Here is a 54,435-nt window from a genome sequence, read left to right on the forward strand (position 1 = left end):
GGTGGTGAAACTCGCCAGGGAGGCCGGCGTCTGGCGGGTTTCGACGCAAGGCGGCGCCGAACTGCAGGCCAAGTCGATCGTGCTCGCCACCAACGCCTACACGGACGGGCTGTTGCCTGGTCTCGCCCAGACGATCGTGCCGCTGCATTCCTTCCAGGTTGCCACCGCGCCGCTCCCGGACGAGCTTGCCGCAAGCATCCTGCCGGGCGGACAAGCCGTTTCCGATTCCCGCCGCATCCTCGTCTACTATCGCCGGAGTCCCGATGGCCGAATGGTGTTGGGCGGCCGGGGCCGCATGGCGCTACCTTCGAACGCCGCGGACTGGGCGCATTGCGAACGCGCGCTCATCCGCCTCTATCCGGCGCTCGCGGGCGTCGCCATCGAAAAACGCTGGTTCGGCCGCGTGGCGCTGACACCGGATCATCTGCCGCATTTGCATGAGCCGGAAAAGGGCCTGCTCGCCGTCGTCGGCTGCCAGGGCAGGGGCGTCGGGCTGATGAGCGCGCTGGGCAAGCGCGTGGCGGGCTACCTGGCGAGCGGCGATGCCAGGCAATTGCCGTTCCCGCTCTCGCCGATCAAGCCGATCCCGTTCCACGCTTTCCGCCAGGTCGGCGTCGCCGCGGCGATCGCCTGGTATCGAATGTTGGACGCCTTCGAGCGCTGACGCCGAACGAGTGCGCCGCACAAGCGATTCAGCTTGACAGTTTCAGGAATATGAAAAAACATTAGGTGATTTCAGAATTTCGATGGGCAGTTCGATGTCGTCGACCATCGCCGCAGCGCGGCCATCGCCGGAAACCCGCATCTCGCCGGTCTTCCGCTTCGCCATGCTGCTTCCGGGCGGGCTGGTCACTTTCTTCCTCATCCTGTTCGCGCTTGGCCTGGTGGTCTTCCTCGCCTTCAGGGGAAATGACGGCTCGCTGCTCGGCGTCGGCCTGACGTCGAGGAATTTCGTCACCGTCGCTACCGATCCGCTCTACTGGACGGTGACGCTGCGCTCGCTGGTCATCGCCGGCCTGGTGACGCTCGCCACCGTGGTCACCGCCTATCCGGTTGCCTATTACCTCGCCTTCCATGCCGGGCGCCGGCGCAACCTGCTGCTTTTCCTGGTCACGCTGCCGTTCTGGACCAGCTACCTTTTGCGCGTCTTCGCCTGGAAGATCGTGCTCGCCTATAACGGCGTGCTGAACTCGGCTTTCATCGAGACCGGCCTGTGGTCGGAGCCGACGCTCGCCTTCCTCAACACGCCGGCCGCGGTGGTCGTGACGCTCGCCCACGCCTATGCGCCTTTCGCCATCCTGCCGATCTATGTGGCGCTGGACACCATCCCGAAATCGCTGCTCGAAGCCGCATCCGATCTCGGCGCGCGACCCTTCACCAGCTTTCGCCGCGTCGTGCTGCCCAATTCCATGCCGGGCGTGCTGGCGGCGGCGCTCGTCGTCTTCGTGCCGACGGTCGGCGACTATGTCACGCCCGCCATGGTCGGCGGTCCAGCCAGCACGATGATCGGCACGCTGATCCAGTCGCAGTTCGGCAAGGCCAATGACTGGCCGTTCGGGGCGGCACTCTCGGTCTGCGTCATGCTGGTCATCCTTTGCGTCGTCCTGGTGGCGCGCGGCGCCGACCGCCGGTTTGGCAGCCGCACATGAGCGCCCGGGCCGACACCAACAACGACGGCCGCTGGCTCGGCCTCTATGTGCTTGGCTATCTCGTCTTCCTCTATCTGCCGGTGCTGCTGATCCCGCTGTTTTCCTTCAACAACTCGATCCAGGCGGCGTTTCCGCTGCAGGGCTTCACGCTCGAATGGTACCGCACGCTCTACGGCAGCCCCGCGCTTTCCGGCGCTTTGGCCAACAGCCTGGTCATCGGCGTCATCGCCGCCTCCGGCGCGACGCTCTGCGGCATCACCGTTTCCTATATGGACCTCTATGGCCGCTCGCCGCTCGCCGCCACGATCAGCGCCATCGCCCGGCTGCCGATCCTGATCCCGGGCGTCATCGTTGGCATCTCGCTGTTGATCCTGGTCAACCTCATCGGCCTTGGACCGTCGCGCGTTTCCATCGTGCTCGGCCATATCCTCGTCGCGCTGCCGACCACCGTGGTGGTGATGCGCAGCCGCTTCGCCGCCATCCCGAAGACGATCCGCGAGGCCGCGCTCGATCTCGGCGCGTCCGACTGGACGACGTTCCGGCGCGTCATGCTGCCGCTGAGTGCGCCCGCCGTGCTGTCGGCCTTCATGCTCTCTTTCCTGATTTCCTTCGACGAGTTCATCGTCGTCTTCTTCCTCGCCGGCACCGAGCCGACGCTGCCGCTCTACATCTGGAGCCAGCTGCGCTTCCCGCGCTCGCTGCCGACCGTCATGGCGCTCGGCACAGTGATCCTCGCTGTCTCCTTCATCATCGCGGGCACAGCCGAAGTCCTTCGCCATCGCGGTCTTGGAACTGCGCGCCGCAACCCAGCCTGAACCACAACAAAGAAGAGGAGAACGAAAATGACAATCCACCTGAAATCGATCGCCGGACGCAAAGCCCGGGCCGGCCTTGCCGCGCTGGCCCTCGCGCTGTCGTCGACGGTCGCTCTGGCCGCCGACAAGCTGCAATATTTCACCTGGTCGGGTTACGAATTGCCCGACTTCAACAAGAGCTTCCTTGCCGCGCATCCCGATGGCGTCGAGGCGACGATCTTCGGCGATGACGACGACGCCTTCACCAAGGTCAAGGCCGGCTTCAAGCCCGACATCGCGCATCCCTGCTACGACAAGGTGGCGCGCTGGAACAAGGAAGGCCTGCTGCAGCCGATCGACACCAAGCGCATCAAGAACTGGGATTCGATCTTCCCGGTGTTCAAGAACCTGCCCGACCTGCAGGCCGGCGACGGCAAGGTGTGGATGGTGCCGTGGGACTGGGGCAACACCTCGATCCTCTACCGCACCGATCTGGTGAAGAACCCCGAGGCGAGCTGGAACCTTCTGTGGGACAAGCAATATGCCGGCCGCATGGCGACCATCGACGCCGTCCACGACACGCCGATCGTCGCGGCACTTCTCGCCGGCGTGAACCCCTTCGACATGACGCCGGACCAGATGGACAAGGTGGCCGAAAAGCTGCGCGAGCAGCGGCCGCTGCTGTCGAGCTACACGACCGACATGACCTCGGTCGAGCAGGCGCTGGCGAGCGGCCAGCTGGTCGCCGCCATGACCTGGAACGCGTCGGCCACCTCGCTCAAGAAGCAGGGCGTTCCGGTCGAGTTCATGAAGCCGAAGGAAGGCATGCTGACCTGGGCCTGCGGCTTCGTCATGCTGAAGGACGCCAAGAATGTCGATCTCGCCTATGACTTCATCAACAGCCGGCTCGACGCCGACTCGGGCAAGTTCCTGATCCAGTCTTATGGCTATGGCAGCTCGCTCTCGACCGCCTTCGCCGGCGTGTCGAAGGAGGAGCTCGACAAGCTGCAGCTGCCGGCGGATCCCGACGTGATGCTGAAGTCGACCATCTTCACCGGTCCGATGAAGCAAAATGACGATGTGGCGAAGATGTTTGAAAAGGTGAAGGCGGGGGGGTGAGTGAGCGGCTTCCCCTTCTCCCACAAGGGGAGAAGGGGGAGCCTGGTGGCGCTACGCCGCGCCGGTGGAAAGACAACAAGGACCAACGAATGGACATTCTTGACGAAGCAAAGCCGAAAGACGATGCCGATGTCCGCGTCGGCCGGCGCGTGCGGGCGCTGAGACTCGAGCGCAAGCTGTCTCTGGCCGAGCTTGCGGCCAAGGCAGGCATCTCCATCGGCGCGCTCAGCCAGATCGAGCGCGGCATGTCCTCGCTGCGCGTCAAGGTGATCTGGCCGCTAGCCGCCGCGCTCGACATCGAACCGTCGGCGCTCATCACCGACGGCAACGAGGCGGTGAACGACCTCTATTGCGTGCGGTCGGATAAGCGCCGCTCTATTCCGGTGAAATCCGAAGGCATCGCCAAGGCGCTGCTGTCTCCGCCTGCCGCCACGCTTACCGGCATGCTTGTCACGGTCGAGGCCGGCGGCGGCACGGCGGAAGCTTACGCCCATGCCGGCCATGAATTCGGCTTCGTCATGACGGGCGAGGTCGAGCTGGTGGTGGACGCCACGACCTATGTGCTGAAGGCCGGCGACAGTTTTGCCTTCAAGAGCACGCTGCTGCACGCCTTCCGCAACCCCGGCGCCGAGCGCTGCCAGATCCTGTGGGTCAACACCACCAAGCCGTCCGAGGTGCGCGATGGCGCCTGAACCACTCGTTCGGCTGCAGAAAGTCTCGAAAGTCTTTCCGGGTGGCGTGGTCGGCCTCGATGCCGTCGATCTGGATATCGCCACCGGTGAGTTCCTGACCTTGCTCGGTCCATCCGGCTGCGGCAAGACGACGAGCCTGCGCGTCATCGCCGGCTTCGAAAGCCCGACCAGCGGCAATGTCCTGCTCGATGGCCGCGACATCACGGGGCTGCGGCCCTTCGATCGCCCGGTCAACACCGTCTTCCAGGACTATGCCTTGTTCCCGCATATGGATGTCGCGGCCAATGTCGGCTTCGGCCTGTCGCTGCGCAAACTGTCCGGAGCCGAGCAGGCGAAGCGGGTCCGCGATGCGCTCGACATGGTCGGGCTTGCCGAGAAGCTGCGTGCCCGCGTGTCCGAGCTTTCCGGCGGCCAGCGCCAACGCGTCGCTTTAGCCCGCGCCATCGTCTGCGAGCCGCGCGTGCTTCTTCTCGACGAGCCGCTGTCGGCGCTCGACGCGCATCTGCGCGAGCAGATGCAGGTCGAATTGAAGCGGCTGCAGTCGCGGCTCGGCACCACCTTCGTCATGGTCACGCACGACCAGACCGAGGCGCTGTCGATCTCGGACCGCATCGTCGTCATGAACAAGGGCCGTATCGAGCAGACTGCTGCGCCGGCCACGCTCTACGACCGGCCGGCGACGCGCTTCGTCGCTTCCTTCATCGGCACGATGAACTTGCTGCAGTCACGCTTCCTCGGTCGCGACGGCGAGCGCCTGCGCTTCGCCGCAGGTGAGTTACCGCTGGAGGCTACATCCGACAGCGGCGAGACGCCGGCCGCCGGCGACACGCGCACCATCGGCGTGCGCCCGGAGGATCTTCTGGCTGCCGGTGAAGCCGCCGAGGGAACCGCGCCGGCGCGGGTGAGCGGCGTCGTCTTCCATGGCCGCACGCTGCGCCTGCATGCCGAACTGGGTGAGGGGACCGCGATCGTCATCGATGCCCCGCGCCGTGCCGACGGTTCACAATTCAGCGTCGGCGACGTGGCGCATGTCAGCCTGCGGCGCGGCGCCAACTGTCCCATGCTTTCCAACTGATGCGATAGCGTTGGTTCAAGACGCCTTGGCGAAGAATCCCTGATAATCGGACTTAGCCTGCAGCAGGCGCAGGATGTTCTCGCGCGAGCCGCGCACATGCGCGCGGGCGCGCTCGCCGGCCAGCGTGACATCGCCGGCGCAGATCGCGTCGACGATGCCGGCATGTTCCTCGCGGGTGAGCTTCCATTCGTCCAGCCACAGAAGCTCTGTCCAGACATATTGCTGGCATTTGTCGAGTATGCCGCAAAGCATGCCGTGCAGCATCTCGTTGCCGCTGATCTCCGCGATCACCCGATGCAGGTCGATGCCGACCTGCAGCTCCTCGAATTTCTCCCTGGTGCTGCGATCCGGGATCGCCGCCAGCCGTTCGCATTCGGCCAGCATCTCGCGCAGCTTCGCCTTGTCGGCGGCGGTCGCGTTGGCTGCCGCCAGTTCGGTCGCGCGCCCGTCGAGCAGCTCGCGGATGTCGAAAGCCTCGCGGAACATGGTCAGGTTGAACTCGGCCACCACATAGCCCTGGCGCGGACGCCCGATCACCAGGCCGTCGCGCTCCAGACGGTTGAAGGCCTCGCGCACCGGCGTGCGGCTGACCTTCAGGCGCTCGGCGATCTCATTTTCCGTCACGCGGCCGCCCGGTGGGATCTGGCCGGTGATGATCAACGCCTTCAGCGCCTCGAACACCGAGTCGCGCAGCGTGTTCTTTCTCTCCTTGCTCAAGCGTCCCGCCTCCAACGGTCAGTCATGGAATCGCAGTCTAGTGCCTTTTAGCGCCTGCTTGAAACAGGCCGCTCGACAGGAACGAACGCCCCGATCCAAGTCTCGATGTATCCCCGCCAAAAACCGCACGTCCCGTGTTGACATCGGCTTCCGGAGAATTACACTCAAAATTGTATACAAATTCGCATACCAAATCAACGATAACGGGAACACCGGTTGGAGAAGCGAAAATGACGAAGAGACTTTGTATTCACGGCATGGGCATCCACGGCATGGCCGTCGCCTGCCTGCTCGCCGCGGTCGCCGTTCCGGCGTCGGCCGCCGACACCATCACCGTCGCCTCATGGGGCGGCACCTATCAGGAAGCACAGACCAAGGCCTTCTTCGATCCGACGGCCAAGGAACTCGGCATCACCATCAAGCAGGACACCACCAACGGCCTCGACGACGTGCGCTTGCAGGTCACCGGCAATGCCGTCAAATGGGACATCACCGAGCTTGGCGCCGACGAATGCGCCCGTGGCTCCAAGGAAGGTCTGTTCGAAAAACTCGACTACAACGTCATAGACAAGAGCGGCATCAACCCGAAGCTTGTCCACGACGACTGGGTCGGCATTTCCTACACCTCCGTGGTGCTGATCTATCGCACCGATGTCTTCGGCGACAAAGGCCCGAAGACCTGGGCCGATTTCTGGAACGTCGAAAAATTCCCCGGCCGACGCGCGCTTTCCGGCAGCCAGGCGACGGAGACGCTGAGCGTCGCCGCTCTCGCCAAGGGCATTCCGATCGACAAGGTCTATCCTGTCGACATCGACGGCGCGCTGCAGTCGGTGGACAAGATCCGCGGCCACATCGATGCCTGGTGGACATCCGGCGCGCAGGCCATGCAGCTCGTCAAGGATGGCGAGGTCGACATGGCGAGCATCTGGAACGGCCGCGCCGGCACCTTGAAGAAGGAAGGCGCGCCGGTGAGCTTCTCCTTCGACCAGGGCGTGCTCACCGCTGACTGCATGGTCATCCCGAAGGGCTCGAAGAACAAGGACATCGCCATGAAGGTGCTGGCCAGATTCGTCAGCCCCGATCTCCAGGCCAATCTGCCGCTCTATGTCGACAACGGCCCCGCCAACGAGAAGGCGTTCGAGACCGGCAAAATCCCGCCGGAGCGCATCAAGGACATCAATTCCGCGCCCGAGAACGTCAAGAAGCAGGTACTGCAGGATCCCGAGTTCTGGCGCGACACGCTCGTCGAGGCGACCGAGAAGTTCAACAACCTGATCCAGCAATAGCGATCCTGTTGGAGCGGCGTCCACGAGGCGCCGCTCCGCATCGTTCGCGAAAAATGATCCGGAGTTGAAGGAGATGCTCTTGTCTCTCGCGCAGACCGCGCTTCCCATCGGCATCAGCGGTATCGAGAAGCGCTTCGGCGGCGTGTCCGTGCTGCATGACCTCGGCCTCGATGTCGCGGCGGGCGAATTCCTGACGCTGCTCGGGCCGTCCGGCTCGGGAAAGACGACGCTGCTGATGATCATGGCCGGCTTCGTGCGGGCCAATGCCGGCTCCATCAAGGTCGACGGCGAGGAGATCGTCACCATGCCGCCGCACAAGCGCAACATCGGCATGGTGTTCCAGAACTATGCGCTGTTCCCGCATATGAACGTCTTCCACAACATCGCCTTTCCGCTGAAGCAGCGACGCGTGTCGACGGCCGAAACGGCCGAGCGTGTCGAGAGGGCGCTGGACCTTGTGCAGCTGAAGGGCCTCGGCGAGCGCCGCGTCGACCAGCTCTCCGGTGGCCAGCGGCAACGTGTGGCCTTGGCCCGCGCCATCGTCTTCGAGCCGCGCATCGTGCTGATGGACGAGCCGCTGTCGGCGCTCGACAAGAGCCTGCGCGAGCATATGCAGATCGAGCTGCGCCACCTGCACCGAAGGCTCGGCATGACCACCGTCTACGTCACGCACGACCAGCGCGAGGCGATCACCATGTCGGACCGCATCGCCGTCATGAATGCCGGGCGCATCGAGCAGATCGATCAGCCGGAAGTGCTCTACGCCAAGCCGCAGACGAAGTTCGTCGCCGGCTTCATCGGCGAGTCCAGCTTCGTTCCGGTCGAATGCCGCAATGGCAGCGTCTGGCATGAGGACAGGAAGTTTCGCATGACGGCAGCCGCGCCGTCGAACGGACGGCACCTGATGGTGGTGCGGCCGGAAAAACTGCGCGTGATCGCCGGCGAACCTGCAGGCGACGTCAATGCGCTGCCGGCAATTGTCGGCGATGTCATCTATCAGGGCGACAGCTTCGTCTGCTATGCGACGCTCAAGGATGGTCGCCAGGTGACTTTGCGCGACTATTGCCGTTCCGACGTGCTGGCGAAACTGCCGGCGCCGGGCGAGCCGATAACGCTCGGCATCGACGCGCAGGACGTCGTTCTGGTGGCCGACCAATGAGCCTTGCATCCGCCAGTCTCAGTCATGCCGGCCGGCCCGATGGGGCGCTCAATGCCGATGCCTTGCGCGCCGACGCGCGGCGGGAATCGCGTGGCCTGCTCGCGCTTTTGTCGCCCGGGCTGCTTCTGGTCTTCGCCGTCATCATCGTGCCGATCGGCTGGCTGTTCTGGCTGTCGCTGTTCGACGAGGCCGGCCAGCTCAGCGCCGCCAATTACGCGCGCTTCTTCGAGCAGGCCTCCTATATCAAGACCTTCGTCACCACCTTCAAGGTGGCCTTCGTCGTCACCGGCGCCTGCGTGCTCCTCGGTTATCCGCTGGCCTATATGCTGTCACAACTGCCGCGCCGCGCCGCCGGGGTCTGCCTGATCTTCGTCATCCTGCCGTTCTGGACCTCGGTGCTGGTGCGCACCTACGCCTGGCTGGTCATCCTGCAGCGCAAGGGCCTGGTCAATACGTGGCTGATCGATCTTGGCGTCATCGGCCAGCCGCTGCCGCTCGCCAACAATTTCGCCGGCGTCGTCATCGGCATGACCCACATCATGCTGCCCTTCCTGGTCTTGCCGCTCTATGCCTCGATGAAGAGCATCGACACCGACTGCCTGCGCGCCGGCATGAATCTCGGTGCCAGCCCTGCCGCCACTTTCCGGCAGATTTTCCTGCCGCTGTCGCTGCCAGGTCTCGCCTCGGGCGTGGTCATCGTCTTCGTGCTGTGCCTCGGCTTCTTCGTCACCCCGGCGCTGATGGGCGGCGGCAAGGTGATCATGTGGGCCATGCGCATGGAGCAGACCACCAGCCTCTATTCCAACTGGGGCGCTGGCGCCGCGCTCGGCGTCGTGTTGCTTGGCGTCACGCTGGCGCTGCTCGGCCTCTTCCAGTGGCTGCTCGGTGCCCGCGCCACCGGGGTCTGGAGCCAGCGATGAGCATGGAAAACGCCCTGCCCATCTCGCATCGGCAACGCCTCTGGCTCTACGCGCTCGGCGGCCTCGTCATGCTGTTCCTGATCGCCCCGTCGGTGATCATCGTCATCATGTCCTTCTCGGGTTCGACGCTGCTGCAGTTCCCGCCGCAGGAATGGTCGCTGCGCTGGTATGAAAGCTATTTCGGCTCGGTCGAATGGCGCGACGCCACCATCGTCTCGGTCAAGGTTGCAGTGATGACGGCGATCGTCGCAACCCTGCTCGGCACCGCCGCGGCATACGCCATCAACGCCCGCACGCTGCGGCTGACCGGCGCCATCAACGCGCTGCTCACCGCCTCGCTGATCATCCCGGTCATCCTGATCGGCATCGGCACCTTTTTCCTCTACGCCCGCATCGGCCTCAACAACACGCTGACCGGCCTCGTCATCGCGCACACCGTGCAGGCGCTGCCGCTGGTCGTGTTGACCGTGCTCTCGGGCTTGCGGTCCTATGACATGAACCAGGAGAAGGTGGCGCGCAGCCTCGGCGCCGGCCGCTTCTCCGCCTTCTTCCAGGTGACGATGCCGCAGATACGCTTCTCGATCGTCTCGGGCGCGCTGTTCGCCTTCATCACCTCGTTCGACGAGGTGGTGGTGTCGCTGTTCATCTCCGGCGGCGAGACCACGACGCTGACGCGGCGCATGTTCAATGCGCTGCGCGACCAGATCGATCCGACGATCGCCGCCATTTCGACTTGCCTGATCGTGCTATCGATCGTCTTGTTGTCCGCTGCCCAGCTTTTCGGCCGCGGACGTTGATTTGAGGGATACCCAGAACCGCATGCGTGACTTCCAGTTTCCAGGCCGCTCGCCGGTCCGCGCCACCGAGGCCATGGCCGCGACCTCGCATCCGCTCGCCACGCTTGCGGCAATCGACATGCTGCGCTCCGGCGGCAACGCCATGGACGCCGCGGTCTGCGCGGCCGCGGTGCAGGCCGTGGTCGAGCCGCAGTCGACCGGCATCGGCGGCGACTGCTTTGTCCTCTATTGCCCGAAGGGCGACGGCAATGTGCTGGCCTTCAACGGCTCGGGCCGCGCGCCCGGGGCGGCGACGGTCGACTGGTATCTGGACAAGGGGTTCGACGAGCTGCCGAAACAGGGCCCGCACGCGGTCACCATCCCAGGCGCCGTCGACGCCTGGTGCCGGCTGCTGGAGGATCACGGCCGCAAGGGTTTGGCCGACGCGCTGGCTCCGGCCATTCGTTACGCGGAAGAAGGCTATGTCGTGCACGACCGCGTCGCCTTCGACTGGCAAGATCCCGAGACCGACTTGTCGGCGGACGAGGTGGCGACGCGCATCTTCCTGCCGGGCGGCAAGCCGCCGAAAGCGGGGGACGTCCATCGCCAGCCGGAGCTGGCTGAGACGCTGCGTGTCATCGCCGGGAAAGGCCGCGCCGGTTTCTACGAGGGCGCGGTCGCGGACGATCTGGTCGGGCGGCTTCGCGCGCTCGGCGGCCTGCATACGCTCGACGATTTCGCCGCCACCAAGGGCGATTACCGGACCCCGGTCAGCACCTCCTATCGCGGCTACGACATCCACCAGATGCCGCCCAACAACCAGGGCCTCACCGCGCTTTTGATGCTGAACCTGCTCTCGGGCTTTGAGCTGGGCAAGCTCGATCCGGAAGGTGCTGCGCGCCTGCACCTCGAGATCGAAGCGGGCCGGCTCGCCTATCAGGACCGCGACGCGTTTTTCGCCGATCAGGATCATGTCGACGTGCCGGTCAAGGCGCTGCTTTCCAGCACCTATGCCGATCGCCTGCGCGCCGCGATCGATCCCGAGCGCGCCATGACCGATCTCCCGCGCCTCGATCTGCCGGGCAGCGACACGGTCTATATCAGCGTCGTCGACCGCGACCGCAATGCGGTGAGCTTCATCAACTCGACCTATTATTCCTTCGGCAGCGGCGTCGTCGGCCCGAAGACCGGCGTCGTGCTGCAGAACCGTGGTTCCAGCTTCCGCCTCGATCCGAAGCACCCGAACGCGATCGCGCCGGGCAAGCGGCCGATGCACACGATCATGCCGGGCATGATGACGAGGAACGGCCGCGCCATGATGCCCTTCGGCGTGATGGGCGGCGGCTATCAGCCCTTCGGACATGTGCATCTTTTGACCAACATGATCGACTTCGGCATGGACCCGCAGCAGGCGATCGATGCGGCGCGCGTGTTCTACAACCACGACGTCGTCGAGGCCGAGCGCAGCGTGCATCCCGATGCCGTCGAAGGCCTGCGCCGGCGTGGACATCGTGTGGTGGAGCCCGGTCATCCGCTAGGCGGCGGGCAGGCGGTGCTGATCGATTGGAAAAAGGGCACGCTGACCGGCGCGTCCGATCCGCGCAAGGACGGCCTGGCGCTCGGATATTGAGCGGCGCTGGACATCGGCCGATCCTTCGAAACATAGTCTGGAACCATGACAAACACTGAAGACGCCACCGATCTTGCCCATCGCCTTGCGCCCGGCGCCGACGACGCGCCGGCCATCGCCGCGCCCGAACGGACGGCCCTCTCGCATGGCGGACTGCGCCGCCTGATCGGCGATACCGTGGCGCGGCTCAACACGCTGGGCATCGGCCGCGGCGACCGTGTCGCCATCGTGCTGCCGAACGGCCCGGAAATGGCGACGGCTTTCATCGCCGTTGCCGCCGCCGCCTCCACCGCGCCGCTCAATCCGGCCTACCGGGCCGACGAGCTCGATTTCTATCTGAGCGACATCGGCGTCAAGGCGATCCTCGTCGGCAAGGACGAGCAGAGCCCTTCGGTCGAAGTCGCCGGGCGCCTCGGCATCCCGGTGCTGCGGCTGGCGGTGCCGGAAGGTGCGCCGTCTGGCGTGTTCATGATCGAGGGCGATCCGGTCGGCCCCCCGGTCGCATCCGGCTTGGCTGAGGACAGCGACACCGCGCTCCTTCTGCACACCTCCGGCACCACGTCGCGTCCGAAACTCGTGCCGCTCAGCCACGCCAATCTCGCGGCGTCGGCCGCGCATATCGGCGCGACGCTCGGCCTGACGCCGGCCGACCGCTGCCTCAACATCATGCCGTTGTTCCACATCCATGGCCTGATCGCCGCAGTGCTTTCCTCGCTCGCCGCCGGCAGCAGCGTTTTCTGCACGCCGGGTTTCAACGCGCTGCGTTTCTTCCAGTGGCTCTCCGAAGCCAAGCCCAGCTGGTACACCGCCGTGCCGACCATGCATCAGGCGATCCTGCCGCGCGCCGCGCGCAACCCCGAGCAGCTCGCCGAGGCGAAGCTGCGCTTCATCCGCTCGTCGTCGGCTTCGCTCCCGGCGCAAGTGATGGCCGAGCTGGAATCCACCTTCGGCTGCCCGGTGATCGAATCCTACGGCATGACCGAGGCCGCGCATCAGATGGCGTCCAACCGTTTGCCGCCCGGACTGCGCAAGCCCGGCAGCGTCGGCGCGTCGGCCGGCCCGGAAATTGCCGTCATGGCGCCGGACGGGCGGCTGCTCGAACCCGGCGAGATCGGCGAGATCGTCATTCGCGGCCCCAACGTCACCGCCGGCTATGAGAAGAACCCGGACGCCAATGCCAGCGCCTTCGCTCATGGCTGGTTCCACACCGGCGACCAGGGCGTGCTCGACGAGGACAGCTACCTGCGCGTCACCGGCCGGCTGAAGGAGATCATCAATCGCGGTGGCGAAAAGATCTCGCCGCTCGAGGTCGACGAAGTGCTGATGGACCATCCGGCGGTGGCGCAGGTCGTCACCTTCGCCATGCCGCATGACAAGCTGGGTGAGGAGGTAGCGTCCGCTGTCGTGCTGCGCGAAGGCCAGAGCGCCAGCGAGGCCGATATCCGCGGCTTCGCCGCCACCCGGCTCGCCGATTTCAAGGTGCCGCGCAAGGTGCTGATCCTCGACGAGATACCGAAAGGCGCGACCGGCAAGCTGCAACGCATCGGGCTGGCCGCCAAGCTTGGGCTCGGCTGATGCGCATCACTGTCTTCGGCGCAGGCGCCATCGGCGGCTACCTCGCCGCCAAGCTCGCGATCGCCGGCTCGGTCGATCTGTCGATCGTGGCGCGCGGCGTGCATCTGGAAGCGATCAAGGCCGATGGCCTTCGCCTGATCGAGGACGGCAAGGAAAAGGTGGCGCAGGTCAAGGCTGCCTCTCGCGCGGAAGAACTCGGCGTGCAGGACTATGTCGTGCTGGCGCTGAAGGCGCATTCGCTGGCGCCGGCGCTGGGCGAGATCGCGCCGCTGCTGGGCGAGGGGACAGCCGTCGTCACCATGCAGAACGGCGTGCCCTGGTGGTATTTCCACAGGTCGGGCGGCGCGCTCGAAGGCACGCGGCTCGACGCGGTCGATCCTGGCGGTGCGATCTGGGATCGCATCGGGCCGGAGCGGGTCGTCGGCTCCGTCGTCTATCCCGCCGTCGAGGTCGATGCGCCCGGCCTGATACGCCATGTCGAGGGCACGCGCTTTTCGCTGGGCGAGCCGTCGGGCGAGAAGAGCGAGCGAGCCACCGCGCTTGCCCGCGAAATGGTCAAGGCCGGGCTGCAGGCGCCGGTGCGCGAGGACATACGCTCGGAGATCTGGGTGAAGCTTTGGGGCAATCTCTCCTTCAACCCGATCTCGGCGCTGACTGGCAGCACGCTTGCGGCCATCGTGGCAGACGAGGGGACACGCGCCACGGCGCGCGCCATGATGCTGGAAGCGCAGGCGATCGGCGAGAGCCTCGGCGTGAGGTTCCTCATCCCGGTCGACCGACGCATCAAGGGCGCCGGCGATGTCGGCGAGCACAAGACCTCGATGCTGCAGGACCTCGAACGCGGTCGCCCGATGGAGATCGACGCGCTGGTCACGGCGGTGCAGGAACTCGGGCGCCTCACCGGCCAGCCGACGCCGACCATCGACACCGTGCTGGCGCTGGTGCGCCGACTGGCGATCGAACGTGGATGTTATTGACTTCATAGACGTGAAGATCGTCCGGCCTTGACTCTTGTCGATGTTCCTGTTTTGTTCGGGTTGGAGCTCAACAGGAGCGTTCTCAGCCGAACGAGTACGGATGTCTCGGCAACAAGAGTTTGATTTCGGTATTCCGCTGCCTCCGAAGCAGCCAAAGCGGCCGGATCGGTTGTTCTTCGCCTTACTGCTGGAAGCGAAATACCGATCCGAATTTTGGGCGCTGCAGAGGCGACTCTGCGATATCAACGGGATAACTGGATCGCTGCTGCTGAAAGAGCGGTTTCACGTCAGCCTGCAGCATGTCGGCGACTACAAGCGACTTCGATCGAAAACAGAATTCGCAGCAAAGCGGTCCGGCCGGCTCGTTGAGATGACGGCGTTCGAAGTCGCATTTCATCATGCCGTGAGTTTCCCCGGCCGCCCGGTGGTAAAGGGAAGACCGCCCTCTCGTCCGTTCGTGCTTTTGGCTGACAATGGGCCGGTCTGCGAACTCAGCCGGCGGATTGGCACTGCAATGAAGGCAAACGGCCTCAAGTCGGCGGATTACTTTGTCCCGCATATGACGCTTGCCTATGACGAGAAATTCGTCCCCAGGCAGCCGATCGATCCAATCGGCTTTGTAGCAAGGGAGTTCGTCCTCAGTCACAGCCTGCGCGGCCTGACGATCTACAAGGATCTGAACCGCTGGCCGCTTATGGCCGCGTTATAGTTCCAGGCGCGACGATCCTGACACGATTTGTCACCTGTGGAGCCTGCCGTCGGTGGCAGGCGAACGATCGATACCTACTTGATGTCTTGTCCAAACCGGGAGGAAATCATGACCACTGCCGAAATCGCCAAGGATTTCACCGAACTCCTTAAGCAGGGCGACAGCCATGGCGCTGCCGCGAAATACAATGCCGACGACATCGCCAGCTACGAGGCGATGGAAGGGCCGATGGCCGTTTGCAACGGCAAGGCTGCCGTCAAGGAGAAGGGCGCCTGGTGGGAAGCCAACCATGAGGTTCACGGCGGCTCGATCGACGGCCCCTATGTCAATGGCGACCAGTTCGCCTTGCGCTTCACATTCGACATAACGCCCAAATCTACCGGCGAACGCGTCAAAATGGACGAGGTCGGCCTCTACACGGTCAAGAACGGCAAGATCAGCGAAGAGCGTTTTTACTATTGAGGCCGATCGGCCTGAGGCGTCTCGCTTCTTTCGCTGCGCAAGCTTGAAATCAGGGATGGCGACCGGGCTGATATTCCGGTCGCTATGCCTGTGTCTCAAATCGTCTTCACATACTGAGCCAGCTGGTCGGCCACCGTGCTCCAGCCGTCGAAGAAACCCATCTCCTCGTGGCTGTTGCGCGTCGCCTCGTCGCGGTGGATGACGGTGGCGGTGTAGCGCGTGCCTTTGCATTCAGTAACGGCAAGAGCCAAATCGCATCGGCGCAAAGCGCTGGCAAAGCGGACAGGGCAGGCCTAGGGTTTTGCCGGATTCGCAACCGATCCGCCCGAGGCCCCAATTGACCATCACCATGTATGGCATCACCACTTGCGACACGATCAAGAAGGCGCGCGTCTGGCTGGAGAGCCATGACGTGCCGTATCGTTTTCACGATTACCGGGCCGAAGGGGTCGAGGCGCACAGGCTGGACAGTTGGGTCGGAAAGGTCGGCTGGGAAAAGCTGCTCAACAAGGGCAGCACCACGTTTCGCGAGCTGCCGGAGAAGGACAAGCAAGCGCTCGACGAGAAGAAGGCGAAGAAGCTGATGCTCGCCAGACCGACGATGATCAAGCGGCCGGTGCTGGAGGTGGGCGGTGACGTTATCGTTGGCTTCAAGCCAGAGGTTTACGAGGAGGCGATGAAGTAGGGGCGGGACGCCGAAGCTGCCAATCTCCCCCCTTGCGGGGGAGATGGCCGGCAGGCCAGAGGGGGGTGTGAAGGAACGCGGCGTTGGTAGAACGTGTCCAGCGCGAACCGCCTTTGGTATGCGGTTTGAGTATCGAGGGGCTTGCGGGACAGCACCCCCCTCTGCCCTGCCGGGCATCTCCCCCGCAAGGGGGGAGATCAGATGTCGCCGCCGCTTTCGCCGATCGCCAACGTAGCGGGATACATCACGTCCCTCGCAAATACCTCGCCAGCGCCACCGCATTGTTGTGCGCCTCGTCATGCGCGCCATAGAGCAGCGTCACCTTGCCCCTGCCGAGTAGCGCACGCAGCTGCGCCACCGCCTCGCCATTCCCATCGAGCTCGGCCCGATACCGCTTCTGGAACTCCGGCCAGCGCTCCGGCTCGTGCCCGAACCATTTGCGCAGTTCGTCGCTCGGCGCGATCTCCTTCAGCCATAGCGTCAGTTCGGCGTCCTTCTTGCTCACGCCGCGCGGCCAGAGGCGATCGACCAGCACCCGCTGGCCGTCGGCTTTCGCCGGCGGCTCATAGACGCGCTTCACCGCTATGTCGAAGGCCATCTTATCTCCGTTGGCGGGAGAGCTGTTACGCCCACTCGCCCTTGCGCATCACCGGCACGCGGCCGCCGTCCTTGGCGACGCCGTCGATATCGATCTTGTCCGAGCCGATCATCCAGTCGATGTGGATGAAACTCTTGTTGCCGCCGCGCGCCGCAATCTCCTCCTGGCTGAGCGAAGCGCCCTCGACGAAGCACTTCGAATAGCACTGCCCGAGCGCGATGTGGCAGGCGGCGTTCTCGTCGAACAGCGTGTTGAAGAACAACAGGCCACTCTTCGAGATCGGCGAGGAATGCGGCACCAGCGCCACTTCGCCGAGGCGTCGCGCACCCTCGTCGGTGTCGAGCACCTTCTTCAAGACGTCCTCGCCCTTCGAGGCCTTGGCCTCGACGATCCGGCCGCCTTCGAAGCGCACGGAGATCTCGTCGATCAGCGTGCCCTGGTAGGAGAGCGGCTTGGTCGAGGAGACATGGCCCTCGACGCGCCTTGCATGCGGCGTGGTGAAGACTTCCTCGGTCGGGATGTTCGGGTTGCAGGTGACGCCGTTCTTCGCCGTCGAGGCGCCGCCCATCCATTCATGGCCGTCCGCCAGCCCGACGGTCAGGTCGGTGCCTGGACCGGTGAAATGCAGCGCGTGGAAATTATGCCCGTTCAGCCATTTCGTGCGCTCGGCGAGCGCCGCGTTGTGTGCCTTCCAATTGCCGATCGGGTCCTCGACGTCGACCCGCGAGGCCGAGAAGATCGCGTCGGCAAGCTTCACCACCGAGACGTCGTCCGGCTCGCCCGGAAATACCTGCTTTGCCCAGGCAAGGTCGGGATAGGCGACGATGTTCCAGTTGATGTCGAAGCCGGTGATTTTTTCCAGCGCCGGCTGGTAGGCCATCGAGTTCGCCTTATTGGCGCGCGCCACCTTGGCCGGATCCTGCGACGAGAGCAGCGACGGATCTTCGCCGCGCACGGCGAGCCGCGCCGCATTGTTCGAGAAGGCTTTCGCCATGCCTTCATAGAGCCAGCCGGCGGCGCGGTCGAAGCCGGCGTCGGCGCCGTAGCGGAAACGCGCCAGCGTGATCTCGTCGTCGTTGAAGATCGGCGTCACCAGCCCGGCGCCGGCCTTGTAGGCGTGCTCGACGATGCGGCGCGTCAGCGGCAGCGCCGCGATCGACGAGGTCAGCACCAGATCCTGTCCGGGCTGCAGCTGCAGTCCGACCTTGATGGCGACTTCCGCCAGCCTGTCGAGCTTCACCGGGTCGATGCTTGCCGAAACGCCGCGCGAATGTGTGGTCATGGGTCCTGCCTGCCGTTTGTTGGGGTCCGGTTCTTACATAGACCGGTGGGCCTGGCCTTTCCACCGCGATCGACTGGGCCTGCTCTCAAGCATGACTGATCGCGGTGTCGAAAGTGCGCAGCGGTTATGCGGCGCTGTCCAGCGCCCGGAACTGCGCCATGGTCGCCTCGATCTCCTCGCGGACCCAGGCCTTGAAGTCGCGCACCTTGCGGCTTTCGCTTTTTGTGGCTGAAGTCACCAGCCAGTAGCCGAGCCCGCTTTCGGCTCGCACACCGAAGGGCGCGACCAGCCTCCCGTCGGCCAGCGCGTCGGCGGTGAGCAATTGCCAGGCAAGCATCACGCCGTGGCCGGCGATCGCCGATTCCAGGCACAGCATCGGATCGGTGAAGCGCGCCCCCTTCTGGAAGGTGACCGGCTCGACGCCGGCCGCCTCGAACCAGCCGTCCCAGCTGAACATCGCCCGTTCGTCGGTGATGGCGCAGGTCTGGGCCAGATCGCCGATCGACTTCAGCCTGGCCGCGATCGAGGGCGCGCAGACCGGGAACACTTCCTGGGCAAGCAGAAGCTCGGCGCGGTCGCCCGGCCATTTGCCGTCGCCAAGCCGGATGGCGATATCGATGTCCGAGCGGTCGAGATCGGCGACCCTGGCCGAGGCGTCGATACGCAAAAGCACGTTAGGATGGCGGGCAAAATGCCGCGATAGCCGGGGCAGCAGCCATTTCGAGGCGAAGGCCGGCGCCACCGAGACGACCAGCGTGCATTCGTTGGCCTCGTCGGCCAGCGCCACCGCTTGCGCGAGCTCGCGGAACCCGGCGCTGAGCCGCGCTGTGAAGGCGGCGCCGAATTCCGTCGGCACGAGCCCGCCCGGCGTCCGTTCGAACAGCGCCTGGCCCAGCTGCGTTTCCGTGCGCTTGACCTGCTGGCTGACGGCGCTGACCGAGACATTCAGCTCCGCCGCCGCTCCCGCCAGCGATCCCAGGCGGGCGACGGTTTCCACGGCGCGCAGGCCGTTGAGATGGACGCGGTTCAGCATAGCCATCCAGTTTTTCTAAACTGAATGGACCGAAATCTCAATTGAAACCCGACAGGAAAGGGCGGAATTTAACTGGAACAGCCTTGAACCATGAGGTAGCCCCATGAAGATTTTATCTTTTCTGAAAGGGCTTTCGGGTGTCGAGAGGAGGCCATGCGATGACGGCGAGATCACGCGCTGGATCACCGACCCGCTGTCGCATCCGGTGCTCGACACCATGTCGGAGCGCGAGCTCGGCGATATGCCCTTCCGGCTGACGGCCCGCCGCACCGCATATGAGACCGCGAGTGCGGCTGGCCGGTAGCTATTGGCCTGTTTGGCGGCGCTGGCACCGACAGGCTCCTCTCCCCACCGGGGGTCCGAAGGACGGGCGAGACCCGTGGCTCGCCCCGGAATGGTCGGCCGAGCGAAGCGGAGGCGGGGTGAGGGGACGTCTGCGCTGGCCCAACGCAAGCACATTGTCTCACGGACGCACATTCTTATTGTGCGCCGCCAATGAACGCCTCGACATCTCCGCTCCGCCTTGCGCTCGCCGGCATGGTCGCGCTCGCCGTCGCCATGGGCATCGGCCGCTTCGTCTACACACCGATCCTGCCGGGCATGATGGAGGGACTGCACCTGACGCCGGCCGATGCCGGCTGGATCGCTTCCGCCAATTATGTCGGCTACCTCATCGGCGCGCTTGCTGCGGCCGGCGGCTGGGCGCATGGCCGCGAGCGCATGCTGATGTTCGCCGGCCTCGCCGCCAGCGCCGTGCTCGCGGCCCTCATGGGGCTCAATGAAACCATGGCCGCCTTCCTCGTCATCCGCTTCCTCGCCGGCCTCGCCAGCGCCTTCGTCATGGTGTTCATGGCCTCGATCGTCTTCAGCCATCTGGCTGAGGCCGGCCGCGGCGATTTGCAAGCGCTGCATTTCGGCGGCGTCGGCCTGGGCATTGCCGCGTCCTCGGCGCTGCTGGCGATTCTCGTCTCCGAACATGCGGGCTGGGCCGCCGGCTGGCTCTGGTCCGGAGCGCTTTCGGCGGTCGGCCTGCTCATCGTCATGCTGCTCGCCGGCTCGACCACGCCGGCCAATGCCGCCGACGGGCGCGAGCCGGCGCTGCCGAGGGACGGGCCCCTGGTGAAGATGATCGTCGCCTACGGGCTGTTCGGCTTCGGCTATGTGGTGACGGCCACTTTCCTGGTCGCCATCGTCCGCCAGGGCGGCGGCGGGCGCGTCTTCGAGGCGACTGTCTGGATGGTCGCCGGCTTTGCCGGCTTTCCCTCGACTTGGGCGTGGCAGAAGCTCGCCGGCCGCATCGGGCTCTATGCCGCTTATGCCGCGAGCTCACTGGTCGAGGTGATCGGCGTCACCGCCAGTGTCGTCGTCAATGGCGCCGCCGGACCGTTGATTGCCGGCGTCCTGCTCGGCGGCACCTTCATCGCCCTCACGGCGCTGGGCATACAGATGGGCAGGCAGCTCGCGCCGCGGGCGCCGCGCCGCATCTTCGCGGTGATGACAGCAGCCTTCGGTCTCGGCCAGATCGTCGGCCCGATCGCCGCCGGCCTGCTCGCTCAGGCATCGGGCAACTACGTGCTTGCCTCGATCATGGCGGCGGCGGCGTTGCTCGCCTCCGGCGTCATCGCCTGGTCGGCTGCGCCAAAATCGCCATGATTTGCGGCCTTGTTCGATGCCGGGCATCGGGCACGGGCATTTTCTTTCCCCCTAATGTGTGACTTTATGCCTGCCGAACAGCAATGCCGCTGATTTGCGGTCAGACCGAGGAAACCCGCCACAGTGTTCGTATCCTTCTTCCCGCAGCCGAAGCTTTTCTTCACCTCGGCCGCCGTCTGGAGCCTTGCCGCGATCCTGTTCTGGTTCTTCGGCGGCGAGCAGTTGGGCGCCGTCTTCGGCCTGCCGCCGGTAGCGGCTGGCACGCCGCCTATCATCGGCATCGCGGTGCTGTGGTCGAAGCCGTTCCTGTGGTTCTACATCTACTTCGTGGCCTGCGTGGTGATCTTCTACGCCTTCTGGAGCTGGTACGCCCCGCACCCCTGGCAGAACTGGTCGATCCTGATGACCGCCGTCATCCTGTTCTTCATCTACTTCAACGTTCAGGTCTCGGTTGCGGTCAACAATTGGTATGGTCCTTTCTTCGACTACGTTCAGGGCCTGATGTCGGGAACGACTCCCTCGACCAACACGGAATTCTACAAGGGATTGGCCGATTTCTCCTGGCTGGCGCTGGTCGGCATGAATGTGCAGGTGGTCAATGCCTTCATCGTCAGCCACTGGATCTTCCGCTGGCGCACCGCGATGAACAACTACTTCGTGGCCAACTGGGGCCGGCTGCGCCACATCGAGGGTGCCTCGCAGCGTATCCAGGAAGACACGATGCGTTTCTCGCAGATCATGGAAGATCTCGGCTCGACCTTCGTCCAGTCGATCATGACCCTGATCGCCTTTCTGCCGGTCTTGATTCAGCTGCAGGCTCACATCACCGAATTGCCGATCATCGGCGCGGTCCCGCAACCGCTGGTCGTTGCCGCATTGGGCTGGTGTCTGTTCGGAACGATTTCCGTCATGGTGGCGGGTCTCAAGCTGCCGGGCCTGCAGTTCCGCAACCAGCGTGTCGAGGCAGCCTATCGTAAGGAGCTCGTCTACGGCGAAGATCATGCCGACCGGGCTCAGCCGGCGACGACGACACAATTGTTCACCAATGTCCGCCGCAATTATTTCAAGCTCTATTTCCACTACATCTATTTCAACGTTGTTCGTTACACCTACCTGCAGGCCGACAACATCTTCTCGCTGCTGATCCTCGGGCCTTCGCTGGTCGCGCATAAGATCACGTTCGGCGCGCTGAACCAAATATCGAACGCCTTCGGCAAGGTGACGAATTCGCTGCAGTTCCTGTTGAATTCCTGGTCGACGATTGTCGAACTGCAGTCTGTTCACAAACGTTTGCGTGCCTTCGAGGCGACGCTGCAAGGCGAACAGCTGCCGGTTATTGATCAGCATTATCTGGAACGCGAGCGGGCTGGCATGCGCCCCGAAGATCAGCCGGTAAGCTGAAGCATGTCTCCCGAAAATGGGAACCGGTTTCGCGATAAAGTCATACGAAAAATCAAGAATCTAAACCGCGTGGAGCGAATCTGAAAGATCGCGACGCGCTTAGGGCGCGGCTGCGTCCAGTCAGCCGCCCACAACGGCCCGTGCCTGGCCGGCGCGCTGGCGCGCGACATAGTCGCGGAAACTGATGCACTCGACGTCAGCCTTCGCGCAGACCTCGCCGGCGAAGCGCTCCAGCGTGTTCCAGTAGGCGCCGTCGTTCATCAGCGTGAAGTGGAAGCCGAGCTCCAGCGGCAGGCGCTTGCCGTTGTACTGAGCCTCGAAAGCGGCGTGGAACGCCTGGTAGGCGCGCTCGGCGAATGCGTCCGCCATGGCCGGCTTCTCGGCGCCGTCCGAGTGGCGGACATAGAGATTGTAATCCATGGCGACCACCGGCTTCGCCTTCGGCCCCTCCGGGATAAGCGGCAGGGCAAAACGGGTTGTGCCATTCAGGGTTGGCGGGACGATCGGGCCGTTCGAGACGCCGCTGGCGTCATACTGGAAGCCGGTCTCGGGCAGGGCTTCGTAAAGCGCCTTGCCGGTCGAGAGATAGGGCGCGCGGAACCCGACCAGCGCATGATGCGCGAAATCGTGCCAGTCGGCCGGCTCTTGGATGCCGTTGATCGCATAGGCGTTTTCGAAAATGCGCCGGACGGAGGCGAATTCGGTCAGCCAGTCCGCCTTGCTCCACGCCTTGCCGTCGAAATGGCCGCAGGCATGGCTGCCGATGTCGTGGCCCTCGGCCGCGGCCAGCCGGACCTGCTCCAGCCGGTCGGCCACGTCCTGTTTCGAGGCGCCGAAGCCGACATTGGATTTGCCGGCGGCCTTGCCGGGACCGGCATAGTCCTGCCGCGTCTCCGGCGAGAGCAGGAACACGCAGGACAGGAAATAGGTGAAATGCGCGCCCGTGCGCTTTGCCAGCGCCCGGCTGCGTTGCCACTGCGAGATCTCGCGCGCGGCGTCGAACGAGATCAGCACGACCTGCTTGGCCGGCGAAGCGGCCGGCGATTTCGGTGGATCGGCGAAGGCCGCATTGGCTGAGGCGAGCGAGGCAAGACTGAATGCAAGGACGCGGTACGAACGAAGCATTGGCAACCTTCTGGCGTGAACGTCTCCGGCCGATCGGAAGCCGGCTATCGCGCAAATGTGGCGCGGTTGCGTTCGGGCAGGCCCTGTGGGCACCGGAGGGCTCCGCGCCGATTTTCCGGCCCGCCCTCTTCCATGCCGACGAAATTTCGCTAAAACGCGGGGCTCAAGAAGCGCCTCCTTCCGGGGCAGCAATGGTTTTGATTGATGTCGGACGACAGTTTTATCCGCGAAGTCAACGAAGAGATTCGTCGCGAGCAGGCGCAGAAGCTATGGGACCGTTTTGGCCCGGCCATTCTCGGCATCGCCATCCTGATCGTGCTGGGCACCGCCGCGGTCGTTGGTTACCGTTACTGGGACGAAACCCGCGCCAACCGCTCGGGCGACGCCTTCTCTCAGGCGCTCAAGCTCGCCAATGATGGCAAGAACGACGAGGCGATCGCTGCGCTCGACCAGCTGGAGAAGGACGGCTACGGCGCCTATCCGCTGCTCGCCCGCATGCGTGCCGCGACCGTCAAGGCCGACAAGGGCGACGTCGACGGCGCGGTCAAGGATTTCGACGAGGTCGCCGCCGACAACGCCATTCCCGCCGGCATCCGCGACATCGCGCGGCTGCGGGCGGCGCTGCTGCTCGTCGACCACGGCTCCTACGCCGATGTCTCCAGCCGCATCGAGGCGCTGACCGCCGACACCAATCCGCTGCGCCATTCGGCGCGCGAGGCGCTTGGCCTTGCCGCCTGGAAGGACGGCAAGTCGGCGGACGCGCTCAAACTGTTCGACCAGATCTCTTCGGATGAAGCCGCCCCGCGCAATGTGCGCCAGCGGGCGCAGCTTATGTCCGAGCTGATCCGCGGGTCGGGCAACGCGTCGTGATCCTGGATGGGCTTCAAAGTCGCCATCATCGGCCGGCCTAACGTCGGCAAATCGACTCTTTTCAATCGGCTGGTCGGAAAGAAGCTGGCGCTTGTCGACGACACGCCGGGGGTGACGCGCGACCGCCGCGTCCACGCCGCCAAGCTGTACGACCTTCACTTCGACGTCATCGATACCGCCGGCTTCGAGGACGCGGCGGCTTCGACGCTGCCCGGCCGCATGCGTCAGCAGACCGAAATCGCCATCCGCGAAGCCGACCTCATCTTCTTCACCGTCGATGCCAAGTCCGGCCTGCTGCCCGACGACCGCACCTTCGCCGAAATCGTGCGCAAATCGGGCAAGCCGGTCGTGCTCGTCGCCAACAAGGCCGAGGCGCGCGGCGCTCAAGGGGGCATGCTGGAGGCCTGGGAACTAGGCCTCGGCGAGCCGATCCCGGTTTCGGCCGAGCACGGCCAGGGCATGCCGGACCTGCGCGACGCGGTGATTGAAGCGCTCGGCGAGGAACGCGCTTTCGGCGAGGACGAGGAAGACGGCAGCGACGAGATCGCCGCCAGCGAGGTGCTGATCGGCGAGGACATCGCCGACCCGGACGCCGAACCCGCCTATGACGAAACCAAGCCGCTGCGCATCGCCGTCGTCGGCCGCCCCAATGCCGGCAAGTCGACGCTGATCAATGCGCTGATCGGCGAGGAGCGGCTGCTCACCGGTCCGGAAGCCGGCATCACGCGCGATTCGATCTCGGTCGACTGGGACTGGCGCGGTCGCCGCATAAAGCTGTTCGACACCGCCGGCATGCGCCGCAAGTCCAGAATCCATGAAAAGCTGGAAGTGCTCTCGGTGCAGGACGGCCTGCGCGCCATCCGCTTTGCCGAGATCGTCGTCATCGTGCTCGACGCTACCATTCCCTTCGAGAAGCAGGACCTGCAGATCGCGGACTTGATCATCCGCGAGGGCAGGGCGCCGGTGATCGCCTTCAACAAATGGGACCTGATCGACAACCCGCAGGAATTGCTGGCCGAGCTGCGCGAAAAGACCGAGCGGCTCCTGCCGCAGGCGCGCGGCATCCAGGCGGTGACGGTCTCGGCCGAGACCGGGCGCGGCCTCGACCGGCTGATGGAAAGCGTCATCAAGACGCATAAGGTGTGGAACAACCGCGTCTCGACCGGCAAGCTCAACCGCTGGCTGGAAGGCATCCTCGCGCATCACCCGCCGCCCGCCGTTGCCGGCCGCCGCCTGAAGATCAAATACGTCACCCAGGCCAAGACCCGCCCACCGGGCTTCGTCGTCTCGTGCTCGCGGCCGGACGCGATGCCGCAATCCTACGTCCGCTACCTGACCAACAGCCTGCGCGAGGCCTTCGATATGCCCGGCGTGCCGATCCGCATGGCGCTGCGCACCTCGGACAATCCGTTTGCGGGCAGGGCGAAGAAGCGGTGAGGTCTATTCTCCGCCGCGGGTAAAATCCTCACAATGCTGGCGGGACAGCACCCCCCTCTGCCCTGCCGGGCATCTCCCCGCAAGGGGGGGAGATCAGCAGCTCCGCCGGCGGCGCCTTTCCTGCAACGTTGATGTTTGGCGAAAGCGGTCGCGACATCCAATCTCCCCCCTTGCGGGGGAGATGTCCGGCAGGACAGAGGGGGGTGTGACGGAACGCGACGCTGGATAGGCCGATCCGCCGCTGCCTGTCCGAAAAAGGCTATGCGACCTCTCGCAATCCACCGCGGGTTCGCGCCCCCTCAGGCAACGTCTCCATCGCCGCCTGCAGCAATATCTCGGCCAGCCGCGCCGCCACCGGGTCGAGCTCGGCGTCCTTCTGGTGCAGATGCAGCGCCATCATCGGCAGGGCAGGAAGGCCGAGGACTCCCGGTGCGATCGCCCTGACATTGGCCGGCAGGCCGATTTCGGTGCGGATCGTCAGGCCAAGCCCCGCCGCCACCGCCGCCCAGATGCCGCCGAGGCTGGGGCTCGAGAAGGCCATGCGCCAGGGCATGCCCGCGCGGTCGAGCGTTTCGGTCGCCACGGTTCTGAGCAGGCAGGGCGCCTCGAACACCACCAGCGGCAGCGGCTCGCCATTGCGCGGACCGGCCTCGATCGGCTTTGCCGGACCGATCCAGCGCGCCTGCACGTCGGCGACATGGCGGCTGTAGGGCAGCGTCATGCCGTCATGCCAGGCCAGCGCGATGTCGAGATTGCCTGACAGGACGCGCTCGGCCAGGTCGTGGCTGCGTCCGATCCGCGCTTCGATGCGGACCTTGGGATGGGCGCGGGCGAAGCGGCCGAGCACGTCCGGCAGCACGGCCTCGCCGAAATCCTCCTGCAGGCCGAGCCGCACCCAGCCTTCCAGTTCGATGTCGCGGATGGCGGAGGCCGCCTCGTCGTTGAGCTCGATCAGCCGCCGCGCATAGCCGAGCATCGTCTCGCCGGCTTCGGTCAGCGCCAGGCCGCGCCCCGCCTTGCGGAAAACCGGCGTGTCCGCCTGCTCTTCCAGCTTCTTCAATTGCGCGCTGACCGCGGAGGTCGAGCGTCCCAGCCGTTCGGCCGCCTTGGCGAAGCTGCCGAGCTCCATGCCGGTGACGAAGGTCCTGAGGACATCGAGATCGAAAGTGACGCGGCGCATGAGATTGTCCTGATTTTCAGGATTGTTGATCAAAAACTTCCTGATTTTATGGATGAAGCTATGGCGCTACATCCTGTCCGTCAAGCCGTCAGCCGGCCGTCACGGGAATGGAACCATGTCTGCCATCGTCACACGAAACGACTGCCAGCCGCCCGCGGGAGAAAGCGCCAGCAACCCTGCTGGCCGCGCCTTCGGTCCCAATCATCGCTGGAAGGTGCTGGGCATCGGCGTCGCCGCCAATGCCGGCTTCTCCGCCACCTTCTCCGGCATCCCGGCGACCGCGGTGGCGATGCGCCAGGGCTATCACCTCGACAATGCCGCGCTGGGTTTGGCGCTCGGGCTGCTCGGCCTCGGCGTGGCGCTCAGCGAGTTGCCCTGGGGCGTGCTCACCGATCGCTGGGGCGACCGCCGCGTGCTCCTGACCGGACTTGGCGCGACCGCCGCGTGGCTTCTCATCATGGCCATGCTCGTCGTGCCGACGAAAACAGCCATTCCCGGCGTCGCGCTGCTGTCGGCAAGCCTGCTCGTCGCCGGCCTGCTCGGCGGCAGCGTCAACGGCTCCAGCGGCCGCGCCATCATGGGCTGGTTCGGCGAGGGCGAGCGCGGCTTCGCCATGAGCATCCGGCAGACGGCGGTGCCGCTCGGCGGTGGGCTGGGCGCGCTCGTCCTGCCGTCCCTGGCGCTGGCCTTGGGCTTCACCGCGGTCTTCGGCCTGCTTGCGGCCGTCTCCGCTCTGTCCGCCGGTTTTGCCTGGCGCTGGCTGCACGAGCCGTCAGTGGCAAGCGGTGGTCATGCCGCCGCCGCGACAAGCGGCCCGGCACCCTTGCGCAATATCGAGGTCTGGCGCATCTCGACCGCCATCGGCCTGCTCTGCTTCCCGCAGGTCGCGGTGCTGACCTTCGCCTCGGTCTTCCTGCACGACTTCGCGGGCATGGGCACCTTTGTGACCAGCGCCAGCCTCGCCGCCGTGCAAACCGGCGCCATGGCGATGCGTATCTGGAGCGGGCGCTTCACCGACCGGCACGGCAACCGCCGCCCGTTCCTGAAACTCTGCAGCGCGTTGAGCGCGTTCGCCTTCCTGGTGCTTTGGCTGCTGGTGATCGGCGCCGCCGGAGCACCGTTGCTTATGCCGCTGCTCCCGCTGATGGTCGTCGTTGCCGGCGTATCCGTCTCCGCCTGGCATGGCGTCGCCTATACCGAGCTTGCCACGCTTGCCGGTGCCGGCCATGTCGGCACCGCGCTCAGCCTGGCCAACAGTTTTGTGTTCGTCGGCTTCTGCCTGGTGCCGATCGCCATTCCGTGGCTGCTGGTGTTCTTCGCATGGCCGGGCGTGTGGCTCGCGGCCGCGATTTGCGCGGCGGCCGCCTTGCCGATCTTCCTGCGCCCAGCCTGATGCACCCAGGTCTGATTTTTCACCGGCTTGCCGCGGAAACGGCAAGCCGGCTTTCCTCAAACATGAAAAGAACACGATCGATGTCGTTAACCCCGCATCAAGGTTAATGCTTCATTTTGACTCTCCGGGGTCAGTAGCGTTCTGGAGAGTTCCGTGCATCGACGCGTTTCATTGCGGCTTGCCGCCGCCGCCGCCGTTGCGAAAAAACGTTCCTTTCTTCCTCCTTTGGTGCTCGGGCTCGGCATTTGGATCGGCTTTCCGTCCGCCGTCGCCTATCAGGATATGGCAAGCCTGATCTCCGGCCTGGAATCGTCCAACACCCGCTGGAACGCCTATATCGAGAAATCCGCCGCCGGCTCGGTGCATGCCGCCGAAATGCCATTTGTCGATTCCGTCACCACAGGCTCGCTATCCGGTTCCGGCGTCGACCTGCCGGGCGTCGGCACGGTGGCCTTTCGCGGCAAGGGCAATGTCGCCGGCGCCACGCCCGACGAAGACCGCGTCATGCGCGCCGACAAGAAGGGCCGTTTGGTCAAGGTGGCACCGGTCGCGCCGCCCAAGAATTTCAGCGCCGGCTCGATTTTCGAGCGTACCTCCTCGCTGATGCGTCCCGCGATGGACAGCGGGCTGAAGCTCACCTTCGCCAAGCCGGGCATCGCGGGTAAGGAAGTCCAGATCGCCCAGGCCTTCCACCTGCGCGAGGACAGGAAGCCAGATCCGGCGCTGCCGGCGGCACTCGTCGCCCTCGTCAACAACGACAAGCCGGATATCCTCGCCACCGCCTATGCCCAGTCCGCGCCCGACTACGCCAAAGCCTCGCCCTTCGAGGCGCTGCTGCAGGACGATCCGAACGATGGCCGCTTCATCCCGCCGATGGGCAAGGGCGACCATTCGTGGATCCAGAACCCGCTGCCGGCAAGCGTCTTCTCCCAGCCGGAACAGACGTGCCTCGCCAAGGGCATCTATTTCGAAGCGCGCAGCGAGCCCGTGCGCGGCCAGGCGGCGGTCGCCCAGGTGATCCTCAACCGCGTCCGCAACCCGGCCTATCCGAAGACGATCTGCGGCGTCGTCTATCAGAACGACGACTGGTTCAACCGCTGCCAGTTCTCGTTCGCCTGCGACGGCAGGAAGAAGACCATCACCGACCAGGCTTCCTACAAGACCGCCCAGGAGGTCGCCATGGCGGTGACCGCCGGCAAGATCTTCATTCCCGAGGTCGGCTCATCGACGCATTACTACGCCAATTACGTCCATCCGGGCTGGGCGCGAGCCATGCATAAGATGACCAGGATCGGCCTGCATATCTTCTACCGCACCTATGGCGGCGGCTGGAGCTGAGCCGGCTGGCGGCTCGAGCTGAGCCGCCTTAACCACCGCCCCGGCTATCCTTCCTTCGACGCCCGGCGATGCCTCGGCGGACGCGCCTTGTTGCGCGGATTCGCGCCGTCACCTCACGCGGGCGTGAAGGGCACGATGTCGCACCTCGATAAGCCTTTGATTTAACTATCAAAAATACATCGCTTGGAAGTTCGGCCCGTGGCTTGACGGGGGCGGACCCTCTAACTATGTTGCCGGCGACTTTAGAAGCGGACGGACGGCAATCGTCTGCCCGGGCAGGGGGGTTGCGATGGCCGACAAAACCGGGCCAGACGGAACCGGAGAAACCGGCCGCGGCAGGCAGCCAGAAGCCACCATCCGCGACGACGAACTTGAGCGCCGCCGGCGCGAGCTTGAAGCATCGCTTGCGACAAGACGCACGGACCGGTTCGAGGGGAAAGACGAAGCGAGAGCTGCGACCGGTTACGGTCAGGCGCTGAAGCTGTCCAGCGAGTTCATCGCCGGAGTGGTGGTCGGTGTCGGCTTGGGCTGGATCATCGACCGTCTGGCGGGAACAGCGCCATGGGGTCTGATCGTCGGCCTGTTGCTGGGCTTTGGCGCAGGCATACTCAATGTCCTGCGCTCGGCGGGACTGACATCGGAATTCGGCCAGGGCGGCAAGCCGCGCGAGCCGAGAGAATGAAGCGAGGCGCCGCAGGGCGCTAAAGTGAACTTAAAGCCGGTTGTGGCTTTGACGGGGATACAAAGTGGCTGCTGACAAGGTCGATCCGATCCACCAGTTCCAGATCCATCCGATCATCCCGCTGCATATCGGCGGCTACGACGTCTCTTTCACCAATTCCTCCCTGTTCATGGTCGTGACGATCGTTCTGGCGTCCGCCTTCCTCTATATGAGCACCTCCAGCCGGGCCTTGATTCCGGGTCGCCTGCAGTCGGTGTCCGAAATGGCCTACGAATTCGTCGGCAACATGCTGCGCGATGCCGCCGGCAAACAGGGCATGCAGTTCTTCCCGCTGGTGTTCTCGCTGTTCATGTTCGTGCTGGTCGCCAATCTGATCGGCCTGTTCCCTTATTTCTTCACCGTCACCAGCCACATCATCGTCACCTTCACGCTGGCGATCCTGGTCATCGGCACGGTCCTCGTCTACGGCTTCGCCAAGCACGGCTTCGGCTTCCTCAAGCTGTTCGTGCCGCAGGGCGTGCCGGGCTATCTTCTGCCGCTGGTGGTGGCGATCGAAATCATCTCCTTCGTCTCTCGGCCCGTCAGCCTCTCTGTTCGTCTTTTCGCCAACATGCTGGCCGGCCACATCACGCTCAAAGTGTTCTCGGGCTTCGTCGTCAGCCTGAGCGCGTTTGGCGCCGTCGGCATCGCCGGCTCGGTGCTGCCGCTTGCCATGGCGGTCGCGCTCTCTGCGCTCGAACTGCTGGTCGCCTTTCTGCAGGCCTATGTGTTCGCGGTGCTGACCTGCATGTACCTGAACGACGCGCTGCACCCGAGCCACTGATTTTCACCGGCGCCCCGGCGCCAGCTTACCCAACGTACCAACTGCAACGAATAGAGAAACCACAGGAGTTTTGAAATGGACGCAACTGCAGCAGCTGCTATCGGCGCTGGTATCGCCTGCATCGGCATGGGCGGCGCGGGCATCGGCCTCGGCAACATCTTCGGCAGCTATCTCTCGGGCGCGCTCCGCAACCCGTCGGCTGCCGACGGCCAGTTCGGCCGCCTGATCTTCGGCTTCGCCGTGACCGAAGCCCTGGGCATCTTCTCGCTCCTGATCGCTCTGCTCCTGGTCTTCAAGTAAGAGCCGGCGCTGACGAAAGGGGCCGCATGGTGCGGCCCCGTTCCATGGACAGGGGAATGAGATGTTCGTGACATCTGCCTATGCGCAAGAAACAGCGCCGGCCGCGGCCGAGGGCGATACGCATGCGGGCACCGCCGTGCCTGCCGCGGAGCATGAAACGTTCCCGCCGTTCGATGCCAAGACCTTCCCGTCGCAGATCCTGTGGCTGGTCATCACCTTCGGGCTCTTCTACTTGTTCCTGAAGCGGGTTGTGATGCCGCGTCTTGGCGGCATCATCGATGTCCGCAACGACCGCATCACCCAGGACCTCGACCATGCCGCAAGGCTGAAGGGCGAGGCGGACGCCGCGGTTGCTGCCTATGAGCAGGAACTGGCGGAAGCCAAGGTCAACGCCAACAAGATCGGCCAGCAGGCGAACGACGCCGCCAAGGCGCAAGCCGAGGGCACGCGCAAGAAGCTCGAGGCCGAGCTTGAGAAGAAGCTTGGCGAGGCCGAGGCGAGCATCGCCTCAATCAAGGCCAAGGCGATGAAGGAAGTCGGCACGATTGCCGAGGATACGACGTCGGCCATCGTCGAGGCGCTTGTCGGCGGCAAGACCGACAAGGCCGAGATCGCGGCCGCGGTCAAATCCGCGAGCCGGTGAGGAGCGGGATCATGGACGCCACATCACTTGCCACGCTCTGGGCCACCGTCGCCCTGATCATCTTCCTCGGCGCCATCATCTATCTGAAGGTGCCGGGCATGCTCGCCAAGTCGCTCGACGCCCGCGCGGCCAAGATCAGCGCCGAGCTCGAGGAAGCGCGCAAGCTTCGTGAAGAGGCCCAGCAACTGCTCGGTCAGTATCAGCAGAAGCGCAAGGAAGCCGAGAAGGAGGCTGCCGACATCGTCGCCGCCGCCAAGCGCGAGGCTGAATTGCTTGCCTCCGAAGCGGCCAAGAAGACCGAGGACTATGTCGCCCGGCGCACCGCGCTTGCCGAGCAGAAGATCGGCCAGGCCGAACGCGAGGCCGTCAGCGAAGTGCGCGCCTCGGCCGTCGACATCGCCGTCGAGGCCGCCCGCGCGCTGCTCGCCGCCAAGGTCGACGTCAAGGCAGGCGCGGACCTGTTCAAGTCGGCGCTGGATGACGTGAAGGCCAAGCTGAACTGAGCCGACTTCGAAGCTTCGAAATCGAAAGCCGCCTGGGCAACCCGGCGGCTTTTTTGTTATTTGAAAAAAGCGCGGCGCTGAAGCTGCCAATCTCCCCCTCCTGGGCCCCTCGTGGGGGAGATGCCCGGCAGGGCAGAGGGGGGGCGCGAAGGATCGCGGCGTCTCGGTCGTCATTCTAGGGCGGAGCAAGGAGCGAAGCGACGCGCGCAGACCCTAGAATCCATGCCGTGACGTTAAGGCGTTGCGGCGGTTATAGAATTCTGCACCGTAGCACCCTACGGGGTCGGTCACGGAATGGATCCTCGGGTCAAGCCCGAGGATGACGAAGCGCGGGGTTCGGCCCATCCCACCAAAGCCGGACAGGCTGGCGGGACAGCGCCCCCCTCTGTCCTGCCGGACATCTCCCCCACGAGGGGGGAGATCAGCTAACTACTCCAGCCCGGCGAAGCCCTCTTCCTCTTCCGCCGCCTCAGCGCCACCCAGCCTGAACGGCGCAAACGAGGCGCGGTGCAGCCTTGCCACCGGCCCATGCGCCTCGATCGCGGTGCGGTGGCGGACCGTCGCATAACCCATATGCACTTCGAAGCCGTAGTGCTCGTGATGTCCGCCGCAGCCGCACATCATGCGGTCGCGCATCACCTTGGCGACGATCGAGGCGGCGGCGATCGATTGCGAGCGCTGGTCGCCCTTGATGAGCGCGCGGCCTTCGCAAGCGAGACCTGGCGGAATGTCGCGGCCGTCGGCCAAAGCGAGCTTCGGCTGCAAGGACAGGCCGGCGGCGGCGCGGCGCATCGCTTCGAGGCTCGCTTTCAGGATGTTGCTGTTGTCGATGCCTTCGGCGCTGATCGAGGCCATCGACACACTGAGCGCCGAGCCGAGAATCTTGAGAAACAGCGCCTCGCGCTGCAAATGGGTGAGGCGCTTGGAATCGTCGAGCCCTTCGGGAATGTTGGCGGGGTTGAGCACCACCGCGGCGGCCACCACCGGACCCGCGAGCGGACCGCGGCCGGCCTCGTCCATGCCGGCAATCGGCCACAGCCCGTCGGCCATCGCCTTCGTCTCGATCGAGAAGTCGGGCTTCTCGACCATTTCAAAGAGAAGCGGAGAATCGGAACGCGCGCGAGCCATGGTGCGGCGAGGTTCGCATCGGCTCCGATTCTCCGCAAGGCCTTCCGGGTCGGATGGGGCGTCGGACCGGGAAGGCACCGTCTCGCGGCCGGGGGACAGTGGCCGGACGGGATTCTTGAAAAGGATGACAATTCCAGACCGAAAACCGCTTTGCCTGGAATTGCTTAGCGCCGGCCCGTCACGGCCGGCGCAGGTGTCAAAGCAGCATCAACTGCTCGCTGGCGCCCGAACCTGCGACGAATTGGTCGGTGCGCAACTGCCGCCGCTCGACATTGAGGCCGAGCCGCTTGGCGGCGATCTCGAAGCGCCGGCCGATCTGCCAGGCATAGGGACCGGCGCCTTTCATGCGCTTGCCCCATTCGGAATCGTAATCCTTGCCATCGCGCATCGAGCGGATCAACGACATCACATGCCGGTAGCGGTCGGGATAATGGCGCAGCAGCCAGTCCTTGAAGATCGGAGCCACTTCGAGCGGCAGGCGCAGGATGACGTAGCCGGCCTCCCGGGCCCCTGCGGCTCTAGCCGAATCGAGGATGCGTTCCATCTCCGGATCGGTGAGGCCGGGGATGATCGGAGCCACCATCACCGATGCCGGAATGCCGGCATCCGAAAGTTGGCGGATCGCCTCCAGCCGTTTCGTCGGCGTCGACGCGCGCGGCTCCATCGTTCTCGCCAGCATGCGGTCCATCGTCGTCACCGACAGCGCCACCTTGGCAAGGCCGCGCTCGGCCATACGCGACAGGATGTCGATGTCGCGCGTCACCAGCGCAGACTTGGTGACGATGCCGACCGGATGGCCGCGCGCCTCCAGCACTTCCAGGATCTCGCGCATGATGCAGTATTGCTTCTCGATCGGCTGATAGGGGTCGGTGTTGGTGCCGATGGCGATCGTGCGCGGCTGGTAGCTGGGCTTCGACAACTCCCGGTCCAGCATGCGCGCCGCATCCGGCTTGGCAAACAGCTTCGATTCGAAATCGAGCCCCGGCGACAGGCCCATGAAGGCATGCGTCGGCCTGGCGAAGCAATAGACGCAGCCATGCTCGCAGCCGCGATAGGGGTTGATCGAACGGTCGAAGGAAATGTCCGGCGACTCGTTGCGGGTGATGATCGTGCGCGGCTTCTCGACCTGCACTTCCGTCTTGAACGGCGGCAGCTCCTCCAGCGAGTTCCAGCCGTCGTCGAACACATGCCGGCTGACCGGCTCGAACCGGCCGGACGGGTTGATGCCGGCCGAGCGGCCGCGATTGCGGTCGGGCCGCACGCGCATGCCGCTCTGCTCGATCATGGCATTTGCCATCTCGGCTCGGCCGGCTCCGAAAGCGGCAATGTCGGCGCGCACGATCTGTTCCATTTTCGCCCTCTCCCAGGGACTGTCGGCAGGCTGTCGAATCGCTCTGTTCATGAAACTATTCCTATTTCGCCGAAGAGAACAAAGCAAGAACTTTTTCGGCGGATCCGTGACTGGCGCAAGTCGCGGCTTTCCGGAGCGGCTTGCCGTTTAACGGAAACGGCGAACCGCTCCATCTCCTTGTTCCGAGGCAATTCCGGACGGAAAACCGCTCACACTTTTCCTGGAATTGCTCTATTCGGCTAAGAATGCTCAGCGTTCTCATCGAAACCCGCAACGACGAAGAGGGTCTTGCCCGTACGCTCGCCTCGCTGGTCGGCGGCGCGGTCGAGGGCGTGGTGCGCGACGTGATCGTCTGCGATCAGGGCTCGACCGACCAGACGCATCGGGTGGCCGAGCATGCCGGCTGCCATTATGTGACCGGCGGGATCGGCGCCGGCATCGGCCAGGCCAAGGGCGATTGGCTGCTTTTTCTGGAACCCGGCGCGCGGCTTGCCGACGGATGGATCGACGAGGTGGTGGCGCACGCGGCGAAGCAAACCATGCCGGCGCGGTTTTCACGTGCCCGGGCCGACCGCGCGCCTTTCCTGGCCCGCGTCTTTTCGGGCAACCGCGCGCTGGCCGAGGGTCTTGTCATCAGCAAGCGTCAGGCCTCGGCCCTGGCAAAGAGCGCGCGCGGCGCCGAGGCCCTGGCGCGCGGCCTTGCCGCCAGAAGGCTGAACGCCGAAATCTGGGTGGCTCCGCCGAAGTGATGCAGGCTCCCCCTTGTGGGAGAAGGAAGAAGCGCTGTCCCTGCCCAGTTAGGTCCCTCTGATTTCGACGGGCATCCAGGCCCTGCGGCGCCTGGCGACACGCTGCTCGCGCGTCTCGGCATCGAACCGAACGGCGACCGGCTCGCGGGAGAACAACTCGCGATCGTCAAGCGCGTTGACGATGACGATCGCTCTCGCATCGTCACCCTCGCCGGCGATTGCCGCGACATAGACGCCGCACTCGCCGCACAGAAGATAGTCGGCGGTGCGCAGGCCAAAGCGGTAGGCCCGCAAGCGATGCCTGTCCTCGACCGAGACCACCAGCCTGCCGTTCGGATCGGCGGCCGCGCGTGAGCCGTGCCGGGTGCAGAACGAGCACTGGCAGGCGCGAATTTCCAGTCCGGCGGGATCAAGCGCGGTGGAGAAGCTCAGGCGGATGTTGCCGCAATGGCAGCCGCCGCTGTGAACGGTCATGGCGGATTGTTCCTTGTTCGCGGCACAAGATACTTGGCCGGTGCCGGCTTCGAAATGGCTGCCCGCAGGCGCCAGCGGCATTTCGCCTGCGAACCGGATGCCGGTCGCTCACTTTGACTGCGGTTACGAGGCAGGCTTGCCGCCGCGCCTGAGATGCTCGTCCAGCCGCGGCATGATCTCGACGAAGTTGCAGGGCATGTGCCGGTAGTCGAGCTGCGCCTTGATGATGCCGTCCCAGGCATCCTTGCAGGCGCCGGGCGAGCCCGGCAGCACGAACACGAAGGTGGCGTTGACGACGCCGCCAGTCGCCCGGCTCTGGATCGTCGAGGTGCCGATCTTGTCGTAGGAGATGCGGTGGAAGACTTCCGAAAAGCCGTCCATGCGCTTTTCGAAGATTGGCTCCAGCGCCTCAGGCGTCACGTCGCGGCCGGTGAAGCCGGTGCCGCCGGTGGTGATGACGACATCGATGTTTTCGTCCTTCGACCAGCCGAGGACCTTGTCGCGGATCTTTTCGCGGTCGTCGGTGACGATGTCGCGGGCGGCAAGCGTATGGCCGGCTTCCGTGATGCGGTCGGCCAGCGTCTGGCCGGACTTGTCGTCGGTAAGCCTGCGCGTATCGGAAACCGTCAGCACGGCGATGCGCACCGGGATGAAGGGCCGGCTCTCGTCAAGCTTCGCCATCGGTCACTTCCATGCTGCGCGTCGCGGCGACGAACCAGTCGGGATGGCGGCCGCGGATCTCGATCGCCGCGCGCTTGGCGACATTGCCGGTCTCGAACAGGCCGAAACATGTGGCGCCCGAGCCGGACATGCGCGTGAAGGCGGCGTCGGCGCGCTTGAGCGCCTTGAGCGCCTCGCCGATCGCCGGCTGAATCGAGCGGGCGGGCGCCTCGAGATCGTTGCGGGTCGTCTCGAGCCAATTGCGGATCGTGTGGAAGTCGAGGCGCTTCGGCAGCGGCGGCAGCGCGTCGTTGTCGCGGCTGGCCAGCGCCTTGAACACGTCCGGTGTCGAGACGGCGCCGCCCGGATTGACCAGAACGAGGCCAAGCGCCGGAAAGGCGGGCAGCGGCGAGACCTCATCGCCGACACCGCGTGCAATCAGCGGCTTTGATTTGAGGCACATCGGCAGGTCGGCACCGAGCGAAAGCCCGATCCGCGCCAGCGAATTGTCGTCGATATCGAGCTTCCAGAGCCGCGCCAGAGCATTGAGCGCGGCCGCCGCGTCGCTCGACCCGCCGCCGACGCCGGAAGCGATCGGCAGGTTCTTCTCCAGCTTGATGGCAACCGGCGGCGCATGCTGGGCGCCGGCTTCCCGGCGCAAGGCATCGCGTGCCTTCACCACCAGATTGTCGCCGTCGAGCGGCAGCCCGGCGGCATAGCGGCCGGACACCGAGAATTCATCCTCTTCCGCCGGCTCGATCTCCAGCCGGTCGCCGAAGCGGGTGAAGACGGCAAGGCTGTCGATGAGATGGTAGCCGTCGGCGCGCCGTCCGGTGACATGCAGCGCCAGGTTGATCTTGGCAGGTGCAAGCCACGTCCGGACCTCTGTGCCGGGCTCCAGAATGTCGGCTGCTGGCGAGATGGGATCAGTCCTTGGCGAGACGGTATTCGCCGGTCTTGGGGTCCTTGACCAGCGTGCCCATCGTGCCGTTCGCCGCCTGTTTCTCGGTGCGCCGGATCTTGGCCGTCACGCGTTCGGCCTCGCGCACGAAAGCGCGGTAACCAAAGTAAGCGGCGGCGCCGACAACAGCGAAGAAAATGATCTGCGGCATCTCTAAAACTCCTCCCGCGTCCTCGCGGCAAGGCCGGCCGAATGGGTCGGTCAAGCGGCCATGCTAGCCGCATTCATGGCTTTTTCAAAGCCCGAAGCGCGCCCATAGCGCGCGCTCTTCCGCCGCATCGAGGACGCCGCTGGCGGCCGCCGCCGCGATATCGGGTGCCGAAACACGCGAGCCGAACAGGCCGAATCGGCCGAAAAGCCCGCGCGGCGCGGTGATCAGCTTGAGCTGCGTCTTGTCGCCGAAACGCGTCCTGAGCACGCCGCGCATATCGCCCAGCGCATCGACAAGGCCGAGCTCGAGGCCTCGCTTGGCGGTCCAGAACAGGCCGGTGAACAGGTCCGGGTCGTCCTTCAGCTTGCTGCCGCGCCGCTCCTTGACGAGCTCGATGAAGGTCTCGTGCACGTCGAGTTGCAGTGCCTTCAGCCGCTCGACGTCTTCCTTCTTCTCCGGCTTGAACGGATCGAGCACGGCCTTGTTCTGCCCGGCGGTGTGGACACGCCGCTCGACGCCGATCTTCTTCATCAACTCGGGGAAACCGAACGAGGCCGAGACCACGCCGATCGAGCCGACGATCGACGACGGGTCGGCGAAGATCTCGTCGCCGGCGACCGCGATCATGTAGCCGCCGGAAGCCGCGACGTCCTCGACGAAGACCAGCACCTTCTTGTTCTTTTCCACCGCCAAGTCGCGGATGCGCTTGAAGATCAGCCGCGACTGCACCGGTGAGCCGCCCGGCGAATTGATCGAGATGGCAACCGCCGGCGCATCGAAGCTGAATGCCTTTTCGATCAGGCCGGCCGTCGAGGCAAGCGACAGGCTCGGCCGGAATTGGCCGCCGCCCGCCATGATGGCGCCTTGCAGCCGGATGACCGGAATGGTGACGACTGTCGAGCGCCAGGATTTCGGCAGCAGGCGGTTGAAGAGGCGTTTCACGAAGGAATGTCTCCGGTCGATTTGCAAAGCAGCAAGATGAGATCAGGTCGGTTGGTCTGTTTCACGGGCGGCGTCGGCTTGCTTTGGGCATGTAAGGAACTCGCCGGCCAACGGCAATGCCGCATCGCCAGCCAGTGCATGTCGCGCAAAAGTGTGCAGCGGTTTTGCGAAAAAGACATGCATAAAACAAAAACTTGAAGCGCGTCGCTAGAATCCATTTCAACGCGACGCGCTTCAAGGATCAATCGCCAAACAGCGATGCCAGGCCGTTATTGATCATTTCCGTCCGCTCCGCCGGCGCGTTGCCCGACGGTCCGTGCAAGATGAGCGGCGGGCGGATCGACAGTTTTCCACGCGCGCCGAGCACTGCCCTGACGACGATGCGGATCGCCGCCGCGTCCGGCCGTGGATGCACGCACAGCATCTCGGCATCGCCGAAGCGCCCGTCGATCGCATCGAGGATGGCGACCAATTGCTCGGGCCGGGCGATGACGGCCAGCCCGCCGCGCGGCCTGGCGACGGCGGCGGCGCTCCTGATCCAGCGCTCGAACAGCCCGTCCTCGACGACATGCGCCTCCCTGCGCAACGCGTTGGGGGTGGCGCGATCTTGCGCCGCGTTGAACGGCGGGTTCATGATGACGAAATCGAACTGGTTGTCGGCAAGGCCGGCTTCAGCACGCGCCCGGCCGGCCAGGGTGACGTCGGCCGTCAGCACCGAAGCGCGGTCGCCGAGATGCGCATTGCCGGGATGCGAAAGCGTGGCTGCGGCGAACCCGGCCATCTCGGCCGAGCGTTCGACGAGCACTGCCCGCGCCGCCGGGCAGCGCGACAGCACGGCAAGGGCCGCAGCACCCGCGCCCGCGCCGAAATCGGCGAGCCGGCCGGAAAAGCCGGACGGCACGGCGGCCGCCAGCATCATGGCGTCCATGCCGGCGCGATGACCGCCCCGGCTCGGCTGCACCAGCCAGAAGCGCCCGCGATGGAAGGCATCGACCGTGTGCGCCGGCGTATCCGGGACGGGGGCGGTCCTGGCTGCCATTATTTTTTGCGGATCTCGTTCTCGATGCCGGCATCCTTGAGGATGCGGCGCGCCGCATCGACTTTCTCGGCATCGACCATCACCCGCCGCGGCAGGATGCCGAGCGAGCCGTCGAGCACGCTCATATTCTGGTCGGCGACGAAACAGGCGATGCCGGCGTCGCGCATCAGCGATTCGACAAAGGAGATCACGACGGCGTCGTTGGTGCGGACAAGCTCGATCATGGAACGAAAATCGCAGGTTGCGGCGTTCGTGTAAACGTGCGGGTGGACACACCGTCGGCAAAGCCGCGCCAATTCGCCTCTTGCCGTGCCCGGTTGTGCCGCCCTAGAGTCGGAGCGGGATTATGGGTGCCGTCGTGCGCGTTAACTCGTGCGCGTTAAAGAGACGGGAGTTGTCGTGGTGGGTGTCGTCCTCAACATCGAAGGCAAGCGGGAACCCGCTTCCATCAAGGATTTGATCGATCTGACGGCGGCCGACATGGGGCGGGTCAACGAGCTGATCCTGTCCAAGGCCGGCTCCGACGTCGAGATGATCCCGGAGATCGCCAACCACCTGATCTCGTCCGGCGGCAAGCGACTCAGGCCCATGCTCACGCTCGCCGCCGCGCAGATGTTCGGCTATTCCGGCGAAGGCCATGTCAAGCTCGCCACGGCGGTCGAGTTCATGCACACGGCGACGCTTCTGCATGACGACGTGGTCGACGAGAGCGCGCTGCGCCGCGGCAAGAAGACGGCGCGCATGATCTGGGGCAACCAGGCGAGCGTGCTCGTCGGCGACTTCCTGCTCGGCCAGGCTTTCCGCATGATGGTCGAGGTCGGTTCGCTGGAAGCCTTGGACATCCTGTCGGCCGCGGCCTCCATCATCGCCGAGGGCGAGGTGATGCAACTTGCCGCCGCGAAGAACCTCGAGACCACCGAGGATGAGCATTTCGCCGTCATCAAGGCCAAGACCGCGGCGCTGTTTTCGGCCGCTGCGGAAGTCGGGCCGGTTATCGCCCAGGCCTCGCGCACGGATCGCGCGGCACTGCGCTCATACGGCATGAATCTCGGCCTTGCCTTCCAGCTCATCGACGACGCGCTGGACTATGGCGGCTCGAGCAAGGATCTCGGCAAGAATGTCGGCGACGATTTCCGCGAGGGCAAGGTGACGCTGCCGGTGATCCTCGCCTACCGGCGCGGCACCAAGGCCGAGCGCACCTTCTGGAAGCGCGCTATCGAGGACAATGTCGCCGACGATGCCGGGCTCGAAAAGGCAATCGGCCTGATGGCCCGCCACGGCGCCATCGCCGACACGATCGGCCGCGCCCGCCATTTCGGCGAGATTGCCCGCGACGCGCTGGCGCCGCTGGAGGCGACGCTGCAGAAATCGGCGCTGATCGACGTCATCGATTTTTGCATCAGCCGCGTCAACTGAGCCTGTCTGTCTTCTCGGGACTTGCCTTGCATCCGCCGGACAGGGCGCTTGTGAATCCCACGCTGGGCCGTCTCGACAAAGGGCGGTCCGGCAAATTATCTATAAATATGGCCAGCACAGAAGACACGATCGCCGTCCGCATCAGCAAGGAACTGGCGGACCGCATCATTTCGGGCGCCATAGAGCCCGGCTCGCGGCTGCGCCAGGACCATGTCGCCGAGGAATTCAACACCAGCCATGTCCCGGTGCGCGAGGCTTTCCGCCGCCTCGAGGCGCAAGGCTTGGCGATCAGCGAGCCTAGGCGCGGCGTGCGCGTCGCTTCTTTCGATCTCGGCGAGGTCAGGGAGGTGGCCGAGATGCGGGCGGCGCTCGAAGTGCTGGCGCTGCGCCATGCCGCGCCGCATCTGACGGCGTCGATCCTCGACCTGGCCGAGGAGGCGACCAAGGCCGGCGACAAATCCCGCGACGTGCGCTCCTGGGAAGAGGCCAATCGCACTTTCCACCGGCTGATCCTGGCGCCCTGCAACATGCCGCGCCTGCTTTCCACCATCGACGACCTGCACGCGGCGAGCGCTCGTTTCCTGTTCGCGGCCTGGCGCTCGGAGTGGGAAACTCGCACCGACCAGGATCATCGGGCGATCCTGAGCGCGCTGAGACAAGGCAACCCCGAAGCGGCCGCCGCGACCCTCGGGCGTCACGTGCAATGGATCGGCCAGAAGCCCGTCAAGACCGCCTCCGGCAAGACCCGCGACGCCTTCGCCATCGTGGGGTAGGTTCGGCGATTGGCAATTGGCAATTGGCAATTGGCCGAGACCTCTCAGCCTCGTCATTCTAGGGCGGAGCAAGGAGCGGAGCGACGCAGCGCAGACCCTAGAATCCATTCCGTGACCTATGAGCTTCAAGGCGAACCAGACAATGGCACCGGTGCGCCATCGTAGACGGTCGCCTTCTGCACCGCTGCATTCTTCGGCCCGCGTAACGGAATGGATTCCAGGGTCTGCGCGCGTCGCTTCGCTCCCTGCTCCGCCCTGGAATGACGAATTTGAGGCAGGCGCTTGCCATTCGTTTCAAAATATGGATTCGATAATAGATGAAGTCAAAAAATTATCTATAATTTCACGCAAGCCAAGGAAGACATCGTGACCAACGCAGCCGTTTCGACCCACAAGCCCTCCTTCAGCCCACTGCGGCTGCACAGCCGTTCGCTCGCCTGGCAGATCGGCGCCGTCATCCTCGGCTCGCTGTTCCTGGCGCTGTCCTCCTATATCGAGGTGCCGATGGTGCCGGTTCCGGTCACCATGCAGACCTTCGCCGTGACGCTGGTCGGCGCCCTCTATGGCTGGCGTTTCGGTGCGCTCACAATCGCCGCCTGGCTCGTCGAGGGCGCCGCCGGCTTCCCGGTTCTTGCAGGCGGCGACGCTGGCGTTGAGCATTTCTTCGGTCCGACCGGCGGCTATCTCTTCGCCTTCCCAGTCGTCGGCGCCGTTGTCGGCTGGCTGGCCGAACGCGGCTGGAACGGCAACCGCGTCATGCTCGCCTTCGCCGCCATGCTCATCGGCAACCTGCTTTGCCTGGTTCTCGGCACCGCCTGGCTCGCCGTCATGATCGGCGCCGAGAAGGCCGTCACCTTCGGCTTCCTGCCCTTCATCGTCGGCGGCCTGCTCAAGTCGGCGCTGGGCGCGGCGACGCTGAAGCTGTTTTCGGGCAATAGGTCGGCCGATCCCCGGTAAGCTGCGAGGCTGATAATCGATCCCGACACGCGATGACCGTCAGGCTGCGCGCCCATCATTTGCTCTGCCTGCTGACCTATGTCGGCAAGGGCTACTCGCCGACCTTCACCGCCAACTACGACGAGGTGGTGAAGCGGCTCGGCGAGGGCGAGGGGGTGGTGATCGTTGCCGGTCCGGACGACATCTGCGCCCCGCTGCTCGGCGAGCCGGAGCCGCATTGCCTGCGCCAAAGCGCCGCCGAGCGGGACCGGATGGCGGCGCGCGATATCGGCGCTTTCCTCGGCCGGCCGATCGAGGCCGGGGATCGGTTCGTGCTTGACGCCACCGGCCTGGCGGCGATGCGCAAGGCCTTTTCGGCCGGCCTGACGCGCCAAGCGTGCTCCGGCTGCGAATGGTCCGGCCTGTGCGACGCGGTTGCCGCCGGCGGATTCAGCGATACCTACCTGTAGGCAATCCGATGCCGCATATGGGCGTCCGGGCCTCCGCGCGGGACTTTCCGCTGGCGCGGCATCGTTTTTTAAGCCGGATGATTGCATTGTGATTCGCTCGGCGATTGAAGCCCGACCCCAAAAAGGCCATGCTTTGACCGGAAAAGATCGAGTCTATGGGCGGTCCTCCAAGGGCGGGATCGCGTCTGGCTGAAAGGGATACGATGCGGCAAGGACGTGCGCGCTGGCTGACGAGGCTGGCATTTTTGACCGGTGTGGCGCTTTGGGTGCTGCCGGTCCAGGCCAAGGAAGAGGCCCGACCGCTCCAGATCACGTCTTTCTCTGGCGCCTATCTCGCGGCTCATATCGCCGAAAGCGACAATGACCTCGACGATGCGATCGCCTATTACAAGCAGGCGCTGGCCTTTGCGCCGGACGACAAGGAATTGCAGCAGAGCCTGATGCTGGCTCTGGTCGCCCAAGGCCGCTTCGAGGAATCGCTGGTCTATGCCGACAAGCTGAAGGAAGTGCCGGATGTCGAGCGCTTCTCGCGCCTCGCGCTGGCCATCGATTCCTTCCACAAGAAGGACTACGCCAAGGCGCAGTACTGGTTGAAGCTCTCGCTCGAATCCGATCTCGACCGGCTGCTCTCGGGCGTCATGGACGGCTGGGCCAAGGAAGGCGCCGGCAACGCGTCCGAGGCCATGGATTCCATCGACAAGCTCAAGGGCCCGGACTGGTTCGGCCTGTTCAAATCGTTCCACCGCGCGCTGATCGCCGACGCCGCCGGCCTGAACGACAAGGCCGACGAGATCTACGCCGCCACCATGGCCGATACCACGGCCGGCGGCTCCGCCCCCGAAACCTGGATGCGCAACGCCCAGGCCTATGCCTCGTTCCTCGCCCGCAAGGGCGACAAGTCGAAGGCGCTGGCGGTGTTGAACCAGGCCGAGGCCTTTGCGCCGGGCAAGCTCGAAATCACCACGCTGCGCGACCGCATCGCCAAGGGCGACAAGATCGAGCCGCTTGTCGCCGGCCCGGCCGACGGCGCCTCCGAAATCCTGCTCGACCTTGCCACCGCGCTCAACCGCGGCGGCGGCGAGCCTTTCGTGCGCCTCTATTTGCAATATGCGCTGGCGCTGAAGCCCGACAGCGACGCGGCCCTGGTGCAGCTTGCCGCCGTTGCCGAGCAGCTCAAGGACGGCGAAGGCGCGGTCGCGCTATACCGCCGTATTCCGGCGTCCTCGCCGCTCAAAGAGCTCTCCGACCTGCAGATCGGCCTCAACCTTGCCGATCTCGACAAGCATGACGAAGCGATTTCGCATCTCAAGGCCTATCTCGACAGGCATCCGGAGGACATGCGCGCCTATCTGGCGCTTGGCGGCGTCTATGGCTCGAAGGAAGATTTCCGCTCGGCCGCCAGTCTCTACGACAAGGCCGTCGAGCAGCTGAAGACGCCGACCGCCGCCAACTGGAACATCTTCTACCAGCGCGGCATCGCCTATGAGCGGCTGAAGGAATGGCCGAAGGCGGAACCCAATTTCCGCAAGGCGCTGGAGCTGCAGCCCGACCAGCCGCAGGTCATGAACTATCTCGGCTATTCCTGGGTCGACATGAACATGAACCTCAAGGAAGGCCTGGCGATGATCCAGAAGGCCGTGGATCTGCGGCCGAACGACGGCTACATCGTCGATTCGCTGGGCTGGGCCTATTTCCGCATGGGCCGCTTCGACGACGCCGTGCGCGAGATGGAGCGCGCCGTCTCGCTGAAGCCGGAGGATCCGGTCCTCAACGACCATCTCGGCGACGCCTACTGGCGCGTCGGCCGCAAGCTCGAGGCCACCTATCAGTGGACGCAGGCGCGCGACCTGAAGCCGGACCCCGATGTGCTCGCCACCTTGCAGCAGAAGCTGCTCAAGGGCCTGCCGCCGATCGAATCCAACACAGCGCAGGAAACCCCCAAGGTAAAGCCGGACCCGACGCCCGCGCCGAAAGGCTGAGCGACTTTCGTCGACGTTCAAGAATGCGGGGCTCGTCGAGCCCCGTTTTCGTTTGGGGTTGGCCTCTTAGCCGAAACGCCCATCGCGATCGTCATTCTATGGCGGAGCAAGGAGCGAAGCGGCGTCGCGCAGACCATAGAATCCATGCCGTGACCTTAAGGCGTTGCAACGATGCAGAATTCTGCTCCGCTGCACTCTTCGATCAAGGTCACGGAATGGATTCCAGGGTCTGCGCGACGCCGCTTCGCGGCTGCTCCGCCCTGGAATGACGAGGTTCGGGCGGCTTCAGCCATCTCAGCTTTTGTGCCGATTTCACGGAAATGACCGGCGAAAATCTTGCGCGCCGACAAACAGCGGCCTTTCAAATTCCTATGTCGAGAAATTAGAACATCTTTCTGTAGACGACGAACCCGGACTTCTCGCCGACCTTGTCGTAGAGCTGCATCGCCGTACGGTTCGTCTCATGCGTCAGCCAGTAGACGCGGTTCGCGCCCGCTTGGCCAGCGCGTTCGTAGACGCCTTCGATCAGCGCCCGGCCGACGCCCTGGCCGCGCGCGGCTTGCGTGGTGAAGAGATCCTGCAGATAGCAGCTCGGCGCGATCGATGTTGTCGAGCGATGATAGAGATAGTGCACGAGACCGAGAAGCTTGCCTTCGCGCTCGGCCACCAGCGCATGCACCGGCTCATAGGCGTCGAAGAAACGCGACCAGGTCATCTGCGTGATCTCGCCGGCAAGCGCCGTCGGGCCGGAGCGCCCGTAAAACGCGTTGTAGCCGTCCCACAGCGGCAGCCACTGCTCGTAATCCTGCCTTGCTATGGGTCGGACGGTGAGTTGACCGGACATGGCTGAACCTTCGTTGTTGAAGCTGGGGCGAAGCAAAGGATCGCCGCGGTTCGCCGGCAATGGGCCAGCCCCACGCAAAGCGTTCAACCTCGCCGGATGCGGGGCGCCGCCTTGACGCTTGCCGGCCCGGCAACTAGGGAAGCGTCATCCTGCGCTTTCCGAGGCCGCCGTGACCATCGAGATCCCCGCTCACATGCATCCCAGCCGCTCCTTCCAGGGGCTGATCCTGACCTTGCACAATTACTGGGCGGACTATGGTTGCCTCATCCTGCAGCCCTACGACATGGAAGTCGGCGCCGGCACCTTCCATCCGGCGACCACCTTGCGCGCGCTGGGTCCGCTGCGCTGGAACGCCGCTTATGTCCAGCCGTCGCGCCGGCCGAAGGACGGCCGCTATGGCGAAAACCCGAACCGCCTGCAGCATTATTACCAGTATCAGGTGATCCTGAAACCCAATCCGCCGAACCTGCAGGAGCTCTATCTCGGCTCGCTCGAGGCGATCGGCATCGATCCGCTGCTGCATGACATCCGCTTCGTCGAGGATGACTGGGAAAGCCCGACGCTGGGTGCCTGGGGGCTCGGTTGGGAGTGCTGGTGCGATGGCATGGAAGTGTCGCAATTCACCTATTTCCAGCAGGTCTGCGGCATCGAATGCGCGCCGGTGGCGGGCGAGCTGACCTACGGCCTGGAGCGGCTCGCCATGTATGTGCAGGGCGTCGACAATGTCTACGACCTGAACTTCAACGGCCGCGAAGGCGCCGAGAAGGTCACTTACGGCGACGTCTTCCTGCAGGCCGAGCAGGAATATTCGCGCCACAATTTCGAATTCGCCAACACCGCGATGCTGTTGAGACACTTCGAGGACGCCGAGGCCGAATGCAAGGCGCTGCTCGATGCCGGCACGCCCAAGCCGAGCGACAATCTGGCGATGCACCGCATGGTCTTTCCGGCTTACGACCAGTGCATCAAGGCAAGCCATGTCTTCAACCTGCTCGACGCGCGCGGCGTGATCTCGGTGACCGAGCGGCAAAGCTACATCCTGCGCGTGCGCAACCTGGCCAAGGCTTGCGGTGAGGCGTTCCTCAAGACGCGGGCCGGCGGGCTGGCGGCGGCTTAAGCCGATACGGCTTTCGCGGTCTGGGTGGCCGCGCCGGCCGGCAACACGATCTGCGCCGATGCGCTGTCGATCGTGCGCATGGCCTGCCTGATCCCCGGCATCGTGATCGCGCCATGCGCCTGGGCGGCGAAGCAGGCGCTGAGCGCCAGGATCTGCAGGGTTCTCGATGCCGTCTTCATCGTCGTTCAGCCAGTAGGTCTCTGCCTGAGCGTTTGTCGCTTCAGCGCAGCGTTCGGTTCACGGGAAGTTCTGCTCCAAGGACGGGTGGCGCCGCGCCGTTCCGACAGCGGGTCGAAAAATTCCGCGAAATCGGTCGAGGAGGCGGTCTGCTTGCGGGGTGACAGCGGCCGGCCGAGTTGCTATTTCCCGCGCATTCGTTTCGGCGCTGCGCGCCGACCCTCCCCATCATGGGGGGGGTGGGGAGCTTAACTATGCCCGACCTGCTCTTGGAACTTCGCTCCGAGGAGATTCCCGCCCGCATGCAGCGCAAGGCTGCCGGCGACCTCAGGAAGATGCTGACCGACGGCCTGGTCGAGGCGGGTCTGACCTATGAGGCGGCGCGTGAATATTGGACGCCGCGGCGCCTGACGCTCGACATAAGGGGCCTGACCGCGCGTTCGAAGGACATCCGCGAGGAGATCAAGGGGCCGTCGACCACGGCGCCCGAGCAGGCGGTGCAGGGCTTCCTGCGCAAGGCCGGCCTGTCATCGATCGCCGAGGCGCATGTCCATTCCGACCCGAAGAAGGGCGACTTCTACGTCGCCCATATCGCGAAGCCGGGCAGGGCGGCCGAAGAGATCATCGCCGAGCTGGTGCCGGGCATCATCAGGAATTTCCCCTGGCCGAAATCGATGCGCTGGGGGCCGGCCTCGGCGAAACCCGGCTCGCTGCGCTGGGTGCGGCCGCTGCAGTCGATCGTCTGCACCTTCGGCCCTGAGACCGAGGAGCCGGTTGTGGTCGATTTCGAGATCGACGGCCTCCGCGCCGGCAACGTCACCTATGGCCACCGCTTCCATGCGCCGGGCGGGATCACCGTGCGCCGCTTCGACGACTATGTCGCGAAGCTCGAAGCGGCCAAGGTCGTGCTCGACGCTGACCGGCGCAAGGAGATCATACTGGCCGATGCCCGCAACATCGCCTTTGCCAACGGCCTCGATCTCGTCGAGGACGAGGGCCTGCTGGAGGAAGTCTCCGGGCTGGTCGAATGGCCGGTCGTGCTGATGGGCGAGTTCGAGCAGGATTTCCTCACCATTCCGGGCGAAGTCATCCGCCTCACCATCCGCGCCAACCAGAAGTGCTTCGTCACCCGGCCGCAGGGCGCGGCCGAGGACCTGTCGAACCGCTTCATCCCGGTCGCCAATGTCGAGGCGAGCGACGGCGGCAAGGAAATCGCCTACGGCAACGGCAAGGTGGTGCGCGCCCGCCTGTCCGACGCGCTCTATTTCTGGAAGACCGACCAGGGCGATCTGCCGGACCTCGACCAGCTCGCGGAATCGGCGGCGAAGTTCGACCTGGATTTGAAGAAGCCGCTCGACCAGCGCATGGCGCGCCTCGATCATCTCAACGTCACCTTCCATGCCAAGCTCGGCACGCAGGGCGCGCGCGTTGAACGTATCAAGCGGCTGGCGCAAGAGCTGGCCCCGGTCGTCGGCGCCGATAGCGCGCTGGTCGCTCGCGCGTCGGTGCTCGCCAAGGCCGATCTGCAGACCGAAGTGGTCGGCGAGTTTCCGGAACTGCAGGGCGCCATGGGCCGCAAATACGCGCTGCTGCAGGGCGAGCATGCATCCGTGGCCGCGGCCGCCGAGGAGCACTACAAACCGCAAGGCCCATCCGACCGCGTGCCGACTGATCCGGTCTCGGTTGCGGTGGCGCTCGCCGACAAGCTCGACACGCTTATCGGATTCTGGGCGATCGATGAAAAGCCGACCGGCTCGAAGGATCCGTTCGCCCTGCGGCGCGCTGCGCTTGGCGTGGTCAGGATACTCATCGAGAATCGTATTCGTCTGGCGCTGACGTCTGTTTTCGCCAAGGCCTTTGCAAACTTCAAAGGCGGCGCGGATCAGTCGTCCGATCTCCTCGCCTTCTTCCACGACCGCCTGAAAGTCTATCTGCGCGAAAGCGGTGCACCGCATGACCTGATCGATGCTGTGTTGTCAGCCGGTTCGCGCCCGATCTCCCCCCTAGTGGGGGAGATGTCGGCGAAGCCGACAGAGGGGGGCGCTGTCCCGCCGGCCTCTCATTCTGTCGCGCCCCCCTCTGCCCTGCCGGGCATCTCCCCCACAAGGGGGGAGATCGGCCAATCGCCGAATGACGACCTCCTCCAGATCGTCCGCCGCGTCGAGGCGCTGGGTTCCCTGCTCGACACCGAGGAGGGCAAGAACCTGCTCGCCGGCACCAAGCGCGCGGCCAACATTCTCGCCGCCGAGGAGAAGAAGAAAACGCTGGTCGCCGAGACCGTTGAGCCGGCATTGTTCCGCGAGGAAGTGGAAAATAGGCTCTATGCCGCGGTGAATCAGGCCGAGAAAGAAGCCGGCCAAGCAATTCAAAATGAAGATTTTTCCGCCGCCATGCTGGCGCTTAGCGTGTTGCGCGAACCGGTTGATTCATTCTTTGAGGGCGTTCTCGTGAATGATGAGGACCAGGCCGTGCGCGCCAACCGTCTGGCGCTGCTCGCCCGCATCCGCGCCGCCACCGATCAGGTCGCGGATTTTTCAAAAATCGTCGGCTGACAGGGCAAAAATCGTCGGCTGACAGGGCAAAAATCGCGCCTTTCAACTTGCCCGCATTCGCTAGGATGCGGGCATTCCTCGACAATTCGGCGCCCGAAATTTAATGCGCCGGAGCCGGCTTACAGTCACACGGCGATGACCTCCGCATGGGACAAGGATGCATGTCGTCCAGAATCGCCGAGCGGTTCTGGGGCAACGACATGCATCAACCAAGACTTAAGGCGCGTTCCCCGAGATCGTTTCCCGCGGCGCGCCATAAGACGTTCCCAAACACGGAGGCATGCCATGAATTCCGTTGACGATATCGACCTGATTGAAGAGACCCCGGCCGCCGCCGAGGCGACCGAATCCGCTTCCGAAAACCTCCTCGACCACGCCGCCGCAGCGGCAGTCGAATCTGCCGATCCGTCCGAGGACGATGAGGAAGATGACGAAGACGGCGAGGAGGCCACTGCCTCGGCCGACGACGAGTCGGAAGACGAGGATGAAGACGGCGACGACGATGACGCCGACGACGAAGACGATAACTCCGACGAAGAAGCCAAAGCCTCGGGCGACGATGAGTCCGACGACGAGGATGAAGATGGCGAGGACGATGAAGACGACGACGATGATGACGACAAGGAACAAGCGGCCTGAGCCGTCCCCTGTCGTGTGAGCAGGAGGGGCGGCGCGTCATGCGTCGCCCTTTTTCGTCAAGCTCGTCAGTCTTCCAGGAAGATTGACCCCATCAATCTTCAGAAGCTGACTAGTGCCACTGCACAGGGATTTTGAAAGGTTGCCGTTTGTCTTGGTGCAAGATTTTCCATTCATTTGCGTGAAATCGGCGCAAACGCCGGGGATTGGTTGAAGCCGCCCCCCCAACGTCGTCATTCTATGGCGGAGCAAGGAGCGAAGCGACGCGGCGCAGACCATAGAATCCATGCCGTGACTTGGAAGCGCCGCCACAGTGCAGAATTTTGCTCCGTTGCACGCCTTGGCGAAGGTGACGGCATGGATTCTAGGGTCTTCGCGACGGAGCTTCGCTCCTGCTCCGCCCTAGAATGACGATCGCGATGGGCGTTTCGGCCAATCTCCAACGCGTGCCACCTGCCAACGCAAACAAAGCCTACCGAAGCCGACCGGTCAAAATCCCTGTGAGTGCCACTAGTCAGGCTTCCACGATGCTGACCCGCACGCTGTCCGGATAGACCTCGACCTCGATCAGCGGCTCGCCATTGACGATGGCGCGCCCCGTCGAGCTGCTCATGGCGCCGCCGTGCCCGATCCGCATGACGGGGATCGGATAGAGTTAAGCGCCTAGCACACCAAGGCCGGATCCAATGTGACCTACATCGCCTTGCCGACGCGCGGCTGTGACTCTTGCGGCTGCGCCTGTGGCTGCGCATCGGCTGTCGCGCCTGGCTGGGCGGCGGTTTTGCCGCTGCCGTTCGAAGCTGATGCAGCGCCGTTCGCCGGCGTTGCCGGTGATGTGCCGTTTGCCGGCGCGGTGGCGGCGGGTGTGGTTGCCGGTGTCGCGGGCTTGGCCGACGCTGTCGCCGCCGGCGTTGCGAAAGCGCCGCCGACAATGCCGCCGCGAATGATCATCGGGGCCTGCTGGTGCCCGGATTTCTCGGGGATTGCCGCGACCTTTTCGTCGGTGACTGCGGGCATAGGGTCGCCAAGCGCTATCATCGACGGCGCCGAGGCCGCGGACAGCTTGGTCGGCTCGATCGCATTCAGCCTGATTACGGAAGGCGTCGAGGTCAAGGGTCCGACCACGACGATCGACGAGGCATGTGCCGCGCCGTTCATCGCCAAAAGGCCGATACCGAACGCTCCAAGCAAACGCATCACAAGAACTCCCCAGCCCGCAACCACATCAAACCCGCACCTTAGGGCCGGCACATTGAAGCCGGCTTGCTTGGAAACTTAACATTTTAGGGATTGATAAATCGCCAATGCCCGCACTTGCCCGATGCAAGCGGCCGTATTACGGGACCGGCATGTCTAAAGCGCGTCGCGTTGAAACGGATTCAATCGACGCGCTTTAGGTTTTGTTTCATGCATGTTGTTGTCCCAAAACCGCTGCACACTTTTGGGCAACATGCATCAGGATTGGTGGCGAATTTGGCTGAGATGCTGGCGATCGGCGAGGCTCTGGAGCGGGCCTTGGCGTTGCTCGAAGGCGGCGACGTCGTCGCCATCCCGACCGAGACGGTCTATGGCCTGGCCGGCGATGCCACCAACGGCGTCGCCGTGGCGCGCATTTTCGAGGCCAAGGGCCGGCCACGCTTCAACCCGCTGATCGCCCATGTCGCGGATCGCGCCATGGCGGACCGTATCGCCGGCTTCGATCCGCTGTCGGCAAGATTGGCCGAGGCCTTCTGGCCCGGCCCGCTGACGCTGGTGCTGCCGCACCGGGCGGACAGCGGCATCCATCCGCTGGTCACCGCGGGGCTGGACACGATCGCGCTGCGCATGCCGCGCGGGTTCGGCGGCGGCCTGATCGCGCGGCTCGGCCGGCCGCTCGCGGCCCCCAGCGCCAATTCCTCCGGAAAGATCAGCGGCACGACGGCAGGCGCGGTCGCCGCCGATCTCGGTGACAGGATCAGGCTGGTCGTCGATGGCGGCGCGACGCCTGTCGGGCTCGAATCGACCATCGTCAAAGTCGAGGACGGCAGGCTGCGGTTGCTGCGGCCCGGCGGCATCGGCGCCGAGGAGATCGAGGCGGTGGCCGGCGCGAAATTGTCGCGCGGCGCGAGCGGCATCGAGGCGCCTGGCATGCTTGCCTCGCATTACGCGCCGGGCGCCGCGATGCGGCTCAATGTCGGAAAAATTGCCGAAGGCGAGGCTTTGCTTGCGTTCGGCCGCAACCGCGCCGAGGGCTGGGCGCACGCCGTTGCGCTGCGCAACCTCTCCGAGGCGGGCGACCTGCGCGAGGCGGCCAGCAATCTGTTCGCCTTCATGCAGGCGCTCGACCGCGTCGGCGCCGCGACCATCGCCGTCGAGCCGATCCCGTTGGAGGGCCTGGGCGAGGCGATCAACGACCGGCTCGCCCGCGCCGCCGCGCCGCGTGACAAGCCCGCCTGAGCGCCCTAGGGTTTGTTTCATGAACGACCAGCCCTTGGATCTCGATCCCGCCCTCATCGACCGCTTCACGGCCATCGTCGGCGACAAATATGCATTGCGCGACCAGGCCGACATCAGACCTTACATCACCGAGCGGCGTGGCCTTTGGCATGGCCGGACATCGCTGGTGCTGCGCCCCGGCAGCGTCGAGGAAGTGAGCCGCATCATGCGTCTGGCAACCGAAACCGGAACGCCGGTCGTGCCGCAAAGCGGCAATACAGGGCTGGTCGGCGCCCAGGTGCCGGACAAATCCGGCCACGACGTCGTGCTGTCGCTGTCCAGGCTGAACCGCATCCGCGAGATCGATGTCCTGTCGAATACGGTGACCGCCGAGGCCGGCGTCATCCTGCAGACGCTGCAGGAAGCGGCCGACGCCGCCGGCCGGCTGTTTCCGCTGTCGCTCGCGGCCCAAGGCTCCTGCCAGATCGGCGGTAATCTGTCCTCCAATGCCGGCGGCACCGGGGTGCTTGCTTACGGCAATGCGCGCGAGCTCTGCCTCGGCGTCGAGGTCGTGCTGCCGACCGGCGAGGTGTTCGACGACCTGCGCAAATTGAAGAAGGACAACACCGGCTACGATCTGAAGAACCTTTTCGTCGGCGCCGAAGGCACGCTCGGCATCATCACCGCCGCGGTGCTGAAATTGTTCCCGAAGCCGAAAGGCAGGGAGGTCGCCTTTGCCGGCCTGCCGTCGTCCCCGCACGACGCGCTTTCGCTGTTCACCCTGGCGATGGACCGGGCCGGCGCCTCGCTCACCGCCTTCGAGCTGATCGCCAGAAGGCCTTATGACTTCACGCTCAAGCACGGGCAGGGCATCACCCGGCCGCTGGCCGACGACTGGCCCTGGTACGTCTTGATGCAGGTCTCTTCCGGCCGTTCCGAAGAAGACGGCAGGGCGCTGATCGAGGAGATTCTTTCAGCCGGCCTCGAGCAAGGCATCGTCGGCGACGCGGTGGTGTCGGCAAGCCTTGCCCAGGGCGACGCTTTCTGGAATTTCCGCGAGACGCTCCCCGAATGCCAGAAGCCGGAGGGCGCCTCGATCAAGCACGACATCTCGGTTCCCATCGCCTCGATCCCGGAATTCATCGAAAAGGCGGCCGGCGTGGTTGAGGGGGTCTGCCC

General features: G+C 64.9%; 57 protein-coding genes and 1 pseudogene (2 of these 58 only partly in view). 39 read left to right on the forward strand and 19 right to left on the reverse strand.

What is annotated here, in order from left to right:
- The 6 genes from FJ956_RS12850 to FJ956_RS12875 form a co-directional block, all read left to right on the forward strand.
- Positions 1-664 carry the 3' portion of an FAD-dependent oxidoreductase gene (locus FJ956_RS12850; RefSeq protein ID WP_140675557.1) on the forward strand. It extends 620 nt beyond the left edge of the window, so the window shows 664 of its 1,284 coding nt (coding positions 621-1,284); its start codon lies beyond the left edge, outside the window; its stop codon occupies positions 662-664.
- A 94-nt stretch (positions 665-758) separates the two neighbouring features.
- On the forward strand, positions 759-1,649 hold the full coding sequence (locus FJ956_RS12855; protein ID WP_140675560.1) for an ABC transporter permease: 891 nt from the start codon (positions 759-761) through the stop codon (positions 1,647-1,649).
- Entirely contained in the window at positions 1,646-2,464 is an 819-nt protein-coding gene (locus tag FJ956_RS12860) for an ABC transporter permease (RefSeq protein WP_140675563.1), read from the forward strand. Before FJ956_RS12855 ends, FJ956_RS12860 begins: the two co-directional genes overlap by 4 nt.
- A gap of 27 nt (positions 2,465-2,491) precedes the next feature.
- Positions 2,492-3,562, forward strand: a complete 1,071-nt coding sequence (locus FJ956_RS12865) for an ABC transporter substrate-binding protein (protein ID WP_140675567.1) — start codon at positions 2,492-2,494, stop codon at positions 3,560-3,562.
- Between the two features lie 89 nt (positions 3,563-3,651).
- Positions 3,652-4,254 carry a cupin domain-containing protein gene (locus tag FJ956_RS12870; RefSeq protein WP_140675570.1) on the forward strand — a complete coding sequence of 201 codons (603 nt, stop codon included), beginning with the start codon at positions 3,652-3,654 and terminating at the stop codon, positions 4,252-4,254.
- Positions 4,244-5,329, forward strand: coding sequence for an ABC transporter ATP-binding protein (locus FJ956_RS12875; RefSeq protein ID WP_140675573.1), 1,086 nt, complete (start codon positions 4,244-4,246; stop codon positions 5,327-5,329). The genes FJ956_RS12870 and FJ956_RS12875 overlap by 11 nt, the downstream gene beginning before the upstream one ends.
- A gap of 15 nt (positions 5,330-5,344) precedes the next feature.
- On the opposite strand, the gene FJ956_RS12880 is transcribed toward FJ956_RS12875, so the two are convergent.
- A complete protein-coding gene (locus FJ956_RS12880) occupies positions 5,345-6,046 on the reverse strand; it encodes a GntR family transcriptional regulator (protein ID WP_181170159.1) in 702 nt (233 codons plus the stop codon).
- A gap of 257 nt (positions 6,047-6,303) precedes the next feature.
- Between FJ956_RS12880 and FJ956_RS12885 the strand changes: the two genes are divergently transcribed.
- The 9 genes from FJ956_RS12885 to FJ956_RS12925 all read left to right on the forward strand — a co-directional run bounded on the left by FJ956_RS12885 (position 6,304) and on the right by FJ956_RS12925 (position 15,540).
- Positions 6,304-7,332 (forward strand): ABC transporter substrate-binding protein, encoded by a 1,029-nt coding sequence (locus tag FJ956_RS12885; RefSeq protein ID WP_140675746.1) that lies wholly within the window; start codon positions 6,304-6,306, stop codon positions 7,330-7,332.
- A 79-nt stretch (positions 7,333-7,411) separates the two neighbouring features.
- Positions 7,412-8,491, forward strand: a complete 1,080-nt coding sequence (locus FJ956_RS12890) for an ABC transporter ATP-binding protein (RefSeq protein WP_140675579.1) — start codon at positions 7,412-7,414, stop codon at positions 8,489-8,491.
- The gene (locus tag FJ956_RS12895) at positions 8,488-9,411 is read left to right on the forward strand and encodes an ABC transporter permease (RefSeq protein WP_140675582.1); all 924 of its coding nucleotides are present in this window, start codon (positions 8,488-8,490) and stop codon (positions 9,409-9,411) included. Before FJ956_RS12890 ends, FJ956_RS12895 begins: the two co-directional genes overlap by 4 nt.
- The gene (locus tag FJ956_RS12900) at positions 9,408-10,208 is read left to right on the forward strand and encodes an ABC transporter permease (protein WP_140675585.1); all 801 of its coding nucleotides are present in this window, start codon (positions 9,408-9,410) and stop codon (positions 10,206-10,208) included. The genes FJ956_RS12895 and FJ956_RS12900 overlap by 4 nt, the downstream gene beginning before the upstream one ends.
- Before the next feature lie 22 nt (positions 10,209-10,230).
- Positions 10,231-11,817: a gamma-glutamyltransferase gene (gene ggt, locus FJ956_RS12905; protein ID WP_140675588.1), complete on the forward strand. Its 1,587-nt coding sequence runs from the start codon at positions 10,231-10,233 to the stop codon at positions 11,815-11,817.
- Positions 11,818-11,862: 45 nt separating this feature from the next.
- Positions 11,863-13,392: an acyl--CoA ligase gene (locus FJ956_RS12910; protein WP_140675590.1), complete on the forward strand. Its 1,530-nt coding sequence runs from the start codon at positions 11,863-11,865 to the stop codon at positions 13,390-13,392.
- Positions 13,392-14,369, forward strand: a complete 978-nt coding sequence (locus tag FJ956_RS12915) for a 2-dehydropantoate 2-reductase (protein WP_140675593.1) — start codon at positions 13,392-13,394, stop codon at positions 14,367-14,369. The genes FJ956_RS12910 and FJ956_RS12915 overlap by 1 nt, the downstream gene beginning before the upstream one ends.
- A gap of 100 nt (positions 14,370-14,469) precedes the next feature.
- Positions 14,470-15,078, forward strand: coding sequence for a 2'-5' RNA ligase family protein (locus tag FJ956_RS12920; protein WP_140675596.1), 609 nt, complete (start codon positions 14,470-14,472; stop codon positions 15,076-15,078).
- Positions 15,079-15,186: 108 nt separating this feature from the next.
- Positions 15,187-15,540, forward strand: a complete 354-nt coding sequence (locus FJ956_RS12925; RefSeq protein WP_140675599.1) for a nuclear transport factor 2 family protein — start codon at positions 15,187-15,189, stop codon at positions 15,538-15,540.
- 95 nt (positions 15,541-15,635) lie between these two features.
- Here the strand turns inward: FJ956_RS12925 and FJ956_RS12930 are convergent.
- Positions 15,636-15,773: pseudogene (locus tag FJ956_RS12930) on the reverse strand (SRPBCC domain-containing protein); the annotation flags it as partial.
- 104 nt (positions 15,774-15,877) lie between these two features.
- On the opposite strand from FJ956_RS12930, the gene FJ956_RS12935 reads away from it, so the two are divergent.
- Positions 15,878-16,225, forward strand: a complete 348-nt coding sequence (locus FJ956_RS12935) for an ArsC family reductase (RefSeq protein ID WP_140675602.1) — start codon at positions 15,878-15,880, stop codon at positions 16,223-16,225.
- A 244-nt stretch (positions 16,226-16,469) separates the two neighbouring features.
- Here the strand turns inward: FJ956_RS12935 and FJ956_RS12945 are convergent, their stop codons facing one another.
- The 3 genes from FJ956_RS12945 to FJ956_RS12955 all read right to left on the reverse strand — a co-directional run bounded on the left by FJ956_RS12945 (position 16,470) and on the right by FJ956_RS12955 (position 19,144).
- Positions 16,470-16,823, reverse strand: a complete 354-nt coding sequence (locus FJ956_RS12945; protein ID WP_140675608.1) for a DUF488 domain-containing protein — start codon at positions 16,821-16,823, stop codon at positions 16,470-16,472.
- Between the two features lie 25 nt (positions 16,824-16,848).
- A complete protein-coding gene (locus tag FJ956_RS12950) occupies positions 16,849-18,105 on the reverse strand; it encodes an aminopeptidase (protein WP_140675611.1) in 1,257 nt (418 codons plus the stop codon).
- A gap of 124 nt (positions 18,106-18,229) precedes the next feature.
- Complete coding sequence (locus tag FJ956_RS12955) at positions 18,230-19,144, reverse strand: LysR substrate-binding domain-containing protein (protein ID WP_140675614.1); 915 nt, start codon at positions 19,142-19,144, stop codon at positions 18,230-18,232.
- 97 nt (positions 19,145-19,241) lie between these two features.
- Between FJ956_RS12955 and FJ956_RS12960 the strand changes: the two genes are divergently transcribed.
- From FJ956_RS12960 to sbmA, 3 genes are all read left to right on the forward strand, one after another.
- The gene (locus tag FJ956_RS12960; protein WP_140675617.1) at positions 19,242-19,442 is read left to right on the forward strand and encodes a hypothetical protein; all 201 of its coding nucleotides are present in this window, start codon (positions 19,242-19,244) and stop codon (positions 19,440-19,442) included.
- 191 nt (positions 19,443-19,633) lie between these two features.
- Entirely contained in the window at positions 19,634-20,791 is a 1,158-nt protein-coding gene (locus FJ956_RS12965) for a YbfB/YjiJ family MFS transporter (protein ID WP_246672034.1), read from the forward strand.
- 123 nt (positions 20,792-20,914) lie between these two features.
- Positions 20,915-22,192, forward strand: a complete 1,278-nt coding sequence (gene sbmA, locus FJ956_RS12970) for a peptide antibiotic transporter SbmA (protein WP_140675620.1) — start codon at positions 20,915-20,917, stop codon at positions 22,190-22,192.
- A gap of 120 nt (positions 22,193-22,312) precedes the next feature.
- Here sbmA and FJ956_RS12975 read toward each other — a convergent pair whose 3' ends face one another.
- Entirely contained in the window at positions 22,313-23,317 is a 1,005-nt protein-coding gene (locus FJ956_RS12975; RefSeq protein ID WP_140675623.1) for a polysaccharide deacetylase family protein, read from the reverse strand.
- Positions 23,318-23,521: 204 nt separating this feature from the next.
- Here FJ956_RS12975 and FJ956_RS12980 point away from each other — a divergent pair, with 204 nt between their 5' ends.
- On the forward strand, positions 23,522-24,187 hold the full coding sequence (locus FJ956_RS12980) for a tetratricopeptide repeat protein (protein ID WP_140675626.1): 666 nt from the start codon (positions 23,522-23,524) through the stop codon (positions 24,185-24,187).
- 6 nt (positions 24,188-24,193) lie between these two features.
- Positions 24,194-25,624: a ribosome biogenesis GTPase Der gene (gene der, locus FJ956_RS12985; RefSeq protein WP_140675628.1), complete on the forward strand. Its 1,431-nt coding sequence runs from the start codon at positions 24,194-24,196 to the stop codon at positions 25,622-25,624.
- A 259-nt stretch (positions 25,625-25,883) separates the two neighbouring features.
- Here the strand turns inward: der and FJ956_RS12995 are convergent, their stop codons facing one another.
- Complete coding sequence (locus tag FJ956_RS12995; protein ID WP_140675631.1) at positions 25,884-26,804, reverse strand: LysR substrate-binding domain-containing protein; 921 nt, start codon at positions 26,802-26,804, stop codon at positions 25,884-25,886.
- Between the two features lie 115 nt (positions 26,805-26,919).
- Here FJ956_RS12995 and FJ956_RS13000 point away from each other — a divergent pair, with 115 nt between their 5' ends.
- The 7 genes from FJ956_RS13000 to FJ956_RS13030 all read left to right on the forward strand — a co-directional run bounded on the left by FJ956_RS13000 (position 26,920) and on the right by FJ956_RS13030 (position 32,486).
- Complete coding sequence (locus tag FJ956_RS13000; protein ID WP_140675634.1) at positions 26,920-28,197, forward strand: MFS transporter; 1,278 nt, start codon at positions 26,920-26,922, stop codon at positions 28,195-28,197.
- A gap of 153 nt (positions 28,198-28,350) precedes the next feature.
- The gene (locus FJ956_RS13005) at positions 28,351-29,535 is read left to right on the forward strand and encodes a cell wall hydrolase (RefSeq protein ID WP_140675637.1); all 1,185 of its coding nucleotides are present in this window, start codon (positions 28,351-28,353) and stop codon (positions 29,533-29,535) included.
- 289 nt (positions 29,536-29,824) lie between these two features.
- Positions 29,825-30,217, forward strand: coding sequence for an AtpZ/AtpI family protein (locus FJ956_RS13010; protein ID WP_140675640.1), 393 nt, complete (start codon positions 29,825-29,827; stop codon positions 30,215-30,217).
- 64 nt (positions 30,218-30,281) lie between these two features.
- Entirely contained in the window at positions 30,282-31,040 is a 759-nt protein-coding gene (locus FJ956_RS13015) for a F0F1 ATP synthase subunit A (RefSeq protein ID WP_140675643.1), read from the forward strand.
- 75 nt (positions 31,041-31,115) lie between these two features.
- Entirely contained in the window at positions 31,116-31,340 is a 225-nt protein-coding gene (locus FJ956_RS13020) for a F0F1 ATP synthase subunit C (RefSeq protein ID WP_027164582.1), read from the forward strand.
- Positions 31,341-31,401: 61 nt separating this feature from the next.
- Positions 31,402-31,983, forward strand: a complete 582-nt coding sequence (locus tag FJ956_RS13025; protein WP_140675646.1) for a F0F1 ATP synthase subunit B — start codon at positions 31,402-31,404, stop codon at positions 31,981-31,983.
- A gap of 11 nt (positions 31,984-31,994) precedes the next feature.
- Entirely contained in the window at positions 31,995-32,486 is a 492-nt protein-coding gene (locus tag FJ956_RS13030) for a F0F1 ATP synthase subunit B (protein ID WP_140675649.1), read from the forward strand.
- A gap of 429 nt (positions 32,487-32,915) precedes the next feature.
- Here the strand turns inward: FJ956_RS13030 and FJ956_RS13035 are convergent, their stop codons facing one another.
- Both FJ956_RS13035 and FJ956_RS13040 read right to left on the reverse strand, forming a co-directional pair.
- Positions 32,916-33,614 carry a ribonuclease HII gene (locus FJ956_RS13035; RefSeq protein ID WP_140675652.1) on the reverse strand — a complete coding sequence of 233 codons (699 nt, stop codon included), beginning with the start codon at positions 33,612-33,614 and terminating at the stop codon, positions 32,916-32,918.
- Positions 33,615-33,810: 196 nt separating this feature from the next.
- Positions 33,811-34,965, reverse strand: coding sequence for a PA0069 family radical SAM protein (locus tag FJ956_RS13040; protein WP_140675655.1), 1,155 nt, complete (start codon positions 34,963-34,965; stop codon positions 33,811-33,813).
- 245 nt (positions 34,966-35,210) lie between these two features.
- Between FJ956_RS13040 and FJ956_RS13045 the strand changes: the two genes are divergently transcribed.
- On the forward strand, positions 35,211-35,714 hold the full coding sequence (locus FJ956_RS13045) for a glycosyltransferase (RefSeq protein WP_140645059.1): 504 nt from the start codon (positions 35,211-35,213) through the stop codon (positions 35,712-35,714).
- Positions 35,715-35,762: 48 nt separating this feature from the next.
- Here the strand turns inward: FJ956_RS13045 and FJ956_RS13050 are convergent, their stop codons facing one another.
- From FJ956_RS13050 to FJ956_RS13080, 7 genes are all read right to left on the reverse strand, one after another.
- Positions 35,763-36,188 carry a hypothetical protein gene (locus FJ956_RS13050; RefSeq protein ID WP_140675659.1) on the reverse strand — a complete coding sequence of 142 codons (426 nt, stop codon included), beginning with the start codon at positions 36,186-36,188 and terminating at the stop codon, positions 35,763-35,765.
- Positions 36,189-36,311: 123 nt separating this feature from the next.
- Positions 36,312-36,869 (reverse strand): molybdenum cofactor biosynthesis protein B, encoded by a 558-nt coding sequence (gene moaB, locus FJ956_RS13055; protein ID WP_140675664.1) that lies wholly within the window; start codon positions 36,867-36,869, stop codon positions 36,312-36,314.
- Positions 36,856-37,749: a 4-(cytidine 5'-diphospho)-2-C-methyl-D-erythritol kinase gene (locus FJ956_RS13060; protein WP_140675669.1), complete on the reverse strand. Its 894-nt coding sequence runs from the start codon at positions 37,747-37,749 to the stop codon at positions 36,856-36,858. The genes moaB and FJ956_RS13060 overlap by 14 nt, the downstream gene beginning before the upstream one ends.
- Positions 37,750-37,774: 25 nt before the next feature.
- Positions 37,775-37,960: a membrane protein gene (locus tag FJ956_RS13065; protein ID WP_027164591.1), complete on the reverse strand. Its 186-nt coding sequence runs from the start codon at positions 37,958-37,960 to the stop codon at positions 37,775-37,777.
- An 84-nt stretch (positions 37,961-38,044) separates the two neighbouring features.
- Complete coding sequence (locus FJ956_RS13070) at positions 38,045-38,902, reverse strand: S49 family peptidase (protein WP_140675673.1); 858 nt, start codon at positions 38,900-38,902, stop codon at positions 38,045-38,047.
- A gap of 241 nt (positions 38,903-39,143) precedes the next feature.
- Positions 39,144-39,941 (reverse strand): methyltransferase, encoded by a 798-nt coding sequence (locus tag FJ956_RS13075; RefSeq protein ID WP_181170160.1) that lies wholly within the window; start codon positions 39,939-39,941, stop codon positions 39,144-39,146.
- Positions 39,941-40,165 carry a DUF2007 domain-containing protein gene (locus FJ956_RS13080; protein ID WP_027164594.1) on the reverse strand — a complete coding sequence of 75 codons (225 nt, stop codon included), beginning with the start codon at positions 40,163-40,165 and terminating at the stop codon, positions 39,941-39,943. Before FJ956_RS13080 ends, FJ956_RS13075 begins: the two co-directional genes overlap by 1 nt.
- A 178-nt stretch (positions 40,166-40,343) precedes the next feature.
- On the opposite strand from FJ956_RS13080, the gene FJ956_RS13085 reads away from it, so the two are divergent.
- From FJ956_RS13085 to FJ956_RS13105, 5 genes are all read left to right on the forward strand, one after another.
- Positions 40,344-41,357, forward strand: a complete 1,014-nt coding sequence (locus FJ956_RS13085) for a polyprenyl synthetase family protein (protein WP_140675758.1) — start codon at positions 40,344-40,346, stop codon at positions 41,355-41,357.
- A 107-nt stretch (positions 41,358-41,464) separates the two neighbouring features.
- Complete coding sequence (locus FJ956_RS13090; RefSeq protein ID WP_140675676.1) at positions 41,465-42,130, forward strand: GntR family transcriptional regulator; 666 nt, start codon at positions 41,465-41,467, stop codon at positions 42,128-42,130.
- A gap of 366 nt (positions 42,131-42,496) precedes the next feature.
- Positions 42,497-43,087, forward strand: a complete 591-nt coding sequence (locus FJ956_RS13095; RefSeq protein ID WP_140675680.1) for a biotin transporter BioY — start codon at positions 42,497-42,499, stop codon at positions 43,085-43,087.
- A gap of 32 nt (positions 43,088-43,119) precedes the next feature.
- Positions 43,120-43,536: a DUF1284 domain-containing protein gene (locus FJ956_RS13100; RefSeq protein ID WP_140675683.1), complete on the forward strand. Its 417-nt coding sequence runs from the start codon at positions 43,120-43,122 to the stop codon at positions 43,534-43,536.
- Positions 43,537-43,739: 203 nt separating this feature from the next.
- Complete coding sequence (locus FJ956_RS13105; RefSeq protein ID WP_140675686.1) at positions 43,740-45,515, forward strand: tetratricopeptide repeat protein; 1,776 nt, start codon at positions 43,740-43,742, stop codon at positions 45,513-45,515.
- 382 nt (positions 45,516-45,897) lie between these two features.
- Here FJ956_RS13105 and FJ956_RS13110 read toward each other — a convergent pair whose 3' ends face one another.
- Positions 45,898-46,359 carry a GNAT family N-acetyltransferase gene (locus FJ956_RS13110; protein ID WP_140675689.1) on the reverse strand — a complete coding sequence of 154 codons (462 nt, stop codon included), beginning with the start codon at positions 46,357-46,359 and terminating at the stop codon, positions 45,898-45,900.
- Between the two features lie 193 nt (positions 46,360-46,552).
- On the opposite strand from FJ956_RS13110, the gene FJ956_RS13115 reads away from it, so the two are divergent.
- Positions 46,553-47,476, forward strand: a complete 924-nt coding sequence (locus FJ956_RS13115) for a glycine--tRNA ligase subunit alpha (RefSeq protein WP_181170166.1) — start codon at positions 46,553-46,555, stop codon at positions 47,474-47,476.
- Here FJ956_RS13115 and FJ956_RS13120 read toward each other — a convergent pair.
- The gene (locus FJ956_RS13120; RefSeq protein WP_140675695.1) at positions 47,473-47,655 is read right to left on the reverse strand and encodes a hypothetical protein; all 183 of its coding nucleotides are present in this window, start codon (positions 47,653-47,655) and stop codon (positions 47,473-47,475) included. The genes FJ956_RS13115 and FJ956_RS13120 overlap by 4 nt on opposite strands.
- A gap of 252 nt (positions 47,656-47,907) precedes the next feature.
- Between FJ956_RS13120 and glyS the strand changes: the two genes are divergently transcribed.
- Entirely contained in the window at positions 47,908-50,205 is a 2,298-nt protein-coding gene (gene glyS / locus FJ956_RS13125; protein ID WP_140675696.1) for a glycine--tRNA ligase subunit beta, read from the forward strand.
- A 285-nt stretch (positions 50,206-50,490) separates the two neighbouring features.
- Positions 50,491-50,844 carry an ATPase gene (locus tag FJ956_RS30495; protein WP_181170161.1) on the forward strand — a complete coding sequence of 118 codons (354 nt, stop codon included), beginning with the start codon at positions 50,491-50,493 and terminating at the stop codon, positions 50,842-50,844.
- Between the two features lie 690 nt (positions 50,845-51,534).
- Here FJ956_RS30495 and FJ956_RS13135 read toward each other — a convergent pair.
- On the reverse strand, positions 51,535-52,038 hold the full coding sequence (locus FJ956_RS13135; protein WP_181170162.1) for a hypothetical protein: 504 nt from the start codon (positions 52,036-52,038) through the stop codon (positions 51,535-51,537).
- Between the two features lie 276 nt (positions 52,039-52,314).
- Between FJ956_RS13135 and FJ956_RS13140 the strand changes: the two genes are divergently transcribed.
- Positions 52,315-53,277, forward strand: a complete 963-nt coding sequence (locus FJ956_RS13140) for an L-threonylcarbamoyladenylate synthase (RefSeq protein WP_246672035.1) — start codon at positions 52,315-52,317, stop codon at positions 53,275-53,277.
- Between the two features lie 19 nt (positions 53,278-53,296).
- Positions 53,297-54,435, forward strand: partial view of an FAD-binding oxidoreductase gene (locus tag FJ956_RS13145; protein WP_140675701.1) — the 5' portion only. 295 nt of this gene lie beyond the right edge of the window; 1,139 of the gene's 1,434 nt are visible here — the first part of the coding sequence; it begins with the start codon at positions 53,297-53,299; the stop codon falls past the right edge of the window.

The sequence above is a fragment of the Mesorhizobium sp. B2-4-3 genome (assembly GCF_006442815.1).
In the GTDB taxonomy this organism is placed as follows: domain Bacteria; phylum Pseudomonadota; class Alphaproteobacteria; order Rhizobiales; family Rhizobiaceae; genus Mesorhizobium.

What these genes read in the sequence shown, in the direction of transcription:
- FJ956_RS12855 (WP_140675560.1), top strand. Translation starts at nt 759, where the DNA reads ATGTCGTCGACCATCGCCGCAGCGCGGCCATCGCCGGAAACCCGCATC.
- FJ956_RS12860 (WP_140675563.1), top strand. Translation starts at nt 1,646, where the DNA reads ATGAGCGCCCGGGCCGACACCAACAACGACGGCCGCTGGCTCGGCCTC.
- FJ956_RS12865 (WP_140675567.1), top strand. Translation starts at nt 2,492, where the DNA reads ATGACAATCCACCTGAAATCGATCGCCGGACGCAAAGCCCGGGCCGGC.
- FJ956_RS12870 (WP_140675570.1), top strand. Translation starts at nt 3,652, where the DNA reads ATGGACATTCTTGACGAAGCAAAGCCGAAAGACGATGCCGATGTCCGC.
- FJ956_RS12875 (WP_140675573.1), top strand. Translation starts at nt 4,244, where the DNA reads ATGGCGCCTGAACCACTCGTTCGGCTGCAGAAAGTCTCGAAAGTCTTT.
- FJ956_RS12885 (WP_140675746.1), top strand. Translation starts at nt 6,304, where the DNA reads ATGGGCATCCACGGCATGGCCGTCGCCTGCCTGCTCGCCGCGGTCGCC.
- FJ956_RS12895 (WP_140675582.1), top strand. Translation starts at nt 8,488, where the DNA reads ATGAGCCTTGCATCCGCCAGTCTCAGTCATGCCGGCCGGCCCGATGGG.
- FJ956_RS12900 (WP_140675585.1), top strand. Translation starts at nt 9,408, where the DNA reads ATGAGCATGGAAAACGCCCTGCCCATCTCGCATCGGCAACGCCTCTGG.
- ggt (WP_140675588.1), top strand. Translation starts at nt 10,231, where the DNA reads ATGCGTGACTTCCAGTTTCCAGGCCGCTCGCCGGTCCGCGCCACCGAG.
- FJ956_RS12910 (WP_140675590.1), top strand. Translation starts at nt 11,863, where the DNA reads ATGACAAACACTGAAGACGCCACCGATCTTGCCCATCGCCTTGCGCCC.
- FJ956_RS12915 (WP_140675593.1), top strand. Translation starts at nt 13,392, where the DNA reads ATGCGCATCACTGTCTTCGGCGCAGGCGCCATCGGCGGCTACCTCGCC.
- FJ956_RS12920 (WP_140675596.1), top strand. Translation starts at nt 14,470, where the DNA reads ATGTCTCGGCAACAAGAGTTTGATTTCGGTATTCCGCTGCCTCCGAAG.
- FJ956_RS12925 (WP_140675599.1), top strand. Translation starts at nt 15,187, where the DNA reads ATGACCACTGCCGAAATCGCCAAGGATTTCACCGAACTCCTTAAGCAG.
- FJ956_RS12945 (WP_140675608.1), bottom strand. Translation starts at nt 16,823, where the DNA reads ATGGCCTTCGACATAGCGGTGAAGCGCGTCTATGAGCCGCCGGCGAAA.
- FJ956_RS12950 (WP_140675611.1), bottom strand. Translation starts at nt 18,105, where the DNA reads ATGACCACACATTCGCGCGGCGTTTCGGCAAGCATCGACCCGGTGAAG.
- FJ956_RS12955 (WP_140675614.1), bottom strand. Translation starts at nt 19,144, where the DNA reads ATGGCTATGCTGAACCGCGTCCATCTCAACGGCCTGCGCGCCGTGGAA.
- FJ956_RS12960 (WP_140675617.1), top strand. Translation starts at nt 19,242, where the DNA reads ATGAAGATTTTATCTTTTCTGAAAGGGCTTTCGGGTGTCGAGAGGAGG.
- FJ956_RS12965 (WP_246672034.1), top strand. Translation starts at nt 19,634, where the DNA reads ATGAACGCCTCGACATCTCCGCTCCGCCTTGCGCTCGCCGGCATGGTC.
- FJ956_RS12975 (WP_140675623.1), bottom strand. Translation starts at nt 23,317, where the DNA reads ATGCTTCGTTCGTACCGCGTCCTTGCATTCAGTCTTGCCTCGCTCGCC.
- FJ956_RS12980 (WP_140675626.1), top strand. Translation starts at nt 23,522, where the DNA reads ATGTCGGACGACAGTTTTATCCGCGAAGTCAACGAAGAGATTCGTCGC.
- der (WP_140675628.1), top strand. Translation starts at nt 24,194, where the DNA reads ATGGGCTTCAAAGTCGCCATCATCGGCCGGCCTAACGTCGGCAAATCG.
- FJ956_RS12995 (WP_140675631.1), bottom strand. Translation starts at nt 26,804, where the DNA reads ATGCGCCGCGTCACTTTCGATCTCGATGTCCTCAGGACCTTCGTCACC.
- FJ956_RS13000 (WP_140675634.1), top strand. Translation starts at nt 26,920, where the DNA reads ATGTCTGCCATCGTCACACGAAACGACTGCCAGCCGCCCGCGGGAGAA.
- FJ956_RS13010 (WP_140675640.1), top strand. Translation starts at nt 29,825, where the DNA reads ATGGCCGACAAAACCGGGCCAGACGGAACCGGAGAAACCGGCCGCGGC.
- FJ956_RS13020 (WP_027164582.1), top strand. Translation starts at nt 31,116, where the DNA reads ATGGACGCAACTGCAGCAGCTGCTATCGGCGCTGGTATCGCCTGCATC.
- FJ956_RS13025 (WP_140675646.1), top strand. Translation starts at nt 31,402, where the DNA reads ATGTTCGTGACATCTGCCTATGCGCAAGAAACAGCGCCGGCCGCGGCC.
- FJ956_RS13030 (WP_140675649.1), top strand. Translation starts at nt 31,995, where the DNA reads ATGGACGCCACATCACTTGCCACGCTCTGGGCCACCGTCGCCCTGATC.
- FJ956_RS13035 (WP_140675652.1), bottom strand. Translation starts at nt 33,614, where the DNA reads ATGGCTCGCGCGCGTTCCGATTCTCCGCTTCTCTTTGAAATGGTCGAG.
- FJ956_RS13040 (WP_140675655.1), bottom strand. Translation starts at nt 34,965, where the DNA reads ATGGAACAGATCGTGCGCGCCGACATTGCCGCTTTCGGAGCCGGCCGA.
- FJ956_RS13045 (WP_140645059.1), top strand. Translation starts at nt 35,211, where the DNA reads ATGCTCAGCGTTCTCATCGAAACCCGCAACGACGAAGAGGGTCTTGCC.
- FJ956_RS13050 (WP_140675659.1), bottom strand. Translation starts at nt 36,188, where the DNA reads ATGACCGTTCACAGCGGCGGCTGCCATTGCGGCAACATCCGCCTGAGC.
- moaB (WP_140675664.1), bottom strand. Translation starts at nt 36,869, where the DNA reads ATGGCGAAGCTTGACGAGAGCCGGCCCTTCATCCCGGTGCGCATCGCC.
- FJ956_RS13065 (WP_027164591.1), bottom strand. Translation starts at nt 37,960, where the DNA reads ATGCCGCAGATCATTTTCTTCGCTGTTGTCGGCGCCGCCGCTTACTTT.
- FJ956_RS13075 (WP_181170160.1), bottom strand. Translation starts at nt 39,941, where the DNA reads ATGGCAGCCAGGACCGCCCCCGTCCCGGATACGCCGGCGCACACGGTC.
- FJ956_RS13080 (WP_027164594.1), bottom strand. Translation starts at nt 40,165, where the DNA reads ATGATCGAGCTTGTCCGCACCAACGACGCCGTCGTGATCTCCTTTGTC.
- FJ956_RS13090 (WP_140675676.1), top strand. Translation starts at nt 41,465, where the DNA reads ATGGCCAGCACAGAAGACACGATCGCCGTCCGCATCAGCAAGGAACTG.
- FJ956_RS13100 (WP_140675683.1), top strand. Translation starts at nt 43,120, where the DNA reads ATGACCGTCAGGCTGCGCGCCCATCATTTGCTCTGCCTGCTGACCTAT.
- FJ956_RS13105 (WP_140675686.1), top strand. Translation starts at nt 43,740, where the DNA reads ATGCGGCAAGGACGTGCGCGCTGGCTGACGAGGCTGGCATTTTTGACC.
- FJ956_RS13110 (WP_140675689.1), bottom strand. Translation starts at nt 46,359, where the DNA reads ATGTCCGGTCAACTCACCGTCCGACCCATAGCAAGGCAGGATTACGAG.
- FJ956_RS13115 (WP_181170166.1), top strand. Translation starts at nt 46,553, where the DNA reads ATGCATCCCAGCCGCTCCTTCCAGGGGCTGATCCTGACCTTGCACAAT.
- FJ956_RS13120 (WP_140675695.1), bottom strand. Translation starts at nt 47,655, where the DNA reads ATGAAGACGGCATCGAGAACCCTGCAGATCCTGGCGCTCAGCGCCTGC.
- glyS (WP_140675696.1), top strand. Translation starts at nt 47,908, where the DNA reads ATGCCCGACCTGCTCTTGGAACTTCGCTCCGAGGAGATTCCCGCCCGC.
- FJ956_RS30495 (WP_181170161.1), top strand. Translation starts at nt 50,491, where the DNA reads ATGAATTCCGTTGACGATATCGACCTGATTGAAGAGACCCCGGCCGCC.
- FJ956_RS13135 (WP_181170162.1), bottom strand. Translation starts at nt 52,038, where the DNA reads ATGCGTTTGCTTGGAGCGTTCGGTATCGGCCTTTTGGCGATGAACGGC.